Origin of the sequence: Microbacterium sp. ZW T5_45, assembly GCF_044987415.1 — a bacterium.
Classification (GTDB): Bacteria; Actinomycetota; Actinomycetes; order Actinomycetales; family Microbacteriaceae; genus Microbacterium.
In genome coordinates, this window is the sequence record NZ_JBJDRJ010000004.1 from 56741 (window position 1) to 112547 (window position 55807).

Consider the following 55807-nt stretch of genomic DNA (forward strand, 5'->3'; position numbering starts at 1 on the left):
GAGCTGTCTGGCGACATCGTCTGGGCGGACTACGGCGGCCCCACGAACGAATCGCGACAGATCGCCTACTTCGACGGGTTCCTCGACGACACCGGGGTCGAGGTCGTCTCCACGAGCATCGAGGACGCGGTCTACATGTCGATGCTCACCGGGGATCCCGGCGACTACGACGTGTTCCAGGCCTCGGCCTCCGAGGTCCTCGAGAACGCTGAGAACATCTACGAGCTCCCCGAGGGCGTCCGCGGCGATCTGCTCCCCGAGAACGTCCAGCCGTACTACCTCGGCGGCTTCGTCTTCGGCGAGACGCAGGGGTGGCTGACCGAGACCTTCCCCGACGGCGGCCCGCAGGACTGGGTCGACTTCTTCGACGTTGACGCGTTCCCCGGCAAGCGCGCCTGGCCCGGCACTCCCGGATCGTTCGACGCGTCGTATGAGATCGCGCTCCTCGCCGACGGTGTGGCCCCCGAAGACCTCTATCCGCTCGACCTCGAGCGTGCCGAGGCGAAGCTCGACAGCATCCGTGGTGACCTGCTGTTCTACCAGTCCTATCCCGAGGTGCAGCAGCTGCTCACCAGCGGAAGCGTCTCCATCGCGGTCACCGTCACCGGCCAGTTCACGGCGCTGAGGAACGCGGGGGAGGACGTCACTGTTCAGTGGAACCAGGCCTTCGCCGTGCCGTCCGGCTTCGTCGCCCCGGCGGACGTCCGCAATCCCGATGAGATCGAGGCGCTCGCCACCTGGATGGACGACCCCGACAACCAGGCGGTCTTCACGGAGCGCACGGGCTACGGTCCCGTGAACCCCGAAGTCTTCGACCTGCTGGACGACGATGTGGCAGCCGACCTCGTGAACTCGCCGGAGCATGCGGACGATGTCCTGTACTGGGACACCGAGTGGCGCGCCGAGAACTACGAGCTGCTGCTCAACTCCTACACGGCCTGGCTCGCAGGCTGACGCCGCGTCCCCACCCACCCCCACTGCACCACCCGAAATACCCGATATCGAGAGGAACGTCCTTCCATGTCAGTAGACATCCGCTTCCGCCGCCGCGCAGGCATCGCGGTCGCCGTCGGCGCCGTCGCAGTGCTCGTCACCGGCTGTGCCGGTACGGCATCCGGCGGCACGTCGGACGGCTCCGCCTCCGGCGACGAATCCATCAGCGGTCAGATCGTCTGGGCCGACTTCGGCGGCCCGACCAACGAGAGCCGCCAGGTCGCCTACTTCGACGGCTTCTACGACGAGACCGGCGTCGACGTCGTGTCGTCGTCGATCGAGGATGCCGTGTACTATCCGATGCTCGAGGGGGAGGACGGCGACTACGACGTCTTCCAGGTGAGCACGGCCGACATCCTCGCCTACCCCGACCACATCCAGGAGATCCCCGAGGCCGCCCAGGGCGACCTGATCGACGAGTCGCTCCGCCCCTATGTCGTCGGCGGCTTCTACATCGGCGTCGCGCAGGGATGGCTGACCGATACGTTCGCCGATGGCGGCCCGCAGGACTGGGTCGACTTCTTCGACACCGACAAGTACCCGGGCAAGCGCGCCTGGCCGGGGTCGCCCGGCTTCTTCGACGCCTCCTACGAGATCGCCCTGCTCGCAGACGGCGTCGCTCCGGAGGATCTCTATCCGCTCGACCTCGAGCGCGCGACCGCGAAGCTCGACACCATCCGCGACGACCTCGTGTTCTACCAGTCCTACCCCGAGGTGCAGCAGCTGCTCTCGAGCGGCAGCGCGTCGATCGCCGTCAGCGTCACGGGTCAGTTCAAGGCGCTGCAGAACGCCGGTCAGGACGTGACGGTGCAGTGGAATCAGGCGTTCCAGGCGCTGAACGGCTTCGTCGTGCCCGAGGCGTCGAACAACCCCGACGCCGTCATGGCGCTCGCCGAATGGATCAACACCCCCGAGAATCAGGCCGTCTTCACCGAACGCACGGGTTACGGTCCGGTGAACTCCGAGGTGTTCGACCTGATCTCGGAGGACATCGCGGCGAACGTCGTGAACTCCCCTGATCACGCCGACGGCCTGCTCCAGTGGGATGAGCAGTGGCGAGCGGACAACAAGGATCTGCTCCTCGACTCGTACACGGCCTGGCTGGCCGGCTGATCCGATCCCCACCCCGAAAGGCCCCCGACGTTCTCGTCGGGGGCCTTTCTCGTCGTGCGCGAGGGCACGATCCGATGCGGCTTAACGAGATGGAAACGAGAAAGCATTGTTTCAGGATCCATTACGGCTTAGATTGGATCCAGAACTTCTCGCGAAGCTCGAAACACCTCTGCAATCTCTATCCGGGAGCATGACGACGTGAGTACTTCGACCGCAGCGATCGGCGCCAGGCCAGCGGCCCCGATAAGGCGCAGGACGCTGGGCGTCTCCCGCGCGGAGTTCCGCTGGCTCATGTGGCCGCCGCTGCTCTTCTTCGTCGTCGCCCTGGGGCTGCCCATGCTGGCCCTGGTCGCCCAGTCCTTCGAGGGCGGGGGCAGCGCATACGCCGGCATGTTCGAGGTGCCGGCCTTCATCGGCTCGCTGTGGCGAACCGTCATCATGGCCGTGGTGACAATGGTCCTCACGATGATCCTGGGAGCGGCGTACGGTCTCGCGATCGTGGCGGCTCCGGCCTGGCTGCGCCTCACGCTCCTCGCCGCGCTCATGCTGTCGCTGTGGACCTCGGTGATGGTCCGCTCCTTCGGATGGATGCTCCTCGAACTGCCGAAGGGCGCGCTCTACTGGTTCCTCGGGCTGTTCGGCCTCGCCGACGAACCGCTCGAGCTGTACCAGACCATGCTCGGGATGTACCCCGCCATGATCGCCGTGATGCTGCCGTTCGCGGTGCTCCCCGTGATGAGCGCGCTGCAGTCGATCGATCGTGAGCAGCTCAATGCCGCGACCGTGTTCGGAGCGGGGCCCCTCCTGACCTTCCGCACGGTCACGTGGCCGCAGATGCTGCCCTCGGTGATCAGCGGGGGTGTGCTGGTCTTCGTGATGTCGCTCGGCTTCTACGTGACCCCGCTGCTTCTGGGCGGACCCTCGAACATGACGGTGTCGGGCGTCATCAACGCGCAGCTCAACACCGCGAACCGCCCCGATCTGGGTGCGGCGATGAGCATCCTGCTGGTCGGGGGGACGATGCTCATCTACCTCGTCGCCGACCGGCTCTTCAAAGTCAGTGAGAAGTGGGGCTGAACCGATGACCTCGACACCGATCTCCCGGAGCCTGGGGCTCTACCGAGTGCCCATCGTTCTCGTCGCGGTGCTCGCGAGCCTGCTGCTCATCGTGCCGTTCCTCATCCTCGTGGCCACGTCGTGGACCGCAGGCAGCTTCATCATGTTCCCGCCGGAGGGCTTCTCGCTGCAGTGGTACCAGGAGGTGCTCGCCGATCGCCGCTGGATGAGCGCGTTCTGGCTCTCGGTCTGGGAGAGCGCGGTGGCCACGACCATCGCGACCATCCTCGGCGTCGCCGGGGCCATCGGACTCACCCGGGTCCGGTCGCTCTCCGCGCAGCGGTGGATACGCACGCTGTTCATCGTGCCGATCGCCCTCCCGCCGATCGCCTACGCCGTCGGTCTCTACGGCGTGAACATGGACTTCGGCTTCCTGCGGGGGACGTTGTTCACGCTGGTCCTCGGGCACGCCCTCATCGCGATGCCCTACGTGTTCGTCCTCGTCTCCGGGGGACTCGCCAGGATCGACCCCGCTCTGCGGCCGGCCGCATGGACGCTGGGCGCGAAATGGCCGCTCATCCTCTGGAAGGTCGAGCTCCCCGCGCTCCTGCCCTACATCCTCTCCGGTGCCCTGTTCGCCTTCATCATCGTGTTCGACGAGGTCGTGCTCGCCGTCTTCCTGCTGCCTCCCGGTGTGCAGACGCTCCCGCTGAAGATGCTGAGCGCGGCATCCGAAGCCTTCTCGCCCGAACTCACCGCGGCATCCACCATGGTCTCCCTGCTCGCGATCGTCCTGCTCGCCGCCGTCCCCCTCCTCGCCTCGCGTCGCACCCGGCGCACCACCCGAACCGTCCGGCGACCCGTGCCCTCCGCGGCCCTCGCCCCGGAAGGAGCATCCGAATGACCACCGCACTCTCCATCTCCGACGTCCACGTCACGCTGGGCGCCAACCATGTGCTCAAGGGCGTCTCGCTCGACGTGCGCTCGGGCGAGTTCGTCACCCTGCTCGGAGCGAGCGGTAGCGGCAAGTCCACGCTGCTCAACGTCATCGCGGGCCTTCAGGCCGTCGACGCCGGACACGTCGCGTTCGACGGCGTGAATGTCGAGAAGCGTCCGCCGCAGAAGCGCAACGTCGGCGTGGTGTTCCAGTCGTACGCGCTCTTCCCGCACCTCACGATCGGCGAGAACGTGGCCTTCCCGCTGCTCGCCGCCCGGCGACCGGCCAAGGAGCGCAAGGTCGTCGCCGAGGAGATGCTCTCGCTCGTGCAGCTGCCGGGCATGGCCGATCGCGAGCCCTCGTCGCTGTCGGGAGGCCAGCGCCAGCGCGTCGCCCTGGCGCGGGCGCTCGCCGCGAACCCGGGTATCCTGCTGCTCGATGAGCCGATGGCCGCGCTCGACAAGCAGCTGCGCGAGCACATGCAGGTCGAGATCACGCGGATCCAGCGCAAGGTCGGGATCACCACGGTGTCCGTGACGCACGACCAGACCGAGGCGCTCACCATGTCCGACCGCGTCGCGATCATGCACGAGGGGCAGCTGGTGCAGGTGTCCAGCCCGGAGGAGCTGTACCGGCGCCCGGTGAACGCGTACGTGGCGAGCTTCCTCGGCGAGGCGAACCTGTTGCCGACGGCCGACGAGAGCCTGCTCGACGACGCGACGGGAGTCCTCGTCGACGGCACCGCGGTGCTCCGCCCAGAGGACATGAGCATCGTCGCGCCGCACGAGGCCGCGCCCGCATGGTCGATCGAGGGCACGATCCGGCTCGTCAGCTTCCAGGGGTCGCGCTACCGGCTCGAAGCCGTCACCGACTACGGACGCAAGGTCGTGGCCTCGCTCGCGCCGTCGACCGACATCTCGACGCTAGGGGTGGGGGAGCGCGTGCGCCTGGCGTGCCGCAACTCCGACCGCGTGCACGTGATCGAGCAGGTGGCCACGGCGGCGATCCCCGTCCCGGCCTGAGTCCGGTGGGGGATCACCGCTCGCCGTCAGTCGCGGTCGAGCAGTCGCGCCGGGGTGCCGACGAGGATCTCCTCGAGGCGCTCCGGCGCGACTCCCGCGCGTCGGAGCGCGGGGACTATGCGGCGCACGACGTGGCCGTAGCCCATTCCTCCGTGCCGGGTGAGCTGCCCCTTGGTCCACACCGAACACGAGAGCGTGACCGCGGCATCCGGGTGCTCGTCGAGGAACTCCGTCACGAACGAGAGTCGCTCGGCATCCGTCGCATCGCGGGCGCCGTCGGCGAAGTTGTGCTCGCTGCCGAAGGCGAACTCCACGACCGCTCCGGTCGCGGCGACCTCGGCGACATAGGCGGCGTCGAGCACCTTGTCCATGTTGCAGAACAGGATCTTCGCGGCGGGGAGCCCTTCGGCGACGAGCAGCCCCGCGATCTCCGGGCCCCGGCGCGCGGCGCCGTCGAGGCGGATGCTCACCGCCGCGCCCACCGCGGACGCCGCTCTCGCAGCGGCGCGCAGCGCGCGGTGCTCCGACTCGATCTCGACACCGCTCGTGCCCAGGAGTCCGAGGAGTCCCGCGCGATAGGACGTGCCAGGCACGGCCTCGGTGAGGGCGCGGGTGAACGCGGCCTCCATCTGGGCTTCGGTCTGCACGCGCCAGGCCTCGGGGAGCGTCTTGTCGATGTAGCTGCCGTACGCCGACACGATCTGCACACCGGAGCGGCGTGCGATGTCGGGCAGAGCGGCGTGGTGGGGTCCCATTCCGAAGGACGTCGCCTCGACGACCGAGCGGATGCCGTCGGCCGCGGCGGCCGCGAGCTCCGCCGCGGCACCCTCTGCGTCATCGAGGGCGAGGTTGTCGGCGAGCGACATCCAGCTCCAGCGCAGATCGCCCAGGATCTCGGGCCGGATGGGTCCCTCGAGCGTGCCGCCCTCCCGCGTCGGGCGCAGCAGTCCCCGAGAGTCGGTCAGCACATGCTCATTGGTGGAGGTCGCGCCCAGCGCGGACGCGGGGATCGGGCCGAGGACCGTCTCGATCATGGGGTTCCTTTCCTCTCCATGATTGTATCCGAAATAGTCTAAACTGGATCCGAAACGATCTTCTCGAGGAGCTCACATGATCATCGACGCGTACAACACGACCCAGGACGTCCGCGGGCGGTCGGACTATCTGACAGGAGCGCGCCCCGGTGAGGAGCCACCCGCGTACACGCCGTTCGACCCCGATCGCATCCTCACGAGGATGGATGCCGCAGGCGTCGACATGGCGATGATCTGCTCGCTCGCGCAGCGCATCGAGAACGACTTCATCATCGGGCTCCAGGACGCCTTTCCTGACCGCTTCATCGGCTTCGGCCAGGTGATGCCTCAGGCCGACGATGCCCTCGCCGAGATCGATCGCCTGGCGGCGGCCGGCATCCGCGGACTCAAGCTGCACCCGAGCATGCACGGGTACCACGTCGCCGATCACGGTCTTCTCGATCCTGTCTTCCGTCGCTGCGCCGATCACGGCATGGCCGTCATCATCAACGCCCTCGACGACGCCTTCTGCGCCCCGTTCGCGATCGAGGAGATCGTGAAGGACCACCCCGACGTCCCCACGATCATCGCGCACATGGGTGCCGTGTGGAACGTACCCGAGGCGATCATCGTCGCCGAGAGGCGGGAGAACGTCTATCTCGAGACGTCTGCGACGCTCATGTCCGATGTCAAGCGCGCCTACGCCCGTGTCGGCGCGGAGAAGATCCTCATGGGATCGGAATGGCCGGGTTCGGACTTTGACCTCGAGCGGATGAAGATCGCCAAGGCGATCCCGGACGACGCCGACCGTGCACTGGTGGAGGGTACGAATTTCGCCCGCATCCTGAGGCTGCCGGCCGCATGAGCGCGCGACCGCCGCTCGCGCGACCGCGGGAGATGTCGGATGAGGATGCCGAGCTGCTGGGTCGTGCGCAGGACCTGCTCCGTGAGCGGTACCTCGAGGGCCGGCACGAAGTGGCCGCCGCGTTCCGGCTGTCGGACGGCCGCATCGTGACCGGCATCCATGTCGACGGCTCGGCGAGGCGCAGCGCCGTCTGCGCCGAGGGCGTCGCCGCCGGCAATGCGATCGCCGCAGCCGCCGGCGCGCAGGTCGTGGCCGCCGTGAGCGTGCTGCGCCGGGCCACCGGCGAGGAGCACCTCATCGAACCGTGCGGCGTGTGCGCCGAGATGCTCTCGGACTACTGGCCGGACGCGCGCGTGTGGGTCACGGTCGGCGACGACTCCGTCGCGTCGACGTTCGCCGGGCTGCTGCCCGTGAAGCGTCGTCGCGCATGGTGACGAGCCTTCACGGCATGTGCTGGGTCAGGCGGCAGGGTCGCGGGGCTCGTCCGCGGTCCCGCGCTCGCGCGGCGACTCGTCGCGGGTGAACACGGTGACCACGATCAGGGCGATGACCTGGAGGCCGGCGACGATGAGGAACGCGGCGGTCGACGATGCGTAGGCGATCACGAACCCGCCGAGCAGCGCACCGCCGCCGTAGCCGATGCTCGTGAAGCTCGAGAACAGTCCGAGCCCGAGGGCCCGGTTACGGGTGCGCAGTCCCCGTGTCGCGAGCATCGTCAGCGAGGGATAGAGCGGGGAGAACCCGATGCCGATCAGCGCGGCTCCCAGGCTCGCCATCCAGAAATCGCGGGCGATCGCGAGCGTCGCGAGACCTGCGGCGAGGGCGGTGAGCGAGATCGCGGTGGCGCGCAGCGGGCCGATCCGGTCGGGGAGCGAGGCGAGCGCCAGGCGGGCGACGATCACGCTGACGGCGAAGACCGCATAGACCGAGGCAGCGCTTCCCGTGGATACACCGGCCGACACCAGGTGCAGCATGAGGAAGGCGATCATGATGCCCTCGCCGCACCAGGCCGCGGCGGCCACGACGCCCGGGGTCCATACCGCGCGGAAGGCGCGCCACAGGTTTCTCGCCGCGCCGACGGGCAGCGTGACGGTTCCGGTCGCCGTCGACACGGACGGCGTCGATCGAGGGCGGGGGAGCGCGGCGATCGTCAGCGCGGTCGTCAGTTCGAGCGCGGCGCAGGCGAGGAACACGGCGGCGGGCCCGCCGACGAACTCGACGGCGGTACCGAGCTGCGGCCCCAGGGCGAGCCCGATCCACACGCTCAGCCCGAAGTAGCTGAGGGCGCGCCCGCGCTGCTCCGGCGGGGTGATCGCGATGAGCCACGCCATGATCACCGCCATCGCCGCGGCGTTGCCGAGACCGAACAGCACACGGCTGAGGCTCGCGCCCCAGAGCGTCGGAAGCAAGGCCATGAGGAGCATCCCGGCGACGGCGACTGCGCCGCCGGTCACGGCGACGACCCGGTAGCCGTGGCGATCGGCGAGGGCACCAGCGACCGGCATCGCCATCATCGACGCCCCGGCGGCGATCGCGACGATGATGCCCGCGAGCGAGGTGTCGCCTCCGAGCACGTCCTCGACGTACCCGGGGATGATCGGGGTGCTTGCCGAGTTGGTGATGCCACCCAGGGTCGAGGCGGTGAAGATGAGCCAGAACGGCAGGGTGCGGAGGATATCGCGGGGTGGACTCTGCTCGGATGAGCTCACGCCCGTGGCTCCGGCTCGCACTCGAGGCTCAGCCAGAGCTCGAAGGAGTTGTTGCGCGACAGGGTGGTCGCGCCGATCGACGCCCTTCCCATGCTCCCCGCCTCGTCCCCGAAGACGTCGAGGAACAGGTCGCTCGCACCGTTCGAGACCTCGTGGAGCAGCTCGAACCCCGGCGGGCAGACCACGAAGCACAGCGCACGCGAGAGCGTCTTGACGTTGTCGAGCGACCCGATCGCGTAGCGGATCATGCCGAGGGTGTGTATCGCGGTCAGACGCGCGGCCTGATAGCCCTCCTCGACCGTGACATCGACGCCCACGATGCCGGGGTGCAGGCGCTCGCCCGCACGGTTCTCTGGGGTGAGTCCGCTGAGTTCGAGCAGATCGCCGATCCGATGGAAGGGCTTCATCGGACCGTAGCGGCGACCGTAGGGAGGGTTCGCGTAGTCCGGGATCTGCAGTCCGAGTTCGCGGACGCGGTCCTCTGCTCCGATCATTGTCCATCCGATCTGTATCCGATATTGACTAGAATGGATCCATTCTAGTCATCGGAAGAAGGAGTCGTCATGGAGTGGAGTGCAGAGGCCAGGGTGAGGGAGATGGGGCTCGTGATCCCCGACTACGCGAATCCGCCCTACGGTGAGCGCTACGCGACCATGAAGGCGTTCCATCATCTGGGGCGGACGCTCACCATCAGCGGTATCACGCCGGAGGATCGTCGGGGGGTCAAAGTGCACCCGGGCCGCGTCGGTGACACGGTCACCCTGGAACAGGGCTACGAGGCGGCGCGTTACGCCGCGATCAACGTGCTCGGGCTGATCCGCTTCGCGGTGGGGTCGCTCGATGAGGTCGCGGCGTTCATCCGCACGCTGACCTTCGTCGTCGTGACACCCGAGTTCACGGATGTCAATCTCGTCACCAACGGCGCGGCCGACCTCTTCGTCGAGGTGTTCGGCGACCGGATCGGACGTTCGACCTCCGCCGGCATCGGGGTCTCGAGCCTCTCGGGCGGCAACGTCTTCGAGATGGTCACCACGGTGCAGACCCGCACCCCGGCGGCGGAGGAGGTCTGGGGATGAGGATCGACACCCACATGCACATCTACGCCGACCCCGCGCGCGGACTGTACGAGATCGAGAACTTCCCGATCGTGGAGTACGGCGAGATGGCCGAGGTCCCGCTCGCCGGCGTCGGCGGATCGCTCGACGACGCGCTCACCGCGCTGGACGATGCCGGATTCGACCACGCCGCCGTGCTCGGCAGCTACGAGGTCCCCGGCTACCCCGACCTGCCGGCCGGGCTCGACCACTGGCCCGCTGAGCCCGTGCACGGCGAGCTCCGAGACGAGCTGATCGCATACAACCGCTGGGTGTGCGACCTCGCGGATGCGAGCCCCAAGCTGCTGCCGTTCATCAGTGCCAACCCCGCGGTGATGACCTCGGACGAGTCGAGGGCGCACCTCGCCGAGGCGTTCGCCGACTGGGGCGCCCGCGGGGTGAAGCTGCATCCGATCGGCATCAGGGCATTTCCGCACGATCCCGGCCTGGACGGCGTCTACGACGCCTGCATCGACGCGGACGTGCCCATCGTGTTCCACAGCGGCCCCGACACCCGCGGACGAGGATTCTCCGAGCCCGGCGTCTTCGCCCCGCTGGCCTCAGCTCGCCCCGACCTGAGACTCGTGCTGGCCCACCTCGGAGGAGGGTCGTGGCGTGACACCCTCGCCGTCGCCGACGCGCACCCGCAGGTGATGTTCGACCTGTCCGAGATCGTCATCTGGACCGGCGCCACCCGGGGGCCGAGCACGCAGGAGGTCGCGGACCTGATCCGTGCGATCGGCGTCGAGCGGGTCGTCACCGGTTCCGACTTCCCCTGGTACTCGCCGGCGGTGACCGCCGAGCGGGTCGAGGCGCTGCCGGGATTCTCGGACGCCGAGCGGGCTCTGCTGCTGGGTGACAACGCCGCGCGCCTGCTGAAGCTGGCCTGACGGCATGATCGAGACCGTCCTGGGCCCGATCCCCGCGGATCTGCTCGGCGCCACGAGCATGCACGACCACGTGCTCGCCGATTCCTCCTCGCTGCAGCATCCGGGGGCGCCGTCCGCGCCCGATCTCGACAGGATCGATGTGAAGTCGCTCGGCTATCTGCGGTGGAACGCCCTCGCCTCGGCCGACAACCTGCGTCTCGACGATGAGGACACCGCCGTCGCCGAGCTCCTCGCCGCGGGGCGCAGCGGACTGCGTGCGATCGTCGATTGCTCGTCGTGGGGGCTCGGGCCACAGCATGCGGCGTATCCGCGGCTCTCCCGCGACTCCGGTGTGACGATCGTCAGTGCCTACGGCGCGTACATCCCGCGCACCGTGCCGGGATGGATCGCGCAGCTGACCGAGGCCGAGCTCGAGGAGCACCTGTTCACCGCCCTCACGGTCGCGATCCCCGGCACGTCGTTCCGTGCGGGGATGCTCGGGATCATGGGCACCACTGGCGACTTCGCGCCGCGCGAGCGCGTTCAGCTCCGCGCGGCGGCTCGTGCGGCGTCGCGGGCGGGCGCGAGCGTCTCGGTGCGGCTGGACCCGGAGTCGAGGAACGGGCTCGAGGTCCTCGACCTCATCGCGCGCGCAGGGCTGGCGCTCGATCGCGTCGTGCTGACCAACGCCGACGAGTATCCGGATGCCGCCTACTGGGCGGACCTCGTCGCCGCGGGCGCGGTGCTCGAGATGTGCTTCGGCACGGAGCAGGTGCACGACGGGCGGATGGACAACCCCTCCGACCGCGAGCGTCTCGCCTTCTTCGCGGGTGCTGCGGAGCGGCATCCGGACGCCCGCCTCGTGCTGGGGGAGTCGGTCTGGACGAAGATGCAGCTGCGCGCGTTCGGGGGATACGGCTTCGGCTACCTGCTCGAGAGGATCGTGCCGGAGCTGTTGCGCCGCAGCCTGGACGCCGCGCGTCTCGAGCGGATGCTCGTGGACGAGCCGCGTCGCCTGCTCGATCGCTGAGGCGGCGCGGCTCGTCGGGGCGGGCGGGGACCCGGGGTCAGCGCCGCGGTGCCGCTTCGAGGCTGAGGAGCAGTTCGAAGCAGTTGTCGCGAGAGAGGCTGGAGACGCCGAACGTCGCTCGTCCCGCGGTCCCGATCTCCTCGCCGAACACGTCCACGAACACCTCGGAGGCGGCCTGTGCCACCTCGTAGATCCACCCCGAGGAGGGCGGACTCAGCACGTAGCAGAGCGCGCGTGAGAGTCCGGCGACCTCATCGAGAGAGCCGAGCGCGAACCGGATCATGCCGAGCGCGTTGATCGCGGTGAAGCGCGCGGCCTCCCTGGCCTGCTCGATCGTGATGTCCACACCGACGACGCCCGGGTGCACCTGATCGCCGCTGCGGGTCTCGGGGGTGATCCCGCTGAACTCCACGAAGTCGCCGATGCGGTGGAAGGCCTTGACCCGGCCGTAACGGCCTCCGTAGGGCGGGTTCGCGTAATCCGGGATCTCGAGGCCGAGCTCGCGTGCGCGTGCGTCGGCGCCCATCAGGCGGCCAGGGGGAGCAGCAGGGCGGGAGCGGGGGCCGCCTCCCTGCCTTCGAACGGCACGGGCTGGCAGACGAGGTAGTAGTCCCCGGCCTCGGCGTGCGCGAGGTTCGCGTTCTCGAGGATCACGACGCCGGCGTTGCAGAGGATCACGTGGGTGGGCCACTCGACGGTGTGGTCGGGCGCCTCCATCGTCATGTAGTCGTTGGCCGCGAAGACGACGCCGTGGTCGACGAGCCACTGCGCACCGCTCGGACCGAGCCCGACCCAGGTGGGGCTCTTCTCGTTGCGGGTGAGGGCGTCTGTCGAGTTGCGTGTCTTGAACAGCACCCTGGTCGCGCCCTCGGCTCCGGCGGCGATCAGATCCTCTGCGGTGATCTCCTTCTCGACATGGCGCAGGTCCAGCACTCTCGCCGGGCCCACGGTGTGCGCGAGCGGGATGAGGTCGACGGTCGTGCCGCCCTTCACGAAGTGGCTGGGGGCGTCGACGTGCGTGCCGGTGTGCGATCCGATCAGCCAGCGGGAGACCTCGCTCGGGTTGGTGTCGGTGATCTCCTCGACCATCTCGTACGTGGGGCGGCGGCCCCAGTGCAGCATCTCGGGGTTGACGGGGATGCTGAGGTCGATGGGTTCGGTCATGGGTGAGGCCCTCTCTTCTCGGGGGAGCAGATCAACGGTAGACGACGTAGAACTTGCGGACGGGCTCGACTACGGTCCAGACACCCGTCCATCCGAGCGGGAAGAACGCCGCGGTTCCCGCGGTGAGCTCGACGGCGTCCTCGCCGTCGCGCTGCACGGTCATGCGGCCCTCGAGGATGTGGACGATCTCGCCACGGGCGAGGAACTCCCAGCGCGAGACGCCGGGGTCGCTCTCCCAGACACCGGAGATGATCGTGCGGTCCTTGTCGGTGAACTCCACCGCCCCGCGCACCAGCACCTCGCCGTCGAGGGGCTCCGCGCTGGGCGGCGCCAGGGGCTTCTCCTCCAGGCGGTCGCGGGAGACATCGGCGGGGCGGATCGTGTGGGTCATGCTCGCCACTGTACTGAATAGGATCCGTTTTCTCTAGAATTGGATCCATAATCGTGTGAACGGAAGTTCACACGAACGTCTCACGACCGAAATCACCCGGAGCGGGTCCGCGAGCACAATCGGTATCTATCAATCGACAGAAACACCTGGCGCACCACCCGTCTCAGGAGAAACCATGATCATCCTCGGAGTAGCGATCACCGTCATCGCCGTTCTCGCCGTCGGCATCTACGTCGCGCGCAAGATCGACGGCGACAGTGCCAATTACCTCGTCGCCGGCCGTCGCCTCGGCGTGCCGCTCGTCGCCGTCTCGTTGACGGCAGCCGCGGTCGACTCGAACGCCACGGTCGGCAACACCGACCTGACCTCGCAGTTCGGATTCTGGTCGGGGGCATCGCTCGCCCTGGGGCTGGCGATCTGCCTGCTGATCGCCGGACTGTTCCTCGCCCGGCCGATGAACCGGATGAAGCTGTTCACCCTCGCCGACTTCTTCCGCGTCCGCTACGGGCGCCCGACCGAGGTCGTCTCGTCCGCCCTCATGATCCTCGCCTTCACCGTGCTGCTCGCGGGCAACCTCGTCGCCTGCGGCTACCTCCTGCAGCGCTTCGCGAACATCCCCTACGCCTGGGGCGTCATCCTCTCGGTCGCACTCGTCCTCGCCTACACGATCGCCGGAGGCCTCTTCTCGGACGCCTACACCGCGGTCATCCAGACCGTGATCACGGTCGTCGCCGCGATCGCGCTTCTGACCTGGGTGGCGATCAGCTACGGCATCGTCATCCCCGAGGGGATGGGCCCGTTCGATCTCGAGCAGCTCACCGACCCCGCCATGGGGGCGCCGATCAACTGGGCGACCCTGGTCGCGCTCGGCATCGGCGATCTCGTCGCGATCGACTTCATGCAGCGCATCTTCGGCGCACGCACTCCCGAGATCGCGCGGCGCGCATGCTTCATCGGAGCCGCGGGGACCGCGGCCATCGGCACGATCTTCGCGCTCATCGCGCTTACCGCCACCGCGGTGCTCGGTATCTCCGCGGAGGACGGGCCGGTGCTGTTCACGCTGCTCGACGACTACGCGCCGCCCCTGATCGCGGTCCTCGTGCTCTCGGGAGTCGTCGCGGCCTCGTTCTCGACGGCATCCGGCGCGATCCTCGCGACCTCGGCCATCGCGGTGCGCAACCTCGTGACCATCCGGCGCTCGCGCTCGGGAGGTGCGGATCCGCTGCTGCGTTGGACCCGCCTGGCGATGCTGCCGATCGTCGCGCTCGGATCTTTCCTCGCGATCCAGGTGAGCCAGACCGGCATCCTCCTCACGCTCGCCTTCGACCTCATGCTCGCCTGCCTCGCCGCGCCCTTCCTCTTCGGCATCTTCTGGAAGCGGCCCGGCGCCGTCGCCGCGCTGATCGCGGTCGCGGTCGGCTTCACGGTGCGCATGACCTACCTCGTGCTCACCCCCACGATCTACGGGGTTCCCAACGACATCCTCTACATCCCGAACACCCTGATCGGCGCCGACTTCGACGGCTGGGCGACCCTGGTCTCCGGCGCCGTCGGCTTCGGGACGTACATCGTGGTCGCGCTCGTCTCCCCGCGCCGTGCGCAGGAGCTGGCCGACACGGAAGCCGTCACGGCCGAGCTCGAGCGCGAGCAGGAGGGGGCCTTCGAGCCCGTGCCCGCCTGATGCCCGTGGATGTGACCCCAGGGAAACACCCCGGAAACCTCCGGCTGGTCAGAAAACTGTCAATCGATAGAAAGGAGTCGGCGATGAGTGGTCGCATCGATGAGCTCGGCAGCGTGGAGCGGGCGCGGGCGGACGCCAGGGGCAGGGCGACGGAGTCGGAATGGATGCCGTACCTGCCGGCGTCGTCGGCGCCCTTCGCCCCCGCGGACGTGGACCCGGCCGATCTGCTGTGGGCCGAGACCGTCGCGCCGGGCGGGTACACCCACCTACGGGTCGCCCGCGGCACGCGCATCCGTCTCGGAGACCCCAGCGGCGACGCGTGCGCCCACGTGCTGCTCTTCCACGCGGATGCGCCGGGGGAGCGGCTCAACGTCGCCGACACCCAGAAGATCCCGTGGCAGGCCTACCTCGGCACCGGGCATCCGCTGCTCTCCGGTGACGGACGGGTCCTCGCCACCATCGTCGACGACACGTCGGGGCACCATGACGCGTTCTGCGGCACGACCAGCGACGCCTGGAACATCGAGAAATACGGTGACGCGCACCCGGAGGGGCCGTCCCCCTCCGGCCACGGTCTGCTGCGTCTCGCGGGGAGCAAGCACGGGCTCACCGCGCGCGATCTGCCCCCGGCGGTGACGTTCTTCCAGGGCGTGCGCATCGACAGCGACGGAACGACGAGGTGGACGGGTTCCGCAGGGCCGGGCACGAGCGTCGACCTCATCGCCGAACTGCCGCTGGTCATCCTCATCGCGGACGTCCCGCACGCCGTCGATCCGCGCGAGGACTACGTCGTCGGCCCGTTGCGCGTGCTCGCGTGGCGGGCCCATCCGACCGGACCCGCGGATGCCGTCTACTCCGCATCGCCCGAGCGCGAACGCGCCTACCTCAACACGATCGCCTACGCAGAGCTCGCCGGGCTCTGAGCCGCAAGGAGACGCACCCATGATCACCACCGTTCCCGATCGTCCTGTCCACGCCCCCGATGCGAGTCTGGACTGGTCCGAGCCGCTCGTCGCCGGACCCGTCGTCCTCGATGAGCGTGTCGAGCCCCGCGCGGCGTGGTCGGCGCACATCGCCGCCGGAGACGTCCTCACAATCGTCGACGTCGGCGGAAACCAGTCGGCGGACTTCCTCGTGTACGCCGCAGACGACACCGATGAGCGCTACAGCGCCGCCGACACCATCGCCTGGCAGCGCAACGCCTACGTCGACACCGGCACGGTGCTGCGCAGCAATCGAGGCGGCGCCCTGATGACGGTCGTCGGCAACGAGATCGATCGTCACGACACCATCGGCGGAGCATGCAGCAAGGAGTCCAACACCCTGCGGTACGGGCACCACACCCTGCACCAGCACGGCTGCCGGGAGAACTTCCTCGCCGAGGCCGCCCGCTACGGTCTGAGTGCCCGCGACCTCGTGTCGAATCTGAACTGGTTCATGAACGTGCCCGTCGAGGCCGACGGTGCGCTGGGCATCGTCGACGGGATGTCCGCCCCCGGCAAGCGTGTGGCGGTGCGCGCGGAGCGCGACGTCCTGGTGATCGTCTCGAACTGCCCCCAGATGAACAACCCGTGCAACGACTTCAGCTGCACGCCCCTGCGCATGATCGTGACGAGCGCATGAGCGCCCTCGACACGCTGCTCGTCGCGAATCGCGGTGAGATCGCGCGCCGCATCCTCCGCTCAGCGCGCGAGCGGGACCTCCGTACGATCGCGGTGTTCTCCGACGCCGATCGCGCCGCTCCGCACGTGCGCGAGGCCGACGTCGCCGTACGGCTGGGACCCGCGCCAGCGGCGGAGTCGTACCTCCGCCTCGATGCGGTGCTGCGGGCGGCGACCGACAACGGCGCGGACGCCGTGCACCCCGGCTACGGCTTCCTTGCCGAGAACTCCGCCGCCGCCCGCGCCTTCCAGGACGCGGGGGTCGCATGGGTGGGGCCAACGCCGGAGCAGCTCGATGCGTTCGGGCTCAAGCACACCGCGAGGTCGCTGGCCGAGGCCGCCGGCGTGCCGCTTCTTCCCGGAACCGGTGTGCTGTCGTCCCGGGACGAGGCCGTCGCGGCCGCCGACCGCATCGGCTACCCGGTGATGCTCAAGGCCACAGGGGGCGGCGGCGGGATCGGCATGAGCGTGTGCATGGACGCCGATGCGGTCGCCGCGGCGTTCGACACGGTGACCAGACAGGCGGCCGTCAGCTTCGGCTCGGCTGGCGTCTTCCTGGAGAAGTTCGTCCGCCCTGCTCGGCACGTCGAGGTCCAGCTCTTCGGCGACGGCGAGGGCCGCGTCGCCGTGCTCGGCGACCGGGACTGCTCGCTGCAGCGGCGCAATCAGAAGGTCGTAGAGGAGGCGCCGGCTCCGCGGCTCCCCGATGCGGTGCGGGAGACCCTGCATTCGACCGCGGCGGCGCTCGCGGCCGGTATCCGCTATCGCTCCGCCGGCACGGCCGAGTTCGTCTACGATCCGGTGGCGGAGCGGGCGTACTTCCTCGAGGTCAATGCGCGTCTGCAGGTCGAGCACCCCGTCACCGAGGCCGTGTTCGGCATCGATCTCGTCGGGCTCATGCTCGACCTCGCCGCCGGCGGGCCGTCCGCCCTCCCGTCGTCGCTGTTCGATGCGCATCCCGCGCCATCGGGTCATGCGATCGAGGCGCGCGTGTACGCCGAGGACCCTGATCGCGGCAACGCCCCGTCGACGGGACTCGTCACGGGTGTCCGCCTGCCCGAGGGCGAGGGCATCCGCGTCGACGGCTGGATCGAGCCGGGGGCGGAGATCACGTCCTATTACGACCCGCTGCTCGCCAAGGTCATCGTCCACGCGCCCACGCGTGACGATGCTCTCGACGGCCTGCGTTCCGCGCTCGCGGACACCCGTATCGACGGCATCGTCACCGGCGCCGGGATGATCCGGGAGGTCCTCGACACCGAGCCGGTCCGTTCCGCGACGCACCACACCGGCACCCTCGACGGCGTGGGCGACCCGGACCCGCGCGTGGAGATCGTGGAGCCGGGAATGCTCACCACCGTTCAGGACCTCCCCGGCCGGCTCGGGTACTGGCAGGTCGGCGTTCCGCCGTCCGGCCCGATGGACGCGGTGTCGTTCCGTGAGTCGAACCTCGCCATCGGCAACCCCGATGGGGCTCCCGCGCTGGAGATCACGCTCACCGGGCCGACCCTGCGCTTCACCGTCGACACGGTGGTGTGCCTCACCGGTGCCCCGATCGACGCGGATCTCGACGGGGTCAGGGTGGAACCGTGGATGCCCGTGCCGGTCGCCGCCGGGTCGACTCTGCGTCTCGGCGCGACCGCAGGACCCGGCATCCGCTCCTACCTTGCCGTCCGTGGCGGGATCGACGTGCCCGAGTACCTCGGCAGTGCGTCGACGTTCACCCTCGGCGGGTTCGGCGGACACGGAGGGCGGGCACTGGTCGCCGGCGACGTGCTCCGCGTGGGGACCACCGCGACCGGGCCCCTCGGAGGGCCGACCCCCGTCGATCGGCGTCCGGCGATCGTCTCCTCCTGGAGCATCGGGGTCACGGAGGGGCCGCATGCGGCCCCGGAGTTCTTCACCCGCGCCGACATCGACGAGCTCTATGCGGCGGAGTACACCGTCCAGGTGAACTCCGCGCGCACCGGTGTGCGCCTGAGCGGCCCGCAGCCCGCCTGGGCGCGCACGGACGGCGGCGAGGCGGGGCTGCACCCCTCGAACATCCACGACACCCCGTACGCCGTCGGTGCTCTCGACTTCACCGGAGACACCCCGATCATCCTCGGCCCCGACGGACCGAGCCTTGGCGGCTTCGTCTGCCCCGCGGTCGTCGCGAGCGGGGAGCTGTGGAAGATCGGCCAGCTGCGTCCGGGAGACACCCTCCGGTTCGTGCCGGTGCGCGAGGCCGATGCCGCAGCCCTCGACGAGTCCCGATCGCTCTCGGCGATCCCGCTCATCGGAGGTGACGGCGACGACGGCATCCTCGCCCGGCGCGAGGCCGAGGGCGACGTACGACCCAGCGTCACCTATCGTCGCGACGGCGACGACAATCTGCTCGTGGAGTTCGGCGAACAGCAGCTGGATCTCGGACTCCGCATGCGGGTGCATGCGCTGCAGGCGGCCCTCGCCGAGCAGCAGCCCCGCGCGGTGCTCGACGTCACCCCCGGCATCCGCTCGCTGCAGATCCACACCGACGCGGGGGCGCTGCGCGCCTCGCAGCTCGTCGGTCTGATCCAGGAGCTCGATGACGCACTGCCGCCGACCCGTGAGCTCGTCGTGCCCTCGCGCGAGGTGCATCTGCCGCTGTCGTGGGACGATCCCGCCACGCGGCTCGCGATCGAGCGGTACATGGCCGGTGTCCGCGACGACGCGCCATGGACGCCGTGGAACATCGAGTTCATCCGCCGGATCAATGGGCTGGACTCCGTCGACGACGTGCTGCGGACCGTGTTCGACGCGCAGTACCTCGTGCTCGGACTGGGCGACGTGTACCTCGGGGCGCCGGTGGCGACACCGCTGGATCCGCGGCACCGCCTGGTGACGACCAAGTACAACCCGGCGCGCACCTGGACGGCCGAGAACTCCGTCGGCATCGGCGGCGCCTACCTGTGCATCTACGGGATGGAAGGTCCCGGCGGCTACCAGTTCGTGGGGCGCACGGTGCAGATCTGGAACAGGTTCCGCCGCGGCGGACTCTTCCGTGAGCAGCCGTGGGCCCTGCGGTTCTTCGACCGGATCCGCTGGTATCCGGTCTCGGCCGAGGAACTGCTCGAGCTCCGTGCCGAGACCGACGCCGGACGGGGCGATTTCCGCACAGTCGACGGAACGTTCGCGCTCGCCGAGCATGAACGGTTCCTCACCGAGAACGCGGCCTCGATCGACGCGTTCCGTGTGACGCAGCAGCGCGCCTTCGCCGAGGAGCGCGAGCGCTGGCGGCTCTCGGGTGAGTTCGACCGGCCGAACGAATCGGATGCCGTCTCGCCACCCGCCGGTGCCGAGACGGCGGTGCCCGAGGGGTGCGTGGCCGTGCGTGCGCCGTTCGCGGCTGCGGTGTGGCAGGTCGCGCTCTCCCCGGGAGAGAAGGTCGCGAAGGGGGAACGGATGATCGTGTTGGAGGCGATGAAGATGGAGACGGCAGTGGGAGCGACGACGGACGGGGTGACGAGGGAGATCCTCGTGCGGCCGGGTGAGCGGGTCGAGGCCGGGCAGCTGCTCGCGATCGTGGAGACGCACCGATGAGCGCGGTCGAGCGGTTGGCGGCCGCCTACGCGCGGAATGCGACGGTCGATCGGCCGGAGGCGTGGATCTCGTTGCGGTCCGAGTCGGATGCTCTCGCGGAGGCTGCCGAGATCGATCGTCGGGTCGCAGCGGGGGAGCGCCTCCCGCTCGCCGGCCGGGTGGTCGCGGTCAAGGACAACATCGACGTCGCGGGCTTCGAGACGACAGCGGGCAGCCGGGCCTTCGCGTACGTCCCGGCGGAGGATGCTCCGTCGGTGGCGCGGCTCCGCGCGGCCGGGGCGATCGTCCTCGGCAAGACCAACCTCGACCAGTTCGCCACGGGGCTGGTGGGCACGCGCAGTCCGTTCGGCGCGGTGCGCGGCGCATGGGATCCCTCGCGGATCTCGGGAGGATCGAGCTCGGGGTCCGCCGTGCTCACGGCGCTCGGTGTCGTCGATCTCGCGCTCGGCACCGATACCGCGGGATCGGGGCGGGTCCCCGCCGCGTTGAACGGAATCGTCGGGGTGAAGCCGACGGTGGGACTCATCCCCACCACCGGAGTGGTGCCGGCGTGCCGCACGATCGACTGCGTGACGGTGTTCGCGCGAGACCTGCGGCTCGCCCGAGAAGCCGCCGAGCTGATGGCGGGGCCCGACGGCGTCGACCCGATCGCCCGGGAGGACGTCCCGCTCGCCCCGCTTCCGGCGCGCCCGGTGGTGGCCGTGCCGACGGCCGAGCACCTCGAGGGGCTCGCCGAGGGGTGGGCTGAGGCGTTCGCCGGCGTCGTCGAGGGTCTGCGCGCCTCCGGGGTCGAGACCGTCGAGGTCGACATCGCGCCGTTGCTCGAGGCCGCATCGCTGCTCTACGGCGGGGCGTTCGTCGCCGAACGGACCGCCGCGGTCGGGGATTTCATCGACCAGCATCGGGAGCTCATCGGCTCGGATCTGGACCCGACCGTCGCCGGGATCGTGCTCTCGGGCGCCGAGGCGAAGGCCTCCGACTACTTCCGCGACCGCGAGAGGCTGGAACGGCTGGGACTCGAGGGGATCGGGCGCCTCGCCGGCACGGCGGCCCTGCTGACGCCGACCACGACGTGGCACCCGACCCTCGACGAGGTCGCCGCCGACCCGCTCGGGGCGAACTCGCGGATGGGCCGGTACACGAACTTCGCCAATCTGCTCGACCGGAGTGCGATCGCCGTGCCCGCCGGTGTCGTGAACGGTCGCCCGTTCGGCGTCATGTTCACGGGACCCGCGTTCGCCGACCGGACGCTCGCGCAGCTCGCCGAGCTCGTGATGGCCCCGCCCGTCGATGTCCTCGTGGTGGGTGCGCACCTTCGCGGCCAGCCGCTGAACCACCAGCTGGTCGCTGCGGGCGGCAGCTTCCTCGCCGAGGTGGAGACGTCCGAGGACTACTGCCTGTATGCGCTGGCGACGACCCCGCCGAAGCCGGGCCTCGTCCGAACGGCCGGGGGCGGTGCCGCGATCGCCGGCGAGGTGTGGCGGCTTCCCGCGGCCGGGTTCGGGCGATTCGTCGATGCGCTCCCCGAGCCGATGGGCATCGGCACCGCACGGTTGAGCGACGGCACCAGCGTGGCTGGTTTCCTGTGCGAGGCGGTCGCCCTCGACGGGGCGGAGGACATCACGGAGTTCGGCGGATGGCGCGCGTACCTCTCGTCGCGGAGCTGACTCGTGGCAGGATCGCTGGCATGAGCAGAGCGGTCGTCGGGCGCCCCAGGGCGCGGGAGCGTGTGGATGACGGTCGAAGCCCGAGGGAGCAGATCCTCGATGCCGCCGCGGAGCTGTTCGCGAGCCGCGGCTTCGCGGCGACCTCGACGCGCGACATCGCCGAGCGCGCCGGTATCCGTCAGGCGAGCCTGTACTACCACGTCGCGGGCAAGCCCCAGCTGCTGCTCGAGCTGCTCGACGCCTCGGTGCGGCCGACGCTCGACGGGCTCGACGAGCTGCTCGCGGGGGAGGACCCGGTGATCGCGCTGCACGCCCTTGCCGTCCGTGACGTGCGGACGCTGCTCGAGGCGCCGCACAACCTCGCCGTGCTCTACCTGACGCCGGAGCTCGACGGCCCGGAGTTCGCCGGGATCCGCGAGGCAAGAGAGCGGCTGAGGGCGGCCTACGTGCAGCTCGCGGCACGGATCGGGGGAGTGGAGGATGCCGAGTTCCGCGGCTCCGCGTGCCTGCAGCTCGTGGAGATGGCGATCGAGCTCCGCCAACGCGACGCCGTTCCCGACGGTGCGGGGTGCCGGATCGCCGAGGCCTGCCTGCGGGTCGCCGGCGCGTCGGCATCCGATATCGACCGGGTCGCCGGGTGAGCATCCGCACCGTCGTCCGGGATCGAGCGGTGCTCGCACCGCTCGATGTGGCTGGTCGTCCGCGCCGCGTCGTGCCCTTCGTCGTCGGCTACGAGCCGATCCCCGAGGGGGTGTCGGTCGATGGCGGCAGCAGGTTCCGATTCCTGCTGGAACCCGTCACGGCCGCCGCCATCGTCTTCGACGAGGGATGGATGCTGGTCGACGGTGGGTTCGATCCGCGGCGGATCCGTGACCGCGACCTGCGCCTCGCCACCTTCGACTACGAGAACTACCTTCCGATCGTGCCCCCGGGGGATCCGCTCGTCGACCAGATCGACGAGGCGGGGCTGGCGATGCACGACCTCGCCGCCGCCGTCCTCACCCACGCGCACTTCGACCACACGGGGGCCGCGCGTCTGCTCGCGCCCGATCAGCCGCTCATCATGCAGCGCACGGAGTGGGAGCACGTCACGACGCTCGCCGACCCGCGCGCGGCATTCCTCCTGTTCGACGATCTGAATCGTGCGGGGCTGACGATCGCTCTCGTCGACGGCGATGCCGAGCTCGCACCGGGGGTGCGCGTGATCGACACCTCTGGGCACACTCCCGGACACCAGTCCGTCGTCGTCGAGGTGCCCGACCGGACGATCGTGTTCGCAGGCGATGCCGCCGACCTGCGCCACAACATCGAACACGGCGTCCGATGCGGCTCGACCGTCGGGCCCCACGGCACCGAGGCTGCGGACGCGGCCATCGACCGGCTGCACGCTCTCGACGCCGACCCTCTGGTCGAGGTGTGGCCCGCGCACGATCCCGAGTGGGGTCCGTGGCGTGCGGTGATCGACGCCCGCTGACCCTGAGGTACCGTCCGAGATCCCTTGCACGGCATAGCGATCCGCAGCGGTCACGGTCAACCACCTGGTCCATCGGTTGCTCCGGCGACATGATGTCCACGTCGGAGAGATTCCAGGGAAGGACGTGGCCATGAAGGCAACGGTGGAGGGCGACGGCGTCCGCCTGTCGCGGATCTCCCCGGACGACGCGGGCGAGGTGCTCACCGTGCAGCGCGCCGCGTTCGTCTCGGAGGCGCTGATCTACGGGTCGCCGGACATGGCGCCGCTCACCCAGACCCTCGACGAGCTGCGTGCCGAGCTGGTGACGGCCGACGGCTGGGTCGCACGTGTCGACGGTCGGCTCGTCGGAGCGATCCGCGCCAGGGAGAGCGAGGGGCTGCTGCTCATCGGCCGCATCGCGATCGCGCCGGACATGCAGGGCGAGGGCATCGGCCGGATGCTGCTCGAGGCGACGGAGCAGTCGTCGTCGGCGACGGAGGCCGAGCTGTTCACCGGCAGCCTCAGCGAGGCGAACGTGCGCCTCTACGAGTCGTGCGGCTATCGCCTCACCGAGCGGGTCGATCAGGGCGACGGCACCGAGCAGCTCTTCCTGCGCAAGCGGCTGCGGGAGACCGGGTGACGACCTGCAACACGGCGTCACAGGGAAATACCTCGCCATCCTCCCGGGTTGACCCCACCATGACTCGCATCGGAACAAGTGACCTCGACATCTTCCCGCTCTCGCTCGGCGGGAACGTCTTCGGATGGACGGCCGACCGGGATGCCTCCTTCGCCGTTCTCGACGCTTTCGCCGAGGGCGGCGGCGACTTCATCGACACCGCCGACGCCTACAGCGCCTGGGTCCCCGGCAACTCCGGCGGCGAGAGCGAGACGATCATCGGCGAGTGGCTCGCCGCGCGTAAGCCCGAGGGTGTGGTCGTCGCCACCAAGGTGAGCCAGCACCCCGACTTCGCGGGCCTCGCCGCGGCGAACGTCCGTCGCGCCGCCGAGGCCTCGCTCGGACGCCTCGGCGTCGACGCCATCGATCTCTACTACGCGCACTTCGACGACGAGTCCGTGCCGCTGGAGGAGACCGTCGGCGCGTTCGGCGAGCTCGTCGCTGATGGCCTCGTCCGTCACGTCGCGGTGTCGAACTACACCGCCGAGCGCATCCGCGGATGGATCGGGATCGCCGACCGCCTCGGTGTCGCCCGCCCCGTCGCGGTGCAGCCGCACTACAACCTCGTTCACCGCAACACGGTCGAGGAGACGATCATCCCTGTGGCCCAGGAGTTCGACCTCGGCCTCGTGCCGTACTACTCGCTCGCGAGTGGCTTCCTCACCGGCAAGTACCGCACGACGGATGCCTCGGGTCAGAGCTCGCCGCGTGCCCAGGGCGCCGCGAAGTACGCCACCGAGCAGGGCCTGCGCGTGATCGACGCCCTCCAGGAGATCGGCGACGCGCACGGCGCATCGATCGCCGCGACCTCGCTGGCCTGGCTGCGGGCGCAGCCGACCGTGGTCGCCCCGATCGCGAGCGCACGCACCGTCGAGCAGGTGCCCGACCTTCTCGCCGGCGCCCGTCTCGAGCTCACCGCCGACGAAGTCGCACACCTCAGCAGCATCTCGGAGTGGACCCCGGCGAACGCCTGACGATCTCTCCGGACGATCACCGACGCCGGCCCCACAGCCCCGGTCGCTTCGGCGGCTGGGCGTGGGGCCGGGCCTCGTTCACGAGCCGGGCGAGCTCCGGGTCGGGGTGACCGTCGAAGCGGGTGATGATCTCGGTCCACGCGCCCACGGCCTCGTGCGGTCGCCCGACCTCTTCGCCCAGGATCACGGCGCTGTTCTTGAGCGATTTGGCGACTCGGCGCTGATCCGTCAACACCGGAGACGTCGACAGCCGGGCGATCACCCCGCCGTACGCGCGGAGCGCGTCCTCCGGAGCTGTCCCGTCGTCGAGGAGGACCGCCAGGTTCCATGCCGCCTGGGAGTCGAGCTCCCGCATCGCGGCATCCGTCCGTCCGACGGCGATCGTCGAGACCTGCGCGAACGCATGCAAGGCGGATGCGCGGTCGGCCAGACGGTTCGTCGCGATGCCGAAGTGCAGCCAGGCCTGTGCGAGCAGTTCGGAGCCCACCTCGCCGTCGTGGATGCCGGCCTCGATGCTGCGCCGGGCGACGTCCGCGGCCTGTGCGTACGCACCGTCCGCGACGAGGTCGAAGGTCCGCCCGCGGAGTGCCGCGAGACCCACCAACCGGGTCTTCGGGTCCTCCGACGGGTGGGTCAGATCGAACACCCGCTCGTACAGGCGAGCGCTCTGCTCGCGCTCCCCGCGAGCGGATGCGGCGTCGGCGTCGTCGGCCATCCGTCGCGCGACGCTGTAGATCTCGTCGCGCTCGGTGTAGTCGCCGCGGCGCAGACACAGTGCGTCCCGGTTGTGCGCGGCGGTGTCGCGGACGAAATCGGGGACGCCCTGGTCTGCGAGCTGCACGGCTCGATCGGCGTCCGCCGCCGCACGCGCCTCATCCCCGCTCTCGGCGAGAGCGCGCGTGCGCGAATTGAGCGCCATGACCACGAGCGTGCGCACATCGGGATCGTCCGTCGACGGGAAACGTTGCAGGATGCTGCTCGCCCGCTCGATCGTCGTGGGCTCATCGGCCTCGGCCCAGGACCTCGCAAGAGCGAGCCCTGCCATCCGGGCGACCTCGTCGGAGTCGACACCGCCGAGCTCGTCCCACATCACGAGAGCCGCGAGCTCCCCCTCCTGCGGACGGTGGACGAGGAGCATTTCGATCAGCGACAGCCGCGCGAGCGCGACGCCCTCGCGTTCACGCTCCGTCTCGGGCATGGCACCGGCGACGACGATCCTCAGCTCATCGATCGCAGGCTCGACAGCGCCGATCTCCACGCCGAGGCGGGCGGCCTGCACGCGAGCCGAGATCTCGAGCTCGGGGGAGGCCGGATCCATGGCGGCCGTCTCCGCCAGCTCGAGGAATGCGCTGCGTGCGGCCGCGGCCTGTCCATGGTCGCGGAGCATCGACGCGAGTTGTCCTGTGAGGTGGCGCTGCGCGCTGACCGAGAGTCCCGGCCACTCCCGTGTCGCCTGCAGCACGGCGATGCCGACGCCCGGCTCGGTCATGGCGAACGTGCCGTTGTGGATGCGGTGGACCATTGTCGCCCGATCATCGGCGGCAGCCGTCGCGAAGCGCATCTGCGCCCAGGACTGATAGGCGGGAACCGCCTGCGTGGCGTCGTCGACCTCGAGCACCCGACGCCAGAGGCGGTTGCCGAGGGTCGTCGCGGCAGGGGAACGATCGTCCGACACCTCCGACAGCAACGCACGGTGGATCGGCAGCGGGTCTGTTCCCGCGAGGTGCGTATCCGCCTCCGCCGCCCAGTACCGGCCCCACAGCCGATCCAGCTCTCGCGCGTGCGGAGAGGACGTGATCTGTGCCGCGACCCCTGCGAGATCGTCGTAGCGATCCAGCGTGTGCGCCCACCGGCCCAGCGCGAGGAGGACCCTGACGGCATCCGCCGGGTCGGCCCCAGGAAGCAGCGCCTTCAGATCGTCGATGCCGTGCACGATGCTGACGATGTCGTCCGGGTCGACCGACCCCTCGATCTCGGCCATGCGCTCGTCGATGTTCATCGTGACCCCCGTCCAGAGCGTCGGCTCCCGACATGTCAGCGTACTGGCAGGATCGAGATCGACCACAGACAGGAGGCGGCCGATGACGTCGGAGCAGGATGCGGTGGCCGCGCGCAGGATCGTGGACGTGCGTTTCGAGGAGACGCGCGTCGTGCTCGAGCTTCAGGACGGTCGCCGTCTCGCCGCGCCGCTGAGCTGGGCGAGTCGTGCGGCCGCTCTGCCGAAGGCCGAGAGAGAGGCCTGGGTCCTCGTCGCGGACGGCCTCGGGGTGAACTGGCCCGCGGCCGGACAGACCTCGGCGGCCGGTGCGCTCGAGGTATGGGTCCTCGAGCAGGACGCCCTGTACGAACGAGCGCTCGCCGCGGCGAAGGACGCCGAGTGGCACGCGGATGCGCTGACTTCCGCTGATCGCGAGCTCCTCGCCCTCTGGCGCCTGGACGCTGACGTGAACAACGGGGGGTTCCTGCAGTTCCTCGGCAATTGGGGCGTGGCCGAGGTGGGTCATGCCCTCCGCGCGTTGGAGGCGATCGGCGCACTCCGCTCCCACGCCCTGGTGACCGACGCCTGGAACCTCGTGCGCCCCCTCGCCGAGAGCGATGACGTGAACAGCATCGACGATCTGATCCGCGCGCTCGGAGATGACGGCCGATCGCGCCTCGACGAGATCGACGAGGCGTACTGGGACGACCCCGACGGGATGCCGCGACTAGTGACGCTGCACTACGGCCCGGCCCCGTCGGCACCGGTGTGAGCGCCGCGCTGCTCGGAGAACCGCGCCTCTCGGAGAACCGCGCCTTTCGGAGAGCCGCTCAGGCCGCCGGAGGCTGGTCCTCGACGAGGCCGAGCCGGAACGCGAGGATCACCGCGTGCACGCGGTCCCTCGCACCGAGCTTGGCCAGCACCCGGCCGACGTGCGTCTTGACCGTGGACTCGCTCACGTAGAGCTCCTCCGCGATCTCGGCGTTGCTGAGTCCTCGGGCGATCGCGAGGAAGACGCCCCGCTCGCGCTCGGTGAGGGACTCGACCGCCGCGGATGCCGCAGGGGTGCGCTCCTGCCCGCCGACACCGACCCGATCGAGGAGCACCCGGGTGATCCGCGGAGACAGCACGGCATCACCACGATGCACCGCGCGCACTGCGGACAGCAGCTCGTGGCGGTGAGCGTCCTTCAGCAGGAAGCCGCTGGCGCCGGCTCCGATCGCGCCGAACGCGTACTCGTCGAGATCGAAGGTCGTCCAGACGAGTACGCGGGTCGACGGGTGCTCGTGGACGATGGCCTCGGTCGCGGCGATGCCGTCGAGGCCCGGCATCCGCACGTCCATCAGGACGACGTCCGGATGCAGCACCGCGGTCTGCGCGATCGCCGATCGGCCATCGGAGGCTTCTCCGACGACCACCAGGTCGTCCTCCGCCTCGATCACCATGCGGAAGCCCAAGCGGATGAGCTCCTGGTCGTCGACGAGCAGCACACGGATCGGGATGGTCATGACTCGTGGTCCTTCGTCTGGGGAGGGAGTTCGGCGCGCAGCAGCCACCGGCCTGAGGGGTCGACGCCGTGCGTGAGGGATCCTCCGGCGTGCGCGACCCGCTCTCGCAGCCCCTGCAGGCCGTAGCCCGGCACATGCCCGGCCTCGGCGGCGACGACGCCGTCGTTGGCGATCTCGACGGTCGTCGCGCGGAGAGAGCGGTCGATGCGCACTGCGACGGCGCTCGCTCGTGGAGCGTGACGCATGGCGTTGGTGACCCCCTCCTGCACCAGACGCGAGATCGCATGCTCGATCGCAGGCTCGGATCCGGACGGCCCGGTGGACACCAGGGTCACGGGGAAGCCCGCCTGCTGCGCATGGCGCACGGTCTCCTCCGGCGCGGGAGCGGTCAGTGGACCGAGGGGTGCGGGGGCATCGTCGTCGCGCAGCACGCCCAGCATCGCGCGCATCTCTCCCAGCGCCGAGCGGGCGGTGTCCGCGGCAGCCGTGGACGCGGCCCTGGCGCGAACGGCATCCGTCGTCGCCGCCGCGCCTTCCGACAGCGCCACGATCACCGTCAGGGAGTGCGAGACGATGTCATGCATCTCTCGCGCGATGCGTGCCCGCTCGGCGGCGGCGGCGAGCCGAGCCTGCTGATCGCGTTCGACGAGCAGCTGCCGCGAGCGGTCGATGATCGCCGCCAGGTAGCGTTTGCGGCCGCCGACGTTGATGCCGATCAGCGTGCCGATCAGGCCGACCACGAGGTTGCCGAGCACACCGTTCGCGGCGGCTTGCAGGTCGATGGGACCTGCTGCCATCAACATCGCGGAGACGGCCGAGACCCCGGCCAACCCGGCACCGAGACCGGCCCAGGCCAGGCGGGTCGAGCCGTACACGGCGAGGGAGTACGCGGCGACCGTCACCATCGGCGTTCCGCCGGGAGTGCCGAGGAAGAGGAAGAGGACTTCGGTCGCGAATGCTGCGGTGAAGGGGATGAGAGGATGCCGTCGGCGCAGCGGGATCGCCGCGCACGAGAGAAGCACCGAAAGCCCGATCAGCACGGCGAGGACGGTGCGGAGGGGCTCGGGCAGCTCGGGCCCACCGAGCCGAGCGGGGGCGGAGGACAGCACCAGGCAGACGAGCGCGATGAGAATGTCGGTGAACAGCGGATGCCGGGCCCAGTAGCGCCGAAGGGCGCCGGGGGGACGCGGAAGCCGCAGCCCGTCGTCCTCGGGGACGACGACGCTGCGGCCACCGGACTTCGTCACGGAGCGACTCTACGCGTCGCGCGTGCGCAGCACGGTCCAGGCGCCGAGGAGTCCCGCGGCGACCCACCCGGCGAGCGTGAGGTACGCCACGGGCTCGTCGAGCCCGCTGCCAGGGAGGATCGCGCTCTGCGCGGCGACCATGGGCAGGTACTGCGCGGCATCCGACACCCACTGCCACGACTCGCCGGCGATGCCGAACATGCTCGACACGACAGGGAGTACGAAGAGCAGCCCGACGGTCGCGGCGATGGCGCCGGCGCCGGAGCGGATGATGAACCCGAACCCGACGCCGATCAGGGCGAACACCGCCATCGCGACGGAGGCGGCCAGGATCGGCTGGAACGAGGCAGCGGGGTCCGACCAATCGATGCTCTGATCACGCGAGGCGACGATGCCCGAGACGGCGAGGGCCGCGGCGAGGAAGATGATCACCGACGACACGAACAGGAACACCGCGAGCACGATCGCCTTCGCGGCCAGCACCGTGCCGCGCACCGGCGTCGCGGCGAACGTCGAGCGCACCATGCCCGTCGAGTACTCGCCGGTGACCGAGATCGCCCCGAGGACGCCGGCGAGCAGCATCGTGAATTGGATGGGGGAGACGACGGCCTGGATCGGCGCGAAACCCGGGATGTCGACGGCCTGCGCGATGAGCACGGCGATGCCGACGGTGAGTACGGTGACGATCGCGATCGACCACCAGGTCGAGCGGAGCGTCGCCAGCTTGATCCACTCGCTGCGCACGGTGCGCAGGAGAGAGGAGCGGTAGGGGTTCGTGGTGCGCACGCGCACGGCCGGCGCGGGTGCGGTCTGGACGGCGGTCATGAGATCTCCTTCGTGCGGTACTCGACGGCGTCGCCGGTGAGCGCGAGGTACGCGTCCTCGAGAGAACCGGTGGTCGGGGTGAGCTCGTGCAGCGGGATGCCGCGGTCGGCGGCGAGATCCCCGATGCGCGAGGCGGCGAGACCCGTGATATCGAGCAGATCGGGCTCGGCGCTGACGATCTCGATGTCGGGTCCGGCGAGCAGGGCGGCGAGGTCGGCGGCGCGCGGGGTGCGCACGCGCACTCTCGTCGTCGTCCACGCGCGCACCAGATCGGGCAGCGCCGCGTCCGCGAGCACGCGCCCGCGGCCCATGACGATCACGTGATCTGCGGTCTGCGCCATCTCGCTCATCAGGTGGCTCGACAGCAGCACGGTCCGGCCCTCCGAGGCGGCGTGACGAACGAACTGCCGTACCCAGCGGACACCCTCAGGGTCGAGTCCGTTGACGGGCTCGTCGAGGATGAGTGTGTGCGGGTCGCCGAGCAGAGCGGCCGCGATGCCGAGGCGCTGTCCCATACCGAGCGAGAACTTGCCCGCGCGCTTGCGCGCCACCGCCCCGATCCCCGCGAGATCGATCACTTCGTCCACGCGCGAGGAGGGGATGCCGTGCGTCGCCGCCATGGCCCGCAGGTGGTCGCGGGCCGTGCGGCCGGTGTGCACGGCCTTCGCATCGAGCAGCACGCCGACCTCGGTGAGCGGCGCTCGCAGCTTCCGGTACTCCTGGCCGGCGACCGTGGCGCGCCCCGCCGTCGGGCGGTCGAGGCCGACGATCATGCGCATGGTCGTGGACTTGCCGGCGCCGTTCGGCCCGAGGAAGCCTGTGACGCTTCCGGGCCGGACGGTGAACGACACGTCCTGGACGGCTGTCTTGTCTCCGAACCTCTTGGTGAGGCCTTCCGCTGTGATCATGCCTTCGACGCTACGAGCGCGGAGGGCGGCGGCGCGTCCTCCTCAGGTACCGTCTCCGGCGCCGGGCATCCTCCGTGAGAACGATCTACTCGTCGACGAACTCGAAGGTCATGTCCTCCGGGGCCGGTCCCCACGGAGACCAGATCACGTCCGGATCGTAGACGTCGACGCCGCGCTCAGTGATAGCTCCTGAGGCGTATCCGTCGGCGTCCATTGCACGGAAGGTCATCCAGTACCAGCCCCACGAGTCCATCCGAAGGCGCTTACGCACGATGCCGTCATCATCGAGCACGATCAGGGCTGACGGGCCTGCCATCGATCCGACATGGACTGTGCCGTTCGGCGGGCCGGCGATCTCGACCACGAGCCCTGTCGTGCTGGCCTCGGACACCAGCATGTCTTCGAAACCGGTCAAGCCTTCGAAGCCCGTGACGTCCACCGGCATCACGGTGAAGGATCCTGACGTCGCGGACGACTGCTCGACCTCGTCGTAGGCCCAGGCGCGATAAGCGTAGGTGCCCGCCGGCAGCTGCAGTCCCCGGGGATCGAAGGTCCACGTGCCGTCTTCCGCTACGGCGGGCGCGTATCGCTCCTCCTCCATCTCGACGACGACGGCAGATCCGGGCGAGGCGGTGCCGCCGATCACAGGAGCGAAGTAGCCGGAGACCTCGGTCGGTGTCGAGACGCCCGGCGTCAACGGCGTCTCGGGGTTCGGTTCCTCGGTCGGGTCGGGAGCATCGTCGGGGGCCGTCGTCGGGCGGTCAGGATAGGTGGGGTACGCGGCATCCGGATCCTCGACGAGGTCGACGGAGTCGACCGTCGGATCGTCGACGAAACGCCCGGTGCGCGGCGGCGCCGGGTCCGGGTCGGTGTCGACGACGGGATCGGGGGACGGCTGAACGCCGCCGGCGTCCAGCTGGGGGGTGGCAGGCCCCACGGGCTGGGCAGTGGAGGCCGCCGGCTTCACGGTCTCGGAGAGTGCCGCCGTGGGGTCCGAGCTCGCAGGACTGGTCAGTGTCAGCAACGAGGCGAAGAGGATGCCGCCGATCGTGAGCGCGCTGGCGCCGCCGAGGAGCCAGCTGCCGATTCCGATCCCGCTTCCCGTGAGCAGGAGAGCCGCGGCCGCCGTACCAGGGGCCAGTGCCGTGCCGGAGGGGATCGCGACGCCGAGGGCGCCGAATCCGACCGCCGAGAGCGTGACGCTCTGCAGGCGACGCGCGTCACTGCGGAGCGTGATCAACAGGTCGCTGCACGTGGTGCAGGTCGTGAGGTGCGTCGAGACCTCGGCCTGGAGCGCGGCGTCGTCCGGCTCGGTCAGGTGTCGCGGGAGCAATCGGGCGACGTGGGTCTCGTCGAGCCTCAGCGCGACGGGCACCTGGCGGGTGAGCCACTGCAGTTTCAACCCGGAACGGGCGCGTCTGTGCAGTGCAGAGACGGCGTTCGGCTTGATGCCGAGCTCTTCGGCGATCACGGGGCGGGCTACCTCGGCGACCTCGGACAACCACAGCACCCGCTGCCAGCGCTCAGGGAGCTCCTGGAAGGCACCCAGCAGGTCGTTCGCGCTCGCCTCGCGTTCGACGAGGCTCAGCGCATCACGGAAGTCGACATCGTCCGCCTCGACGGTGTCATCGACGCGCTGCTCCTCCTTGCGCCACCGGATGGCGGTGTTGCGCATCACGGCCTTCAGGTACGCGAAGAACGCGAAATCCGGGCCCTTGCCCGACGTCGTCACCTGCTGGTAGACGGCGAGGAACGCTTCGGAGACGAGGTCCTCGGCGCGGGAGCGGTAGGTGCGGTTGGCGTAGCGGAGCGCAGCACCGACGTGTCGCTCCCACAGCACGACGTAGCTCGCCTGATCGCCGTCTCGCAGCTGACTCAGCAGCTCGGCGTCCGTACGCGAATCCTCCACGATCTCCCTCTCCGAAGACGCACGCTCCTCCCCAGGAGCAGCCGAGCGGAGAACGTGTGAACACCGATCGGTTGAACGACTATTCACATGATAGGAGCAAGGGTCGCTCGAATGGCCACGAACTCGTCATCCGTCGCCGCTGAAGCAGGGCGCAGCCCCCTCGGACACCCCCAAGCATCCATCAGGGTCCAACCCGATCGAGGAGGGGGCTGCGCGGGGCAGTCACGGAGGGAGAGCTCCGGAAGACGTACCCACCTGGAAGGAGTCGGACACGGCGCGGAAGTGACGCGGTTCGGAGCAGAAAACGCAGAAATCTCGTTCGTCGTGCGTACAGGACCTTCGAATCCCGTCTTCATCACGCCGATCGGTGTGCTTAGCCCCCGACGGGGGTCAGAACCGGCCGGTCTCCGCGGGGCTCCGGGCCGTGGGCCATACTCTGATCCCGTCGCAGCGACGCGAGCACCCCACGGATCGCCCCCAGCGATTCGCTCCATCGCTGCGTCTTCATACAGCGTCATCGCTGGGCACGGCCTCCCGACCATTCCCCTTCCCACGGTCATCGGAGGCCGTGTCTGCGAGAGGCTGGAGGAAGTCGTGTCTACGAGCGGCTAGAGGAGCTCGTCGATCGCGGCAGGGTCGACCGGAAGCGCGTCCTTCGTATCGGACTCGGCGACGAGATATCCCTCCGCCCATGCGATCCGCGCGAGCTCGAGCTTGGTCCGCGCGGGGCGCCCGGCGATCGTGAACTTGTCACGGACGCGCTTGAGGTACTTGCGCGCGGTGTCGTGCTTCACACCGATGCGGTCGGCGACTTCGGCGATGGTGAGGCCCGTCGCGTACAGGGCGAGTGCTCGCTCCTCTTGCCGGCTCAGCCGCAGAGCCTCCCCGCTGCCGTGGATCGCGGTCTGCGCGCGTGCAGTGATCAGGGGGCTTCCGCTCAGCGCGGCATCCGCTGTGAGGAGGAAGTCCTCCTCGGTGTCGCTGGTCGAGGCGACGGCGTCGATGCCGAGCTCGATCATGCGACGGGCGGTGTTGCGGTTGCGCAGAGACGAGAGCACGGCGATCCGCATCCCCGCGTCGCGCAGCGCGACGATCACGTCGAGATCCCGAGCGGTATCGTTCTCGGCCGGCACGTCCAGCACCAGCAAGTGGGGCCAGCGGGTGCGATCCGCGCGCTGAAGCCATGCTATGAACTGGCGGAGGGAGCCGCCGGTGTGAACGATCTCGAGCCCGAGTTCATCTGTGAGCAATTGCGAGGCCCGCATCCGTTGCAGAACGACTTCTTCCACGACTGCCGCTCGCCGAACCCGACGCCCATCGACACGGTTGCTCCGCATCGGTACCTCCCACGACTCTCGGAGGCACCGTCCGGCAAATGAGTTGACCCCAGCGGGCGTCGGATATCAGTGCTCCGTCACATTGGTAGTGCGCCTGAGCCGTGAGAAGTGACGCGGGGGTCAATTCTGACCCCTAAAAGGGGTCACATTGGCGGGATATTGCCCCGCGGTGATACCTGATGTTGCCCCCTAAAGGGGCGCTTGTATATCGATTCCATTGAATCGGCTGAAAGCGCGCCTAGGCTCCCAACCACGCGCCGGCGAGAGCGTCCGCGCTCCATGACGTAGGGGAGACACCATGGGGAAGACTTCACGACGATCAGCACGAAGGATCGTGAGCGGCGGTGCGGCCCTCACCGCCGCCGTTCTCGCTGCCGCCGGACTGGTGGTGCCGGCCGCCGTTGCGGCGCCGGGCGACGGTGTACTGACTGTAGAGATCAACCGCGACTTCTCCGGTGACGGCGTGTACGACGCGGCATATGACCCCGGTCAGGCGGGCGTCGGCGTCACCCTGACGGACGGCACGACGTCGGTCGGCCCCGTGGTCACAGACGGCGATGGCCGAGCCACGTTCGACCTCGGCACGCTCGCCGGTGACAGCTTCCGGATCGATGTCGCCATCACCGATCCCGATCTCGACTACCTCCAGCCCGCGCCTGCGGCACCCGCAACGACGCCCAACGCGTTCCGCAGCACCACCACATTCGTCGACGGCAGCACGCAGACGGTGCACATCGGCGTCTGGAACCCGAACACCTACGCCCCGAAGAATCCCAAGGTCGCCGTCGCCCAGCAGGTCGACCAGGCGGCAGCGGACGCCGTGCGCTCGCTGATGATCACGGACTGGGACAACCGGGGGCCGTCGACGATGTCCGACGCATCGAACACCGCGGGCATCACGACGATCGCGAACCAGGGCGAGACCGGCACGGTGTTCGGCATCGCGTGGGACTACCGGAACGACGCGCTCTTCACCGCCGCCTATGCGAAGGCGTCCACCGCGTACGGTCCCGGAGGACCTGGCGCGATCTACCGCACCGACAGTGCGGCCCTGGGGGTCGGCAACACCTCGCTCTGGGCCACTGTGCCGAACGCCGGCACCTCGGTGCACCAGACAACCACCGGATATGACGACGCGTTCTACTACGCCGCAAGTCGCGAGGGCCTCGGCGGCCTCGCGCTCTCCGACGACGGCAGCACGCTCTACACAGTGAACCTCAACGATCGCCAGCTCTACAGCTTCGACACCGCGACTGCCGCGCCGGGGCCGGTCGTACCGATCGCAGACCCCGGTTGCGTGAACGGCGAGTGGCGTCCCTTCGCTGTGGCTGTGCGTGACGGCAAGACATACGTCGGCGGCGTCTGCGACGCCTCTGACAGCCTGTCGCGCGCGGACCTCGACGCGTATGTCCTTCAGTTGGACGGCACGTCGTTCACGACCGTGTTCACGCATGGACTCGACGCCGCCCGCGGCGGACAGAACTACACCGACCCCACCGGCAACCTCTCGGGGCCTGGCGTCGCGACGCACTGGAACGCCTGGCGGAACACCTGGGACCCGGACGTCGCCGACTACAACGTGGTCCGTAGGTCCCCGCTGTACCCGACTCCCGTGCTGACATCGCTCGCGTTCGAGAACGACGGCTCGCTCATCCTCGGATTCCGCGACCGGAACACCGACACCCTCGTCTCCAATGGTTTCGAACCCACCGGACAACCCGATGCGCGAAAGGTCGGCGGCCAGATCACCGGCGGAGATATCAACAAGGTCTGCCTGACGAACGGCGTCTACGAGTGGGAGGGCACCGGATCCTGTGCGAACAACTCCCTCACGACGTTCAACGGTGGCGAGCCGGCCGGGCGCGTGGAGTACTTCCCCGGTGAGTTCGTGCTCGGATCCACACGCTACGGCGCAGGGGTGACTGTCCGTCACTTCGAGAACTCCATGGGCGGGGTGCTGCTGAACCCGCGCGAGGAGGACGTCCTCAACACCACGATGGACCCGACCGGCATCTACAACACCGGCGGCCTCGGTTTCTACGACCGGGCGACGGGAGCGGGTCCCGGTAACGATCCGCTCGCTCGAGGCCTGATCATCGCGGGAAACGAGACGATCAATTTCGGCAAGGGCAGCGGCCTCAGCGCCGTGAGCATGCTCGCGGAGCAGGCCCCGATCCAGATCGGCAACCGCGTCTGGTACGACGCGAACCATGACGGGGAGCAGGATGCGGCCTCCGATGAACCCGGCATCCCCGGTGTCGTCGTGCGGCTCTACGCGGCCGATGGAGTGACCGTTCTCGCGACCACCACGACGGACGAGAACGGCGAGTACTACTTCGGCGGCGAGGGCGGTTATCCGCTCGAACTCGGAGTCGACTACGTTGTCGAGTTCGACGTCACGGGTGTCGACCCGTCAGGTCTTCCTGGATCCCCGACGATCGATCAGCTCGCCTTCACTCTCGTCCGGGACGACGACGCGGGGCCGGTCCACGACTCCGACGCGACGCCCACCGTCGGCAACCCGCTGATCGGACGCACGACCGTCACGGCGCCCGACCAGCCTGGTGAGGTCGATCACACCATCGACGCCGGAATCTGGCCGCAGATCGGTGCGATCGATATCGTCAAGTACGACGGACGGCAGGACGCCTCGGCGAACCCGGTGGACGGTCCGGATGCTGTGGACGGCGAGTACGGCGGTCCGACTCCGGGCGACTGGGCGGCCGGCGTGGACGCGGACACCCAGGACGACGCGGTCGAGTACCCGGTCACGGGCGGCACCACGGGCTCCCAGCCCGTGAGTATGATCGTGACCAACACGGGCTCGACGCCGCTCACCGACATCACGGTCTCCGACCTCACCCTGCAGGGACCCGCGCTGACCGGCCTCACCTGCGACTTCTCCGCGGTGGGCGGCGCCGAGACGGGGACGACCTGGGCCGGTCCTTTGGCTCCCGGGGAGCAGTTCTCCTGCGTCGGCCAGGTCGAGATGGGCTGGGATGAGGTGCACAATGACATCGCCTCGGTGTCGGCTCAGCCGGTCGATGAGAACGGCGAGGACATCGACGGCACCGTCGGCGACGAGGACGGCTACTGGGCCGTGACGCCGGAGCAACCGGTGCTCGTGCCCGGTATCGACATCGTCAAGTACGACGGTCGTGCCGAGGCGCCGGAGAACCCGGTCGATGGTCCGGATGCGGTGGACGGCGAGTACGGCGGTCCGACTCCGGGCGACTGGGCGGCCGGCGTGGACGCGGACACCCAGGACGACGCGGTCGAGTACCCGGTCACGGATGGGACGACGGGCCCGCAGCCAGTGCGCATGATCGTGACGAACACGGGAGAGGCCGTGCTGACGGATGTCAGTGTCGCGGATCTCACTCTGTCGGAGCCGGCGTTGACGGATCTGACGTGTGACTTCTCGCCGCTCGGTGGCCCGGCGACGGGTACGAGCTGGGAGGGGCCGTTCGCTCCGGGTGCGCAGTTCTCCTGTGTCGGTCAGGTCGAGCTGGTCTGGGGTGAGGTGCACAACGACATCGCCTCGGTCACCGCGCAGCCCTTGAACGTCGATGGCGAGCCCTTCGGCGAGCAGATCGGTGATGAGGACGGCTACTGGGCGATCACCCCGGGTGAGCCCGGCATCGACATCGTGAAGTACGACGGTCGTGCCGAGGCACCGGAGAACCCGGTCGACGGTCCGGATGCCGTGGACGGCGAGTACAGCGGCGAGACACCCGGTGACTGGGTCGCCATCGTCGATGCCGACACAGAGCAGGACGCCGCGCAGTACGGCGTGACGGATGGCACGACGGGCCCGCAGCCGGTGCGCATGATCATCACGAACACCGGCGGCGCCGTGCTGACCGATGTCAGCGTCGCGGACCTGACTCTGTCGGAGCCGGCGTTGACGGATCTGACGTGTGACTTCTCGCCGCTCGGTGGCCCGGCGACGGGTACGAGCTGGGACGGCCCGTTCGCTCCGGGTGCGCAGTTCTCCTGCGTGGGTCAGCTCGAGATGGGCTGGGGCGAGGTGCACAACGACATCGCCTCGGTCACCGCGCAGCCCGTGAACGGGGATGGCGAGCCCTTCGGCGAGCCGATCGGCGATGAGGACGGCTACTGGGCGATCACGCCCGAGGAGCCGGTCACGCCCGGCGTTCCGGCCGTCGACATCACCAAGCGCCAGGCGTACACCGGTCTCGAAGCCGACACTGCCGAGACCGCGATCGTGGCGAAGGCCGGCGAGAAGGTCGCCGTGCAGATTCCGGTGACCAACACGGGAGCGGTCGATCTGTTCGCGGTGGTCGTGTCCGACAAGACGGACTCGGGACCTGCGATGACCGACTTCACCTGCGTGTTCCCCGACGGATCGATCGGCCGTGCGGTCGACGGCGCCGTGCGCTGGGAGGCCACCTTCGCGGATCCGGGCATGGCGTGGCAGCCGGGGATCAGCTTCACCTGCACCGGGGTCGTCACGCTGAGCGCCGGTCAGACCCACGCCGACACGGCATCGGTGTCGGCCGTGGCGGCCGACGGCACGGTCCTGACGGACTCCAACGCGTTCCACGTGCGGGTTCCGGCTCCGGGCCTCGCCGTCACCGGCGGCACCGTCGCGATCGGCACGATCGTCCTCGCGATGCTCATGCTCGGTGGCGGGCTGGTGCTGATGCGGATCCGTCGACGCTCCGCGCGGAGCTGATCAGTGCAGAGCTGAGCCGAATCGGTGAAAAGGGTGATGCCCCGGTCGATCCTCGACCGGGGCATCACCCTTCGTGTGTCAGTTCGGGGAGCGCCCGAAGGTCGTCGGGTCGACCGGGCGTCGCGCCCGCGGGAGCTTCTCGACCACGAGGAGGTACGACTCGGTGACCAGCTCGGCGACGAGGTCGCGATCGAGTGACGGTCCGGGAGTGAGTGTGATCCAATGCTTCTTGTTCATGTGGTAGCCCGGGATGATGTCGGCGAAGGCTTCTCGCAGCGCCACGGCGTCATCGGGATCCGACTTGAGGGTCACGCGTCCGGAGCCGTCGAGCGGGATCAGCAGGAAGACCAGCCCCCGCACCTTGTAGACGTCCCACTCGGGCCCGAAGGGGTTCTCGCGGGCCGCCCCTGGGAGTTCCTCGGTGCGTGCGGCGGCGGTCGATATCAATTCAGCGGCGTCCATGTCGTCTGTCCGCACACTCAGAAGAGCCGCTCGGCGCCCTTGTCGTCCGCGCGCGGCACGGCCGTGACGTGGTCGTCGAGGGATGCCGCAGCCAGCAGCGCCTCGTCGATGAGCTCACGGTCGCCCTGCGCGGTCAACCACTCCCGTGCGAAGTCGGTCGGGATCAGCACCGGCATCCGATCGTGCACCTCGGCGAGGTGCGCGGGCGCCGGTCGCATGACGATCGAATAGCAGGTGAACCATTCGCCGTCGGCGGTGCGACCACGCTGCGTGACGGCGGCCATGCCGAAGAGCGCACCGCCGTTCACGCCGAACTCGTGCCAGGTGCGAGAGGGCTTCTGCATCTCGTACCAGCCGGTCGCCGGGACGAGGGCACGTGAGCGGAGGCTGCCCGGTCGATCCTGCAGGCGCTCCGACCGCGTGTTGATCGACGGGAAGCGGGCGGGCGCACCGTCGACCAGGAAACCCCACCATGCGGGTTCGACGATGCTCTCGCCCTCGCGGTCGAGCACGAGCGGGTTGAGGTTGCGCAAGTTCTTGCCCGTAGGCCGCAGCGTCTCTCCGGCGTTCCGCTCACCCCACGATCTCAGGGCCTCGAGCACTGCCTCCTCGGAGGGCGAGAGCAGCTGATCGTCGGTGAAGCTGCCGGTGGAGCGCATTATTGAGGTGAGCATTATGCGTTCTGGCGATGGGGCTGTGTGTGGGTCTTGCAGAGGGTGCGGATCCAGCCGTGGGATGTGATCTGTTGGCCGGGCTGTCCGCATTCTTCGCAGATGCTGGTGCTCTGGTCTTCGGCGTCGCGGATGATTTCGTTGAACGTCATCTGGAGGTCGACCTCCTCGCTGTCTTCGGGGCGGGCGTAGTAGCGCAGGCTGCCGTACTTGGTCTTGCATTGCTCGACGACATAGCCCGGTGAGAGTCGCGCGAGTTGCATGTCGAGGCGAGTGATGAGGTCGAACCAACCGGGGCCGACGTCGATGGTCTCTGCCCAGGCTTCTCCGATGCGGTCGGCGATAGCTTGGACCTCGGGTGGCAGGTTGCTCATGGTCAGATCTCGGTGGGGGCGTCGGCGGCGATCGAGTCGGTTTCGTTGATGAACGCGAGGAACCGCCGCCCCTTGTCCGACGTGCGTGCGGCGAAGATGCCTTGCGCAGTCATCATCGTTGTCAGTGGGATGGAGGCCAGCCCATTGCGGTCGAGATCGGCAGCGGCCTGCTTGACCGGACCGTCCCAAACATTCGGGTGGACATTAAGTGCGGACCCGAGGGGCCCGTCGATACCGCCCATCATGATGTTCGCGTGCTGCTGGTAGAGATCTCGTGCTTGGAGCCAGCCTGTCGGGTCGGTGAAGTAGTGCAGCAGCCAGATGTGGAGAGCGTCGAAATCGTCGACGAGGCGGGTGAACTGCTCGCGCTCGGTCGCGGCGAAGGGAGCCCAGCTGCCGCCGTTCGCGACAGCAGCAGCGAGACGTTGACGCTTCTGCTGGCTCGCGGTCTCGGCCGCGGCGCGTTGCGCGCGGGTGACCGCGGCGATGAACTCGTCCGAGCCGATGACGTCCTCGATCGTGGTGGACTCGTCGAGCTGCTCGAGCGCGGTCGTGAGTGCGCGGGCGATCGCGACGTTGAACTCATGCTGGCGTTGCGCCTGCCGGCTCTCGAGAGCGTGCGCAAGCGTCTCGGCTGCGAGCGGGCCGAGGACGGGGATAACCGACAGGGCCGCCTTCCCCGCGAACGCGAGAGTGTCCTCGGCAGGTTCGTGGGGAGGGATGAGGTCATCGAGATCTGTCATGTTCCCATGATGGATCATGGTGCAGACACCGCGGCCAGAGTGTTGTGACCGCGGGGTTGACGTCGGAGTGCTGTCACCCCCTATGTTCAGAATGAGAGCGAGTCTCCCGGGCTGGGGTGTCGTCGAGCGACCAGTCTTGACTCGCGACCGTTGAACCCCCTTAATGTGAAACTGAGCGCGTGTCGCGCACTCGCAGCGACCGGATCGTCGTATGGTGTCACTGCGCGATATTCGTGTGCCTAGCCCGGTCCTGGACCGGGCTTTGTTGTTCCCGGGCGGCATGTCGCTCTCGTCGTGAGTGTTTGCCGCCCCTAGCGTCAGAGTGTCCGGAACTCGTCGCTCCTGACATCCGTGCCCGGCCAGGCCCGTTCCTCGAGCGGGCCTTTCTTGTGCCTGCTGGCCTCTTAGCTCCGCAGCGGATCCCTGCTGCGGTCCCGCTCGCCCATTGGCGAGCACCACCCCTGAGGGGAGGTCGCTTGATGACGTTGCTGAACGACATCACGACGTTCCTCGCTTCGCTGACAGGTCTGGTTCTTGCCGTGAACCAGACCATCTCCTTGCTCCGTAAGCCGACTGGCAAGCGGAAGCGCAAGGGCAACCGTCGGCGTCGCTAGGAGCCTCGAAAAAGCGTCAAATCGCCAATGGTTAAGGAGAACTCTGCCCAAAATCAGGCCCCAGAATGGCGCTTACCCGCGCGGTGCCCTTGTTGATGGGGTCAGGCAGCAAGGATCTCGTCACGGAGGCGGGCGGTGACCGCGTCGCGGAGCGGGCGGACGTTCTCCGGGGTCCAGTCCGTCGGGTCTGGGAACGACCATTCGAGGTAACGACCCGCGGGTGCTGCAGGCAGGGAGAGCCCGGGCTTCATCGCGACGACGATGTCCGCCGTGGCGAGATCCTCGGGAGTGACAGCTCGGGGGATGCGGCTCGTGATGTCGAGGCCGAGCTCGGCGATCGTCGCCGCGATCGCGGGGTTCACCGTTTCCGCGGGTGAGGTTCCGGCGGAGGTGACGGTGTAGTCGCCGGGCGCGAGGATCTCGAGCAGGGCTGCGCCGAGTTGGGAGCGGCCGGCGTTGTGCTGGCAGAGGAACAGGACGGTGGGGGTGCTCATGCGGGTGCTCCAAGCAGTGCGGGAAGGGAACGGGTCCAGGCCTGGGTCGCGACTTGGACGGCGTCCCAGGGTGATCCGAGCGGGGGCGTGTAGGAGAGATCGAGGTCGGAGACCTCCGCAACCGTGAGGCCCGCGTGCAGGGCGGTGGCGAACGTGTCGACGCGTTTCGCGGTCTCGGTGCCGAGCCTGCCGACCAGCTGCGCGCCGAGGAGACGCCCGGTGCTGGTGTCGCCGGTGATCCGGAAGGTGATGGGCTGCGCGCCCGGGTAGTAGCGCTTGTGGTCATCCGCGGCCGACTGGACCGTCGCCGGGGAGTAGCCGGCCACCGCGGCGTCCTGATCGCGCAAGCCGGTGCGGGCCGCGACCAGGTCGAAGACCTTCACGACCTGGGTGCCGACAGACCCGGTGAACCGGGCGCGCCCGCCGATCGCGTTCTCTCCGGCGACCCGCCCCTGCTTGTGCGAGGTCGTGCCCAGCGGCAGGTAGGTGGTGCCGAGAAGTCGGTGGTGGGTGATGATCCCGTCGCCGGCGGCGAACACGTGCGGGAGACCGGTGCGCATCTGCTCGTCGACGACGACCGCCCTGCCCGCGCCGAGGGTCGCGCCGGCGGCTTCGAGGAGGGCGGTGTTGGGGCGGACGCCGACGACGGCGAGGACCAGGTCCGCGGTGTGCGTGACGGGCTGCCCGTTCCGGGTGCCGGTGACGACGAGCCCTGCGGAGGTCTTCTCGACTCCGGCGACGAGGGTGCCGGTGTGGACGTCGACGCCGTGCTCCTCGAGTTCGGTGCGGACGAGACCGGCAAGTTCAGGGTCGAGGGTGGAGAGAACCTCGGGTCCGCGCTGCAGCTGCGTGACCTGCATGCCGCGTGCCGCGAACGCCTCCGCCATCTCCAGGCCGACGTAGCCTGCGCCGATGATGATCGCCGACGCCGGGTTCCGTTCGGTGAGGTGCCGGTCCAGGGCGAACGTGTCGCCCATCGAGTGGATGACGTGGACCCCGTCTTCGGGGCCAAGCCGGTCGAGCCCGGCGATGCCCGCGTGGGAGGGGAGCGCCCCGGTGCCGACGACGAGCTCGTCGTAGGCGATCGTCGACTCGACGCCCGCCTGGTCGCGGACGGTGAGGCGGCGGCCGGGGACGTCGATGCTCGTGGCGAGCGTGTTCAGCCGCAGCTGCATGCCGGTCGCTTCCAGGTCCGCGTGGGTGCGGTGTGCGAGGGACTGCCAGGGTGCGACCTCGCCGGTGAAGTAGTAGGGGATCCCGCAGATCGAGTAGTTCGGGTAGGCGTCCGCGACGATCACCGTCACCTCAACCTCTGGGTCGAGTTCCCGGGCGCGGAGGGCGGCGGAGATGCCGGCATCGCTGCCGCCGATCACGGCGATATGGGTCATGCGAGAGACTCCTTCGAAACGGCGGCCGCGGGATGCGAGCCGACCGGGGCGGGCGGCGGGGTGAACAGGACGACGGCCGCGGCGACGCCAATCGCTGCGCCGAGGATCTGGGCGGCGAAGAACGGCGGGACCGAGGTGGGGGCGATGCCGGCGAACGTGTCGGTGAAGACCCGCCCGATCGTGACTGCCGGGTTCGCGAACGACGTCGACGACGTGAACCAGTAGGCCGCACCGATGTAAGCCCCGACCGCGGCCGCGATCACCGGCAGGGTCTGCCCGGCGCGGGTGAGGCCGGTGATCAGCAGCACCAGGCCCGCGGTGGCGACGGCCTCGCCCAGCAGCGTTCCCGCGCTGACCCGTTCGGTGGTCGCGATCGCGGTGGGGACCTGGAACATCAGGTTCGCGAGCACCGCCCCGCCGATCCCGCCGACCACCTGCGCGACGATGTAAACGATGAGCTCTCGGCCGCGCAGCCCGGTGCGGGTGCGGCGTCCGAGGATCGTGTCGGCGGCGGAGACGACGGGGTTGAAGTGCGCGCCGGAGACCGGGCCGAGCAACAGGATCAGCACCGCGAGACCGAACACCGTCGCCGTCGAATTCTCCAACAGCTGCAGCCCGACATCGGCCGACAATTCCTGCGCGGCGATCCCGGACCCGACGACGACCGTCACCAGCAGCCCGGTGCCCAGGAACTCCGCCAGGGCCCGACGCGCGAGTGCAGGGCGGGCGGTCACGAGGTGGCCTGCGTCGACGGCAGGAGCTCGGCGAGCAGCTGCTCGACGTGGCCCTGGATCTCGTCACGGACCGCGCGGACGCCATCCAGGTCGAGACCTGCGAGGTCGGTGAGCTGCCAGTCCAGGTAGCGTTTGCCCGGATAGAGCGGGCAGGCATCCCCGCAGCCCATCGTGACCACGGCATCCGCGGCCCGCACCACGTCATCGGTGAGAGGCTTCGGGAACTCGCCACTGAGATCGATCCCGGCCTCTTCGAGCACCGTCACGACCCCGGGGAGAAGTTCCGCCGCGGGCTGGGAGCCGGCGGAGCGGACGTGGACGCGGTCGCCGGCGAGCTGCCGGGTGATCGCCGCGGCCATCTGCGACCGGCCGGAGTTCTGGACGCAGACATAGAGGATCTCCGGAACCGTCTTCACGACCAGCCCGCGGGACTGCGCGAGCGCAGTGAGCCGGTCGTGAGAGAACTTCTCCGCCAGCGGTGGCAACAGCGACGTCACCGTCGCCGTGCGGGCCAGGGCCGCATACGACTCGAACACGACCCGCTCGACGGTCTCCTCGCCGACCAGCCCGGTGAACTGGTGCGCGAGCCGCTCCGCGGCCCGGTGCAGCACCGCATCCGCCGAGAGCAGCCCCTCCTGCCCGCGCGGTGCGCTCATGCCGCACTCCCGGTCGGGAGCAGCTCGCTGATGAGGGTCTCGACGCGGCCGCGGATCTCGTCCCGGATGCGGCGGACCGTGGCCTCGTCCTGACCTGCCGGATCATCCAGCACCCAGTCCTCGTAACGCTTGCCGGGGAAGATCGGGCAGGCGTCGCCGCAACCCATAGTGATCACCGCATCCGACTCCCGGACCGCTTCGACCGTGAGGAGCTTCGGGGTGTTCGAGGCGATGTCGATGCCCTCCTCGGCCATCGCGGCGACCGCGACCGGGTTGATCTGATCCTTCGGCGCGGACCCGGCCGAGAGCACCTCGATCCGATCCCCGGCCAGGGCCTGCAGGTAGCCGGCGGCCATCTGCGACCGGCCCGCGTTGTGCACGCAGACGAACAACACGGTGGGCTTGTCGGTCATGGTCGGATCCTCTCGATACGCGATTCGCGTGTTCATCTTGACGAACCGACTATAGCTCAGTCAAGATTGAGGCAATGAACAGTGAGCGAATTTTCTCGGTGGAGGAGCGGGCCCGCAAGCATGCCGCTCTCGCAGACCCCGCCCGGTTGCGGATGCTGGACCTGCTGACCTTCGGCGACCTCTCACCGACCGAGCTCCGCGAAGAGCTCGAGGTGCCCTCCAACCTGCTCGCCCATCACCTAAACGTGCTCGAGCGGGAAGGGATCATCACCCGCGGCCGCTCGGAAGGCGACGGGCGGCGGACTTATGTGCGCCTCGTCCCCGGCGCGCTGGCCGGTCTCGGCTCCTTCGCCGCGGCCGGTGCGGACCGGGTTGTGTTCGTCTGCTCGGCGAACTCCGCCCGCTCCCAGCTCGCCGAGGCCATGTGGAACACCGTCAGTGCCGTCCCGGCGCAGTCAGCCGGCACTCACCCCGCCGACCGCGTCGCCCCCAGTGCGATCGCGACCGCCGCTAGGCACGGGCTCGACCTCACCGGGGCGGTGCCGCGCCTCGTCGACGAGGTGGACATGGAGGGCGCGTTCATCATCACCGTCTGCGATCGGGCGCATGAGGAGTATCCGGCAGGGACCGTGCATTGGTCGGTCCCGGACCCGGTCCGCGTCGGGACGGATGCCGCGTTCGAGACCGCGTTCGACGACATCCGCCGCCGCGTCGACCAGCTCGCCCCTCGGATCCTCGCTCTCGCCTGACCCGGCGGGGGTGTGGTCAGTCGGTGCCGTTGCGGGCGGAGCGCCGTTCGATGAGCACCGTGTCCCGCCAGGTTCCCGCGTGCGGGCCGAGCAGCGACCGGGAGATGCGTTCCCGGGTGCCGACGACCCGGAACCCGGCCCGCGCGTGCAGGCGCAGGCTGGCGGTGTTCTCCGGGAAGATGCTCGACTGGATCATCCAGACCCCGGAGTCCTCTGCTGCCTCGACGAACGCGGCCAGCAGCATCCGGCCGATCCCTTCACCCTGACGGGCGGGGTTGACGTAGACCGAGTGCTCGATGACGCCGCGGTAGGCCGCCCGTGTCGAGACCGGGGAGGCGGCCGCCCACCCGATCACCCGGCCATCCTGGCCGGTGGCGACCAGGCGCGGGTCGGGGACCTTGCCCGTGTCGAACTGCTCCCAGGTGGGGGCGGTGGTCTCGAACGTGGCCTCCCCGCCGGCGATCCCGGCGGCGAAGATCTCCTCGACCCACGGCCAATCGGCCGGGGTCATCACGCGGACGTGGATCGTCATGAGCAGCAGGACGATCCGGTCGCATCCCCGGTGGAGCAGACCCCGGTCGCCGGCAGCGTGAGTGCGGCCTGCGAGGCCGACGGCAGGTCTCCGTCCAGCCAGGCGGTGATGGAGCGGACCTGCTCGTAGCCGGTGGCGAGGAGGAATGTCGGTGCGCGGCCGTAGGACTTCATCCCGACGACGAAGAACCCGGGCTCGGGGTGGGTGAGCTCGCGGAACCCGTGCGGTTCGACCGTCCCGCAGGAATGGACGTTCGGGTCGATCAGCGGCGCGAGCCGCTTCGGGGCCTCGACGATGTCATCCAGCTCGAGGCGGATTTCGCGGAGCATGTCGAGGTCGGGGCGGAACCCGGTCGCGTTCACGACCAGATCGGCGTCCAGCATCGCCGGCTCCCCGCGCCGTGTGCCGATCAGTCGGACGCCTTCACCAGTTGCGTCGAGGCGGGAGATCTCGAACGAGTCGACCACGGACACGACCCCGGATGCGACGAGCCGGTCGGTGCGGGTGCCGAGCATCGCCCGGTCCGGCAGCTCATCATCCGGGGAGGACGACACGCGGATCGCGGACGGGTTCCTGATCACCCAGGTCACCTGCGTGCCCGGCTCGTCCCGGACGAGCTTCCCGAGCGCGATGAGCGTGTTCGCCGCCGAGTGTCCCGCCCCGACCACCACCGTGTGCCGGCCCGCGAACCGCTCCCGATCCCTTCCGAGGACATCGGGCAGGGCGTGCAGGACCCGGTCCGCGACCAGGTCGAACCCGAGCGGGGTGAGCCCGGACGAGGCGAGCGGGTTCGGGGTCGTATAGGTGCCGGACGCGTCGATCACCGCGCGCGCCGTCCGCTCCTCAACGTCGCCGTCGGCCTGCTCGATGCGCAGCAGGAACGGGGCCTGCGCGCGCCCGGCTGTCCGGGTGCGATCCATGCCCTCCCGCGACACCGCGACCACCCGGGTCCCGAACCGGATCCGCGACCCGATCTCGGGGAGCTCCGCGAGCGGGACCAGATAGTCATCGACGAGCTCCTGCCCGGTCGGCGCGCGCCCCTCCGCGGGCATCACCCACCCGGCGGCCTCCAGCAGCCGCCGAGAGGCAGGATCGACCAGGTGCCGCCAGGGCGAGAACAGGCGGGTGTGCCCCCAGAGCTGCACCGACGCCGCAACCCGGTCCCCGGCCTCCAGCACTGTGAAGTCGATGCCCCGCTCGGCGAGGTTCGCCGCGGCCGCGAGACCGATCGGACCCGCGCCGATGATCACCACCGGCAGCGTCGCCAACCTATCCGACACGACCGTCCGGGGAGTGAGATCCAGCATCGTCACCATCAGAATCCTCCATGCATCGATGAACGTCGATGCAAGTATGAACACATCTATCGATGACTGTCAATATCGATTAGTATCGATGCATGGTCCAGTTGCTCGAGGTCACCGATGTCTCTGCCGGCGCGTCCTGCTGCGCGCCTCTCGTGAAGGAGCCGCTCGGGCAGCAGGACGCGGAGCAGCTCGCCGTTCGGCTTAAGGCCCTCGCGGATCCGGCTCGGTTGCGGCTGCTGTCCATCGTCGCCTCCAGCGAGGACCAGGAGGCGTGCGTATGCGACCTCATCGACCCGGTAGGGCTGTCGCAGCCGACGGTCTCCCACCACCTCAAAGTGCTCACCACGGCGGGCTTCCTGACCCGCTCCCAGCGGGGGACATGGGCGTATTACCGGCTCGTGCCGGAGGCGTTGGAGAGCGTGTCTGAGGTGCTCGTCAGCGCTTGAACTCGGGTTCCGGGCTGTGGAACTTCCGGAGTGAGCGCTGGCCCTCCCCGATGTCTCGGAGCGGCGGGTAGTCGCTCCATGCCCCGCCGGCGTCGATGCTGCGGCGGTAGGCCGTGTCGGCTGTGACGCCGACGATATCCGCGAGCACCGAGGCGGGAACGGTCTGCGCGAAGTGCTGCAGACGGGATGAGCGGAAGTGACGCAGGGTCAGTCCGTGTCGGGAGGCGACGAGCTCGATCGACGCGGCGGTGACATGCTGGTTTGGCATCGTCCCGGGGAACAGCCATCCGTGCGTGTCCGGATGCCGGCTCGGGCGCGCCTCGAGCTCGCGCAGTTGTGCGCGGACGAGAGCGGCGAGCCGGTCAGGGACAGGGATCGGCGTCCGGGCGAACGTCATCGTCATCGGGCCGGGCCCGTCGACGATCTCCTCGCGCGTGAGCGCGATGCTCGCTTCGACGGGTTGGGCGAAGACCACCGCGAACAGTGTGATCAGTCGTGTCGGCAGCGGGATCGACTCGTCGGTGAAGACCTGCGTGGCGATCGCGGCCAAATCAGGATCAGACAGATGAGATCCCGTTCCTCGAGAGCGGATCGTCGTCACCGTGACGTTGGGGGCGATCCGCTCTTGGACTGCCCAGGTCACGAACGGGCCGACCTGCTGGCGCACTCGATCCGCGGACACGAATCGGTCGATCGCCGGTTGATCGACCGTCTCGATCGTCATCCCGTGCGTGTCGAGCCATTGGAGCAGCTCGGCGATGTAGCGCAGCTGGGCGCGTCGAGCGCCGAAGGTCCCGCGGGTCATCGGACGGTCCTGGAGAGTGCGGCGGATCAGCGGCAGCATCCGCCAGCGGAAGAATCTCCCCAGTAGCGCCGAATGAGCGGCCGGGAGAGTCGCAAGCAACCGCGTCCCGTAAGTCTCCAGGTCGTGCAGGAGCACGTCGATCTCTGGGAGCACGCCGGCGCTCATCAGCGTGCGGCGGAAGTAACGCAGCTTCGTCGACGGAGGGAGAGCATCGAGCGTCTGGTGAGATAGTGCGACTGTCCCGGCGGCCATCGCGCGCAATGTCGAGGGGACCGGCTCACGACGAATCCATTTCAGGACGAGGTCACTGCTGCCGACGGAGAGAAGGTAGGTGTGAAGCGGGCGGAGGGGCTCTGCGACGTCCCCGGTGCCGTCATCGAGCAGAACCCGCAACCGCGAATCAAGCCGACAGGGAGCGCAGTGCGTTCCCTGCAGGTTCTCCTCGCGGCCGCAGGTGCGGCAACCGAATCGTCCAGGTTGGCCCGCGCAAGGTGAACAGACGGCGGTGCCGTGAGTATCGAGGTGAGCGAGAACCCGCGTGTGCGCGCAGCGCGGGCAAGGCGCAGGGTGCCGACGCAGCCAGGAATAGCAGGGGTTGCAGATCCGACCGCCGAGCAGCCGGTAGCGTGCGATCACCTCTCGGCGGCAACGATCGCAACGCGACGCCGAGCCTGTCACCCGTTCGGTTCAGCAGGCCGGTGCAGCCGTGCGGGAATGGGCCGCAGCTCACCAATGCTCGCTTTGGTCGGACCTATGGCGTTCGCGCGACGCTTCGCGGATGTAGCGACAGCGCGGATCTCGATGAGGTCATTCGGAGTGCAGGAGAAAATCCGGCAGAGCGCCGCGAGAACGGTCATATTCAGCCTGTCCGGAGTCTTCGTGACAAGACGGAACACCTGTTCCCTTGACAGCACCACACCCTGCTTCTGCAAAGGCCCCCGCAGATCCGTGGTCTGGAACATCCCGGCAGCAGACATCATCGCCCGCAGATTCCACTGGACCTGGTCATCGGAGTTCGTGGTCATCGGTGCTCCCGTAGATACTGGCCAAGGATTGAGCGACGATTCGGGTCTTGAAGTCGTCGCCGACCGAGGTGTAGATGGCGGTGGTCGACGCGTAAGCGTGCCCGACCTGATCCTGGACGAACCGCTCCGCGTACCCCCATTCGATCAGATTCGTCACGTAGGTGTGGCGCAGCGCATGCAGGCTCAGCTCCGGCGGAAGACCGACTTCGTCACGGATCTCCGCGAACCTCTGATCCAGATACCGCAACGACACCCGGGTGTTGCGCTCGGTCGGCCAGAGCGGACCAGACTCCGCGGCCCCGTAGTGTTCTCGATCCGACTTCACCCATTGCAGCAGCCCCTCGACCGCCCACGAGTACTCCGCCAACGCCAGCACCGTCCTCCGCTTCGGGCCGGACCCCCGTGACCCCTTGCCCCAGCGGACGTAAACAGCTCCGCAGGTGCCGAAGGCCGGAGCTGAAGGGTTCGATCTCAGATCCGGGACATCGAGCCCCGCGACCTCTGCGCGACGGAGTCCGAACGCATACGTGGTCTTGAAGATCAGCGAGTCTCGCAGCGCTGCCAATGCGCCCTTCTTTCCTGCCCGCTGGATCCGCAGGACCCGCTCATCCGCTGCTTCGAAGAAGCGCTCGAGCTCGTCATAGCTCAACGCCCGTCTTTGCGGTCGGCCCTCGTACTCCACGAGATGGACCACGGTGTTCCAGTCGTGGCAGATCTGCCGCGGCGAGGTCCCGAAACGATCGCTGCAGGCCCGCCGCCACCCATACCGGTCATCCACGAGGTAGTCGCAGAACATCCGGATCATGGTCTGATACGCCCGCAACGTGGACTTCGCCAACGGCCTACGGCCCGACAGCAGGTGAACACTGAACGCCTCCAGGTCAGACGATGTCCACTCCCAGGGGTAGGTTTCAGCGAACTCTTGGAACCGTCGGATCAGCTTCGCCCGCGTCGCAGCTGTCTTGCGCTCAAGCCCGCGGCTCGACTGCTGCTCCGCCCACCCGTCCAGCATGGAGTCGAGCATGAACTTCTCTTCGTGCAACGGCACGACGTTCTGACGCAACTGGAATGGAATGGGCGCGGACGCGGAATCAGACACGTCGAGAGTGTTGCATTAAACGCAACATTGATGCAAACTCCCCAACCTCAGAAGAGCTGTTCGGGTCCCGCTGTCGGCTTCTCATCGCGCATCGCGGTCACCTGGATCAACTCGTTGACGGGTGCAGCGGCGGCGATCGCCGCGTCGATCAGCGCGCCGCCAGGACTCGACGTCGTCAGCCACTCCTCGGTAAATCCCGGGCTGATCAGCAGCGGCATCCGATCATGCACATGCTCCAGATGTCGAGCTGCCGGCTGCATCACGATGCTGTAGCACGTGTACTCCGTCCCGTCCGCAGCCCGGCCGGGACGCGTCACTGCCGCCAAGCCGAGAAGACCGTCCTCAGGGGCGGTGAAGTGATGCCAGACGCGCGACGGCTTCTGCATCTCACGCCAGAACGACACCGGCACGATCGCCCGATCCGGGAGTTCGCCCTTGCTGCTCGCGAGGCGCTCTGATCGAGTGTTGATCGATGCGAAGCTCGCCGGCGCACCATTGACCAGATAGCCCCACCAAGCCAACTCCCAATCCGAGACCCCCGTGACGATAGGGTTCAGATTGCGCAGGTTCTTCCCGGTAGGGCGGAGAATCTCGCCGTCATTGCCCACCGCCCACGAGCGAAGCCCCTCGAGCACGGCGGCATCAACGGCGTCCCGATACTCGTCATCGGTAAACCGCGGGTCTAGCCCGTAACTAGCGCAAATCAGAGGCTCCTCTCGTTGACCTGGAATAGTTCATCCCGATTAATGCCCGGTTGGGGGTCGAGCCCGTAACTCGCGCACATGCCGCCAGGGTAGTCGCGACCTCGGACATCCGTATGACAGGCTGAGTGCGATCAAGTTAGAAACCGCTTTCAAAGGAGACTTGTCGTGAGTGCTGCAGTCCTCGTGCTCCCTGGGGGCGGCTACCGCTCGCATGCCCCTCATGAAGCTGAACCGATCGTCGAGTGGTTCCGAGGTCTCGGCCTGTCAGCGTCGGTGCTGCGCTACCCGTTGGGCAGGCATCCCGCGCCCACGCTCGCGGTGCACGAGCGGATCGCGGAGCTGCGATCTTCCGGCATCCGTCGTGTGCTCCTCGCGGGGTTCTCGGCGGGTGGACACGTGGCGGCGCTCGCGGCGCTCACCGCCACGAGGCCGGAGCGGAGCGTCGACGGGGTGATGCTGGGATATCCGGTCGTCTCTTTCGAGAACCGCCCGCACGAAGGCTCCGTGGCTGTTCTGCTCGGTTCTGCTCCGGACAAGGCTCAGCGCCGAGAAGTGTCGGCGGAGCGGCGTGTGCACGCCGGTGCGCCGCCGTTCTTCGCGTTCCATGCGCGCGACGATGAGACAGTGCCGCCGTCGCACTCGTTGGCGCTCGGGGATGCGCTCGCACGGGTAGGCGTCGATCACGAACTCCACATCTACGCCAGGGGCGGTCACGGCGGAGGCGTCGCGCACAACGGGGGAGCGTGGCTCCCTGCTGCCGCATCATGGCTCGGGCGACAGGGGTGGCTCGCCTGAGCCGATCTGGCTCTTGACAGGGCCATTCGAATGCGGGAGAGTTTAGAAACCGCTTTCAAGAAATCGTTTCCTGAGCGACGCTCTCGCCGCTCGAACCGCGCCGGTTCGACCTGCGCGACTCTACGAAGGAGTAGACACATGGCACAGCAGACCCGCCTCCGCATGGCAGGCCTCATCTCCGGGATGGTGATCGTCGGTGCAGGCCTGGCGGCATGCTCCGGCTCGCCAGCCCCCGATGCGGCATCCTCGGCCACCGGTGCGACCTGCGACGCAGAAGCCGAGGTGACGATCACCCTCGGCGAACGACCGACCTCCGACCAGGCGGCGACGCTCGAAGCGTGGCAGAACGCCATCGCCGACTTCGAGTCCCAGCATCCGAACATCACGATCGAGGACGAGGAGACCAAGTACGACGTCTCCACGTTCTCCGCGCTGCTCGTCGGCGGGACTCTGCCCACGACCCTGCAGGTGCCCTTCACGGACATCCAGTCCCTCATCTCCCGCGGTCAGGCGGCGGACATCACCTCCTACATCGAGGGCGACGACGTCTTCGGGGAGCTGAATCCCCAGGTCACCTCGGTCACTCAGGACGCGGACGGCCGCACATACGGGATCGTGCGGGCCGCCTACACGATGGGCCTCGTGTACAACAGGGCGCTCTTCGAAGCCGCCGGGCTCGATCCGGACGCGCCGCCGACCACCTGGGACGACACGCTCGAAGCTGCCGCGACGATCTCTGAAGAGACGGGGGAGACCGGCTTCATCATCCCGACCACCGGCAACGTCGGCGGGTGGCTGCTCACCTCGATGGCCTACTCGAACGGGGATCTGGTCGAGCAGACCGACGGCGACACCACGACTGTCACGCTCGACACCGAGGGGATGGCGGCCAGCCTCGAGTTCCTGCATGACGTGCGATGGGAAGCGGATGCCGCGGGCGCGAACTTCCTGCTCGACAACAACGGCTCCCGCGACGACATCGCGGCGGGCTACATCGGTCAGACCCTCAACGGAGCGAACCTCTACAACAGCCTGGTGATCGGCCGTGGCATGGACAAGGACGACTTCGGTCTCGCGCCGTTCCCCGTCGGCGCCGATCCGGTGGGCGTGCTCGGTGGCGGCAACATCCAGTGGTTCAACCCCTCAGCGTCCCCGGAGCAGGTCTGCGCGGCGCTGGAGTGGACGAAGTTCTACTTCCTCGATCGTTACGTCGATGAGGATGCCGCCGTCGCGTGGGCCGAGTCCCAGGTCGCCGATGACCTGCCGGTCGGCCTTCCGGAGGTCCCTGTGGTTTCCGCCGAACAGTACGACGACTATCTCGGGTGGATCGAGCCGTACATCAACGTCCCGCGGGAGAACTACACGGCCTACCTGGACAGCCTGGAGGACGCGGTGATCGTGCCCGAGCCCGCTCAGAAGGCGCAGGAGCTCTACGCCGCTCTGGACCCGGTCGTGCAGGCGGTGCTCACCCGGGAGGACGCCGACATCGACGAGCTGCTCGCCGCCGCCGAGGCGCAGGTCCAGGACCTCGTCGACGCGGAGTGAGCCGCGTGACGCAGAGAAGAGGAATCCCGACATGTCGACCACACTGACGACCGCGGAGCCGGAGACGCAGGAAGGTCCCGATGTGGATGCGCGGCCGATGCGGCGCCCACGGCGCTCGCCCTGGGCTGCTCTCGCGCTCTGGGCTCGACGGGGCGGGGCAGCGACGCTCGTGGTGTTCCTGCCGCTGCTGCTGACGTTCGGGTACTTCGCCTGGTGGCCGATCCTGAAGAGTCTCGTGCTCGCGTTCCAGCGCACCGACCTGTTCACTGAGCCGACCTGGGTCGGGCTGCGGAACTTCGAACGGGTCCTCGCAGATCCGTTGCTGTGGACGGCGGCCGGCAATACGGTGTGGTTCGCGGTGCTCGCCCTCGTCGTCGGCTTTCCGCTACCGATCCTCGGTGCGATGGCGATGGCCGAGCTGCGCCGGAGCCGGCAGATCGCCAGCGTGCTCGTGTACCTGCCTGTGATCATCCCGCCCGTCGTCAGCGTGCTGCTGTGGAAGCAGTTCTACGACCCATCGGGATCGGGTCTCTTCAACACCGTCCTCGGGTGGTTCGGTGCGGAGCCGGTCGGCTGGCTGCAGGATCCGGGCTTCGCGATGCCGGGGATCGTCATCCAGGCGACGTGGGCCACTGCCGGCACCGCGACGATCATCTACCTCGCGGCCATCATGTCGGTGCAGACCGAGCTGTACGACGCGGCCGAGGTCGACGGCGCATCGGTGCTGCGCCGTACCTGGCACGTCACGCTGCCGCAGCTGCGCGGGGTGATCCTGCTGATGCTGCTCCTGCAGATCATCGGCACGATGCAGGTCTTCACCGATCCGTTCGTGATGACGGGGGGCGGCCCCGAGAACCGCACTGTGACGCTGCTGATGCTCATCTACAACTACGCGTTCCTGTCGGGGG

Annotated in this window: 55 protein-coding genes (2 of these 55 cut by a window edge); 27 read left to right on the plus strand and 28 right to left on the minus strand. The window is 68.9% G+C overall.

Annotated features, from left to right (window positions below; translation table 11 throughout):
- The 5 genes from ACI3KS_RS02880 to ACI3KS_RS02900 form a co-directional block, all read left to right on the plus strand.
- Positions 1–954 carry the 3' portion of an extracellular solute-binding protein gene (locus tag ACI3KS_RS02880; RefSeq protein ID WP_404915012.1) on the plus strand. The gene continues 123 nt to the left of window position 1, outside the view, so only the last 954 of its 1077 coding nucleotides appear in the window; its start codon lies beyond the left edge, outside the window; the stop codon is at positions 952–954.
- Between the two features lie 66 nt (positions 955–1020).
- Positions 1021–2106: an extracellular solute-binding protein gene (locus ACI3KS_RS02885; RefSeq protein WP_404915014.1), complete on the plus strand. Its 1086-nt coding sequence runs from the start codon at positions 1021–1023 to the stop codon at positions 2104–2106.
- Between the two features lie 198 nt (positions 2107–2304).
- The gene (locus tag ACI3KS_RS02890; protein ID WP_404915016.1) at positions 2305–3183 is read left to right on the plus strand and encodes an ABC transporter permease; all 879 of its coding nucleotides are present in this window, start codon (positions 2305–2307) and stop codon (positions 3181–3183) included.
- A gap of 4 nt (positions 3184–3187) precedes the next feature.
- Entirely contained in the window at positions 3188–4066 is an 879-nt protein-coding gene (locus tag ACI3KS_RS02895) for an ABC transporter permease (RefSeq protein ID WP_404915018.1), read from the plus strand.
- On the plus strand, positions 4063–5121 hold the full coding sequence (locus tag ACI3KS_RS02900) for an ABC transporter ATP-binding protein (protein ID WP_404915020.1): 1059 nt from the start codon (positions 4063–4065) through the stop codon (positions 5119–5121). The genes ACI3KS_RS02895 and ACI3KS_RS02900 overlap by 4 nt, the downstream gene beginning before the upstream one ends.
- A gap of 26 nt (positions 5122–5147) precedes the next feature.
- On the opposite strand, the gene ACI3KS_RS02905 is transcribed toward ACI3KS_RS02900, so the two are convergent.
- A complete protein-coding gene (locus tag ACI3KS_RS02905; protein WP_404915022.1) occupies positions 5148–6155 on the minus strand; it encodes a hypothetical protein in 1008 nt (335 codons plus the stop codon).
- A gap of 76 nt (positions 6156–6231) precedes the next feature.
- Here ACI3KS_RS02905 and ACI3KS_RS02910 point away from each other — a divergent pair, with 76 nt between their 5' ends.
- Both ACI3KS_RS02910 and ACI3KS_RS02915 read left to right on the plus strand, forming a co-directional pair.
- Entirely contained in the window at positions 6232–6999 is a 768-nt protein-coding gene (locus tag ACI3KS_RS02910) for an amidohydrolase family protein (RefSeq protein WP_404915024.1), read from the plus strand.
- Entirely contained in the window at positions 6996–7433 is a 438-nt protein-coding gene (locus ACI3KS_RS02915; protein WP_404915026.1) for a hypothetical protein, read from the plus strand. The genes ACI3KS_RS02910 and ACI3KS_RS02915 overlap by 4 nt, the downstream gene beginning before the upstream one ends.
- A gap of 24 nt (positions 7434–7457) precedes the next feature.
- On the opposite strand, the gene ACI3KS_RS02920 is transcribed toward ACI3KS_RS02915, so the two are convergent.
- Together ACI3KS_RS02920 and ACI3KS_RS02925 are read right to left on the minus strand one after the other, a co-directional pair.
- Positions 7458–8708, minus strand: coding sequence for an MFS transporter (locus tag ACI3KS_RS02920; RefSeq protein ID WP_404915028.1), 1251 nt, complete (start codon positions 8706–8708; stop codon positions 7458–7460).
- Positions 8705–9202, minus strand: coding sequence for a RidA family protein (locus ACI3KS_RS02925; RefSeq protein WP_404915030.1), 498 nt, complete (start codon positions 9200–9202; stop codon positions 8705–8707). Before ACI3KS_RS02925 ends, ACI3KS_RS02920 begins: the two co-directional genes overlap by 4 nt.
- A gap of 69 nt (positions 9203–9271) precedes the next feature.
- On the opposite strand from ACI3KS_RS02925, the gene ACI3KS_RS02930 reads away from it, so the two are divergent.
- The 3 genes from ACI3KS_RS02930 to ACI3KS_RS02940 are packed head-to-tail and all read left to right on the plus strand — an operon-like array spanning position 9272 to position 11701.
- Positions 9272–9784 (plus strand): RidA family protein, encoded by a 513-nt coding sequence (locus ACI3KS_RS02930; RefSeq protein ID WP_404915032.1) that lies wholly within the window; start codon positions 9272–9274, stop codon positions 9782–9784.
- Positions 9781–10692 carry an amidohydrolase family protein gene (locus tag ACI3KS_RS02935; RefSeq protein ID WP_404915034.1) on the plus strand — a complete coding sequence of 304 codons (912 nt, stop codon included), beginning with the start codon at positions 9781–9783 and terminating at the stop codon, positions 10690–10692. Before ACI3KS_RS02930 ends, ACI3KS_RS02935 begins: the two co-directional genes overlap by 4 nt.
- 4 nt (positions 10693–10696) lie before the next feature.
- The gene (locus ACI3KS_RS02940) at positions 10697–11701 is read left to right on the plus strand and encodes a hypothetical protein (protein WP_404915036.1); all 1005 of its coding nucleotides are present in this window, start codon (positions 10697–10699) and stop codon (positions 11699–11701) included.
- Between the two features lie 37 nt (positions 11702–11738).
- On the opposite strand, the gene ACI3KS_RS02945 is transcribed toward ACI3KS_RS02940, so the two are convergent.
- Genes ACI3KS_RS02945 through ACI3KS_RS02955 form a run of 3 tightly spaced genes read right to left on the minus strand, consistent with a single transcriptional unit; the run spans position 11739 to position 13256 of the window.
- Positions 11739–12227 carry a RidA family protein gene (locus ACI3KS_RS02945; protein WP_404915038.1) on the minus strand — a complete coding sequence of 163 codons (489 nt, stop codon included), beginning with the start codon at positions 12225–12227 and terminating at the stop codon, positions 11739–11741.
- Positions 12227–12865 carry a cyclase family protein gene (locus tag ACI3KS_RS02950; RefSeq protein ID WP_404915040.1) on the minus strand — a complete coding sequence of 213 codons (639 nt, stop codon included), beginning with the start codon at positions 12863–12865 and terminating at the stop codon, positions 12227–12229. The genes ACI3KS_RS02945 and ACI3KS_RS02950 overlap by 1 nt, the downstream gene beginning before the upstream one ends.
- A 31-nt stretch (positions 12866–12896) precedes the next feature.
- The gene (locus ACI3KS_RS02955; protein WP_404915042.1) at positions 12897–13256 is read right to left on the minus strand and encodes a cupin domain-containing protein; all 360 of its coding nucleotides are present in this window, start codon (positions 13254–13256) and stop codon (positions 12897–12899) included.
- A 175-nt stretch (positions 13257–13431) separates the two neighbouring features.
- On the opposite strand from ACI3KS_RS02955, the gene ACI3KS_RS02960 reads away from it, so the two are divergent.
- The 9 genes from ACI3KS_RS02960 to ACI3KS_RS03000 all read left to right on the plus strand — a co-directional run bounded on the left by ACI3KS_RS02960 (position 13432) and on the right by ACI3KS_RS03000 (position 24932).
- Positions 13432–14937, plus strand: a complete 1506-nt coding sequence (locus tag ACI3KS_RS02960; protein ID WP_404915044.1) for a sodium:solute symporter family protein — start codon at positions 13432–13434, stop codon at positions 14935–14937.
- An 83-nt stretch (positions 14938–15020) separates the two neighbouring features.
- Complete coding sequence (locus ACI3KS_RS02965) at positions 15021–15860, plus strand: urea amidolyase associated protein UAAP1 (protein WP_404915046.1); 840 nt, start codon at positions 15021–15023, stop codon at positions 15858–15860.
- Between the two features lie 19 nt (positions 15861–15879).
- A complete protein-coding gene (locus ACI3KS_RS02970; protein WP_404915048.1) occupies positions 15880–16560 on the plus strand; it encodes an urea amidolyase associated protein UAAP2 in 681 nt (226 codons plus the stop codon).
- Positions 16557–20159, plus strand: a complete 3603-nt coding sequence (gene uca / locus ACI3KS_RS02975; RefSeq protein WP_404915050.1) for an urea carboxylase — start codon at positions 16557–16559, stop codon at positions 20157–20159. Before ACI3KS_RS02970 ends, uca begins: the two co-directional genes overlap by 4 nt.
- Positions 20156–21826, plus strand: coding sequence for an allophanate hydrolase (locus tag ACI3KS_RS02980; protein WP_404915052.1), 1671 nt, complete (start codon positions 20156–20158; stop codon positions 21824–21826). Before uca ends, ACI3KS_RS02980 begins: the two co-directional genes overlap by 4 nt.
- Positions 21827–21846: 20 nt before the next feature.
- The gene (locus tag ACI3KS_RS02985; protein ID WP_404915054.1) at positions 21847–22467 is read left to right on the plus strand and encodes a TetR/AcrR family transcriptional regulator; all 621 of its coding nucleotides are present in this window, start codon (positions 21847–21849) and stop codon (positions 22465–22467) included.
- Positions 22464–23300, plus strand: coding sequence for an N-acyl homoserine lactonase family protein (locus ACI3KS_RS02990; protein ID WP_404915056.1), 837 nt, complete (start codon positions 22464–22466; stop codon positions 23298–23300). The genes ACI3KS_RS02985 and ACI3KS_RS02990 overlap by 4 nt, the downstream gene beginning before the upstream one ends.
- Before the next feature lie 130 nt (positions 23301–23430).
- The gene (locus tag ACI3KS_RS02995; RefSeq protein WP_404915058.1) at positions 23431–23919 is read left to right on the plus strand and encodes a GNAT family N-acetyltransferase; all 489 of its coding nucleotides are present in this window, start codon (positions 23431–23433) and stop codon (positions 23917–23919) included.
- Between the two features lie 59 nt (positions 23920–23978).
- The gene (locus tag ACI3KS_RS03000) at positions 23979–24932 is read left to right on the plus strand and encodes an aldo/keto reductase (protein WP_404915060.1); all 954 of its coding nucleotides are present in this window, start codon (positions 23979–23981) and stop codon (positions 24930–24932) included.
- 16 nt (positions 24933–24948) lie between these two features.
- Here ACI3KS_RS03000 and ACI3KS_RS03005 read toward each other — a convergent pair whose 3' ends face one another.
- Complete coding sequence (locus tag ACI3KS_RS03005) at positions 24949–26931, minus strand: hypothetical protein (protein WP_404915062.1); 1983 nt, start codon at positions 26929–26931, stop codon at positions 24949–24951.
- 82 nt (positions 26932–27013) lie between these two features.
- Between ACI3KS_RS03005 and ACI3KS_RS03010 the strand changes: the two genes are divergently transcribed.
- Entirely contained in the window at positions 27014–27682 is a 669-nt protein-coding gene (locus ACI3KS_RS03010; RefSeq protein WP_404915064.1) for a DUF4375 domain-containing protein, read from the plus strand.
- 58 nt (positions 27683–27740) lie between these two features.
- Here the strand turns inward: ACI3KS_RS03010 and ACI3KS_RS03015 are convergent, their stop codons facing one another.
- The 6 genes from ACI3KS_RS03015 to ACI3KS_RS03040 all read right to left on the minus strand — a co-directional run bounded on the left by ACI3KS_RS03015 (position 27741) and on the right by ACI3KS_RS03040 (position 34596).
- Positions 27741–28418, minus strand: coding sequence for a response regulator (locus ACI3KS_RS03015; protein ID WP_404915066.1), 678 nt, complete (start codon positions 28416–28418; stop codon positions 27741–27743).
- A complete protein-coding gene (locus ACI3KS_RS03020) occupies positions 28415–29665 on the minus strand; it encodes a sensor histidine kinase (protein WP_404915068.1) in 1251 nt (416 codons plus the stop codon). Before ACI3KS_RS03020 ends, ACI3KS_RS03015 begins: the two co-directional genes overlap by 4 nt.
- A gap of 9 nt (positions 29666–29674) precedes the next feature.
- The gene (locus ACI3KS_RS03025; RefSeq protein WP_404915070.1) at positions 29675–30490 is read right to left on the minus strand and encodes an ABC transporter permease subunit; all 816 of its coding nucleotides are present in this window, start codon (positions 30488–30490) and stop codon (positions 29675–29677) included.
- Positions 30487–31398 carry an ABC transporter ATP-binding protein gene (locus ACI3KS_RS03030; protein WP_404915072.1) on the minus strand — a complete coding sequence of 304 codons (912 nt, stop codon included), beginning with the start codon at positions 31396–31398 and terminating at the stop codon, positions 30487–30489. Before ACI3KS_RS03030 ends, ACI3KS_RS03025 begins: the two co-directional genes overlap by 4 nt.
- Positions 31399–31483: 85 nt before the next feature.
- The gene (locus ACI3KS_RS03035) at positions 31484–33307 is read right to left on the minus strand and encodes a sigma-70 family RNA polymerase sigma factor (RefSeq protein WP_404915074.1); all 1824 of its coding nucleotides are present in this window, start codon (positions 33305–33307) and stop codon (positions 31484–31486) included.
- A gap of 608 nt (positions 33308–33915) precedes the next feature.
- The gene (locus tag ACI3KS_RS03040; RefSeq protein WP_404915076.1) at positions 33916–34596 is read right to left on the minus strand and encodes a helix-turn-helix transcriptional regulator; all 681 of its coding nucleotides are present in this window, start codon (positions 34594–34596) and stop codon (positions 33916–33918) included.
- Between the two features lie 382 nt (positions 34597–34978).
- Between ACI3KS_RS03040 and ACI3KS_RS03045 the strand changes: the two genes are divergently transcribed.
- Complete coding sequence (locus ACI3KS_RS03045) at positions 34979–39343, plus strand: SdrD B-like domain-containing protein (RefSeq protein WP_404915078.1); 4365 nt, start codon at positions 34979–34981, stop codon at positions 39341–39343.
- 78 nt (positions 39344–39421) lie between these two features.
- Here the strand turns inward: ACI3KS_RS03045 and ACI3KS_RS03050 are convergent, their stop codons facing one another.
- The 4 genes from ACI3KS_RS03050 to ACI3KS_RS03065 are packed head-to-tail and all read right to left on the minus strand — an operon-like array spanning position 39422 to position 41593.
- A complete protein-coding gene (locus ACI3KS_RS03050; RefSeq protein ID WP_404915080.1) occupies positions 39422–39805 on the minus strand; it encodes an MmcQ/YjbR family DNA-binding protein in 384 nt (127 codons plus the stop codon).
- A 17-nt stretch (positions 39806–39822) separates the two neighbouring features.
- On the minus strand, positions 39823–40479 hold the full coding sequence (locus ACI3KS_RS03055; RefSeq protein ID WP_404915082.1) for an SOS response-associated peptidase family protein: 657 nt from the start codon (positions 40477–40479) through the stop codon (positions 39823–39825).
- The gene (locus ACI3KS_RS03060; protein ID WP_404915084.1) at positions 40479–40850 is read right to left on the minus strand and encodes a hypothetical protein; all 372 of its coding nucleotides are present in this window, start codon (positions 40848–40850) and stop codon (positions 40479–40481) included. Before ACI3KS_RS03060 ends, ACI3KS_RS03055 begins: the two co-directional genes overlap by 1 nt.
- A 2-nt stretch (positions 40851–40852) precedes the next feature.
- Positions 40853–41593, minus strand: a complete 741-nt coding sequence (locus ACI3KS_RS03065; protein WP_404915086.1) for a hypothetical protein — start codon at positions 41591–41593, stop codon at positions 40853–40855.
- 479 nt (positions 41594–42072) lie between these two features.
- Between ACI3KS_RS03065 and ACI3KS_RS03070 the strand changes: the two genes are divergently transcribed.
- Positions 42073–42207, plus strand: coding sequence for a hypothetical protein (locus tag ACI3KS_RS03070; protein WP_404915088.1), 135 nt, complete (start codon positions 42073–42075; stop codon positions 42205–42207).
- Between the two features lie 101 nt (positions 42208–42308).
- Here the strand turns inward: ACI3KS_RS03070 and ACI3KS_RS03075 are convergent, their stop codons facing one another.
- Genes ACI3KS_RS03075 through ACI3KS_RS03095 form a run of 5 tightly spaced genes read right to left on the minus strand, consistent with a single transcriptional unit; the run spans position 42309 to position 45892 of the window.
- On the minus strand, positions 42309–42701 hold the full coding sequence (locus tag ACI3KS_RS03075; RefSeq protein WP_404915090.1) for a low molecular weight phosphatase family protein: 393 nt from the start codon (positions 42699–42701) through the stop codon (positions 42309–42311).
- The gene (locus tag ACI3KS_RS03080; protein ID WP_404915092.1) at positions 42698–44089 is read right to left on the minus strand and encodes an FAD-dependent oxidoreductase; all 1392 of its coding nucleotides are present in this window, start codon (positions 44087–44089) and stop codon (positions 42698–42700) included. Before ACI3KS_RS03080 ends, ACI3KS_RS03075 begins: the two co-directional genes overlap by 4 nt.
- A complete protein-coding gene (locus ACI3KS_RS03085) occupies positions 44086–44823 on the minus strand; it encodes an aquaporin (RefSeq protein WP_404915094.1) in 738 nt (245 codons plus the stop codon). The genes ACI3KS_RS03080 and ACI3KS_RS03085 overlap by 4 nt, the downstream gene beginning before the upstream one ends.
- Entirely contained in the window at positions 44820–45479 is a 660-nt protein-coding gene (locus ACI3KS_RS03090) for an arsenate reductase ArsC (RefSeq protein ID WP_404915096.1), read from the minus strand. Before ACI3KS_RS03090 ends, ACI3KS_RS03085 begins: the two co-directional genes overlap by 4 nt.
- On the minus strand, positions 45476–45892 hold the full coding sequence (locus ACI3KS_RS03095) for an arsenate reductase ArsC (RefSeq protein WP_404915098.1): 417 nt from the start codon (positions 45890–45892) through the stop codon (positions 45476–45478). The genes ACI3KS_RS03090 and ACI3KS_RS03095 overlap by 4 nt, the downstream gene beginning before the upstream one ends.
- 74 nt (positions 45893–45966) lie before the next feature.
- Here ACI3KS_RS03095 and ACI3KS_RS03100 point away from each other — a divergent pair, with 74 nt between their 5' ends.
- Positions 45967–46641 carry a helix-turn-helix domain-containing protein gene (locus ACI3KS_RS03100; protein WP_404915100.1) on the plus strand — a complete coding sequence of 225 codons (675 nt, stop codon included), beginning with the start codon at positions 45967–45969 and terminating at the stop codon, positions 46639–46641.
- Between the two features lie 16 nt (positions 46642–46657).
- Here the strand turns inward: ACI3KS_RS03100 and ACI3KS_RS03105 are convergent, their stop codons facing one another.
- Together ACI3KS_RS03105 and ACI3KS_RS03110 are read right to left on the minus strand one after the other, a co-directional pair.
- A complete protein-coding gene (locus ACI3KS_RS03105) occupies positions 46658–47173 on the minus strand; it encodes a GNAT family N-acetyltransferase (protein ID WP_404915102.1) in 516 nt (171 codons plus the stop codon).
- A complete protein-coding gene (locus ACI3KS_RS03110; RefSeq protein ID WP_404915104.1) occupies positions 47170–48489 on the minus strand; it encodes an FAD-dependent oxidoreductase in 1320 nt (439 codons plus the stop codon). The genes ACI3KS_RS03105 and ACI3KS_RS03110 overlap by 4 nt, the downstream gene beginning before the upstream one ends.
- A gap of 83 nt (positions 48490–48572) precedes the next feature.
- On the opposite strand from ACI3KS_RS03110, the gene ACI3KS_RS03115 reads away from it, so the two are divergent.
- Positions 48573–48926, plus strand: a complete 354-nt coding sequence (locus ACI3KS_RS03115; RefSeq protein ID WP_404915106.1) for a metalloregulator ArsR/SmtB family transcription factor — start codon at positions 48573–48575, stop codon at positions 48924–48926.
- Here the strand turns inward: ACI3KS_RS03115 and ACI3KS_RS03120 are convergent.
- The 4 genes from ACI3KS_RS03120 to ACI3KS_RS03135 all read right to left on the minus strand — a co-directional run bounded on the left by ACI3KS_RS03120 (position 48916) and on the right by ACI3KS_RS03135 (position 52490).
- Positions 48916–49983: a hypothetical protein gene (locus ACI3KS_RS03120; protein WP_404915108.1), complete on the minus strand. Its 1068-nt coding sequence runs from the start codon at positions 49981–49983 to the stop codon at positions 48916–48918. The two genes, ACI3KS_RS03115 and ACI3KS_RS03120, sit on opposite strands and share 11 nt — an antisense overlap.
- Positions 49984–50405: 422 nt before the next feature.
- Positions 50406–50756 carry a helix-turn-helix domain-containing protein gene (locus ACI3KS_RS03125; protein WP_404915110.1) on the minus strand — a complete coding sequence of 117 codons (351 nt, stop codon included), beginning with the start codon at positions 50754–50756 and terminating at the stop codon, positions 50406–50408.
- Positions 50737–51855, minus strand: a complete 1119-nt coding sequence (locus ACI3KS_RS03130) for a tyrosine-type recombinase/integrase (protein WP_404915112.1) — start codon at positions 51853–51855, stop codon at positions 50737–50739. Before ACI3KS_RS03130 ends, ACI3KS_RS03125 begins: the two co-directional genes overlap by 20 nt.
- A gap of 47 nt (positions 51856–51902) precedes the next feature.
- Positions 51903–52490: an SOS response-associated peptidase family protein gene (locus tag ACI3KS_RS03135; protein ID WP_404915114.1), complete on the minus strand. Its 588-nt coding sequence runs from the start codon at positions 52488–52490 to the stop codon at positions 51903–51905.
- A 234-nt stretch (positions 52491–52724) separates the two neighbouring features.
- Between ACI3KS_RS03135 and ACI3KS_RS03140 the strand changes: the two genes are divergently transcribed.
- From ACI3KS_RS03140 to ACI3KS_RS03150, 3 genes are all read left to right on the plus strand, one after another.
- Complete coding sequence (locus ACI3KS_RS03140; protein WP_404915116.1) at positions 52725–53354, plus strand: alpha/beta hydrolase; 630 nt, start codon at positions 52725–52727, stop codon at positions 53352–53354.
- Positions 53355–53492: 138 nt separating this feature from the next.
- The gene (locus ACI3KS_RS03145; RefSeq protein ID WP_404915118.1) at positions 53493–54899 is read left to right on the plus strand and encodes an ABC transporter substrate-binding protein; all 1407 of its coding nucleotides are present in this window, start codon (positions 53493–53495) and stop codon (positions 54897–54899) included.
- A gap of 31 nt (positions 54900–54930) precedes the next feature.
- Positions 54931–55807, plus strand: partial view of a carbohydrate ABC transporter permease gene (locus tag ACI3KS_RS03150; RefSeq protein WP_404915120.1) — the 5' portion only. The gene runs 101 nt beyond the window's last position; the window shows 877 of its 978 coding nt (coding positions 1–877); the start codon lies at positions 54931–54933; its stop codon lies beyond the right edge, outside the window.

Excerpts from the sequence above, each read along its gene's own strand:
- ACI3KS_RS03080 (WP_404915092.1), bottom strand. The coding sequence starts at position 44,089 with ATGACCCATATCGCCGTGATCGGCGGCAGCGATGCCGGCATCTCCGCC.
- ACI3KS_RS02980 (WP_404915052.1), top strand. The coding sequence starts at position 20,156 with ATGAGCGCGGTCGAGCGGTTGGCGGCCGCCTACGCGCGGAATGCGACG.
- ACI3KS_RS03105 (WP_404915102.1), bottom strand. The coding sequence starts at position 47,173 with ATGACGATCCACGTCCGCGTGATGACCCCGGCCGATTGGCCGTGGGTC.
- ACI3KS_RS02985 (WP_404915054.1), top strand. The coding sequence starts at position 21,847 with ATGAGCAGAGCGGTCGTCGGGCGCCCCAGGGCGCGGGAGCGTGTGGAT.
- ACI3KS_RS02960 (WP_404915044.1), top strand. The coding sequence starts at position 13,432 with ATGATCATCCTCGGAGTAGCGATCACCGTCATCGCCGTTCTCGCCGTC.
- ACI3KS_RS02915 (WP_404915026.1), top strand. The coding sequence starts at position 6,996 with ATGAGCGCGCGACCGCCGCTCGCGCGACCGCGGGAGATGTCGGATGAG.
- ACI3KS_RS02900 (WP_404915020.1), top strand. The coding sequence starts at position 4,063 with ATGACCACCGCACTCTCCATCTCCGACGTCCACGTCACGCTGGGCGCC.
- ACI3KS_RS02935 (WP_404915034.1), top strand. The coding sequence starts at position 9,781 with ATGAGGATCGACACCCACATGCACATCTACGCCGACCCCGCGCGCGGA.
- ACI3KS_RS02940 (WP_404915036.1), top strand. The coding sequence starts at position 10,697 with ATGATCGAGACCGTCCTGGGCCCGATCCCCGCGGATCTGCTCGGCGCC.
- ACI3KS_RS02930 (WP_404915032.1), top strand. The coding sequence starts at position 9,272 with ATGGAGTGGAGTGCAGAGGCCAGGGTGAGGGAGATGGGGCTCGTGATC.
- ACI3KS_RS03010 (WP_404915064.1), top strand. The coding sequence starts at position 27,014 with ATGACGTCGGAGCAGGATGCGGTGGCCGCGCGCAGGATCGTGGACGTG.
- ACI3KS_RS02995 (WP_404915058.1), top strand. The coding sequence starts at position 23,431 with ATGAAGGCAACGGTGGAGGGCGACGGCGTCCGCCTGTCGCGGATCTCC.
- ACI3KS_RS02955 (WP_404915042.1), bottom strand. The coding sequence starts at position 13,256 with ATGACCCACACGATCCGCCCCGCCGATGTCTCCCGCGACCGCCTGGAG.
- ACI3KS_RS02905 (WP_404915022.1), bottom strand. The coding sequence starts at position 6,155 with ATGATCGAGACGGTCCTCGGCCCGATCCCCGCGTCCGCGCTGGGCGCG.
- ACI3KS_RS03125 (WP_404915110.1), bottom strand. The coding sequence starts at position 50,756 with ATGACCACGAACTCCGATGACCAGGTCCAGTGGAATCTGCGGGCGATG.
- ACI3KS_RS02945 (WP_404915038.1), bottom strand. The coding sequence starts at position 12,227 with ATGGGCGCCGACGCACGCGCACGCGAGCTCGGCCTCGAGATCCCGGAT.
- ACI3KS_RS02925 (WP_404915030.1), bottom strand. The coding sequence starts at position 9,202 with ATGATCGGAGCAGAGGACCGCGTCCGCGAACTCGGACTGCAGATCCCG.
- ACI3KS_RS03075 (WP_404915090.1), bottom strand. The coding sequence starts at position 42,701 with ATGAGCACCCCCACCGTCCTGTTCCTCTGCCAGCACAACGCCGGCCGC.
- ACI3KS_RS03060 (WP_404915084.1), bottom strand. The coding sequence starts at position 40,850 with ATGAGCAACCTGCCACCCGAGGTCCAAGCTATCGCCGACCGCATCGGA.
- ACI3KS_RS03145 (WP_404915118.1), top strand. The coding sequence starts at position 53,493 with ATGGCACAGCAGACCCGCCTCCGCATGGCAGGCCTCATCTCCGGGATG.
- ACI3KS_RS03050 (WP_404915080.1), bottom strand. The coding sequence starts at position 39,805 with ATGGACGCCGCTGAATTGATATCGACCGCCGCCGCACGCACCGAGGAA.
- ACI3KS_RS02910 (WP_404915024.1), top strand. The coding sequence starts at position 6,232 with ATGATCATCGACGCGTACAACACGACCCAGGACGTCCGCGGGCGGTCG.
- ACI3KS_RS03030 (WP_404915072.1), bottom strand. The coding sequence starts at position 31,398 with ATGATCACAGCGGAAGGCCTCACCAAGAGGTTCGGAGACAAGACAGCC.
- ACI3KS_RS02970 (WP_404915048.1), top strand. The coding sequence starts at position 15,880 with ATGATCACCACCGTTCCCGATCGTCCTGTCCACGCCCCCGATGCGAGT.
- ACI3KS_RS03100 (WP_404915100.1), top strand. The coding sequence starts at position 45,967 with ATGAACAGTGAGCGAATTTTCTCGGTGGAGGAGCGGGCCCGCAAGCAT.
- ACI3KS_RS03065 (WP_404915086.1), bottom strand. The coding sequence starts at position 41,593 with ATGACAGATCTCGATGACCTCATCCCTCCCCACGAACCTGCCGAGGAC.
- ACI3KS_RS03115 (WP_404915106.1), top strand. The coding sequence starts at position 48,573 with ATGGTCCAGTTGCTCGAGGTCACCGATGTCTCTGCCGGCGCGTCCTGC.
- ACI3KS_RS03120 (WP_404915108.1), bottom strand. The coding sequence starts at position 49,983 with ATGGCCGCCGGGACAGTCGCACTATCTCACCAGACGCTCGATGCTCTC.
- ACI3KS_RS02965 (WP_404915046.1), top strand. The coding sequence starts at position 15,021 with ATGAGTGGTCGCATCGATGAGCTCGGCAGCGTGGAGCGGGCGCGGGCG.
- ACI3KS_RS02950 (WP_404915040.1), bottom strand. The coding sequence starts at position 12,865 with ATGACCGAACCCATCGACCTCAGCATCCCCGTCAACCCCGAGATGCTG.
- ACI3KS_RS02895 (WP_404915018.1), top strand. The coding sequence starts at position 3,188 with ATGACCTCGACACCGATCTCCCGGAGCCTGGGGCTCTACCGAGTGCCC.
- ACI3KS_RS03000 (WP_404915060.1), top strand. The coding sequence starts at position 23,979 with ATGACTCGCATCGGAACAAGTGACCTCGACATCTTCCCGCTCTCGCTC.
- ACI3KS_RS03025 (WP_404915070.1), bottom strand. The coding sequence starts at position 30,490 with ATGACCGCCGTCCAGACCGCACCCGCGCCGGCCGTGCGCGTGCGCACC.
- ACI3KS_RS03055 (WP_404915082.1), bottom strand. The coding sequence starts at position 40,479 with ATGCTCACCTCAATAATGCGCTCCACCGGCAGCTTCACCGACGATCAG.
- ACI3KS_RS03015 (WP_404915066.1), bottom strand. The coding sequence starts at position 28,418 with ATGACCATCCCGATCCGTGTGCTGCTCGTCGACGACCAGGAGCTCATC.
- uca (WP_404915050.1), top strand. The coding sequence starts at position 16,557 with ATGAGCGCCCTCGACACGCTGCTCGTCGCGAATCGCGGTGAGATCGCG.
- ACI3KS_RS03110 (WP_404915104.1), bottom strand. The coding sequence starts at position 48,489 with ATGGTGACGATGCTGGATCTCACTCCCCGGACGGTCGTGTCGGATAGG.
- ACI3KS_RS02885 (WP_404915014.1), top strand. The coding sequence starts at position 1,021 with ATGTCAGTAGACATCCGCTTCCGCCGCCGCGCAGGCATCGCGGTCGCC.
- ACI3KS_RS03005 (WP_404915062.1), bottom strand. The coding sequence starts at position 26,931 with ATGAACATCGACGAGCGCATGGCCGAGATCGAGGGGTCGGTCGACCCG.
- ACI3KS_RS03070 (WP_404915088.1), top strand. The coding sequence starts at position 42,073 with ATGACGTTGCTGAACGACATCACGACGTTCCTCGCTTCGCTGACAGGT.
- ACI3KS_RS03090 (WP_404915096.1), bottom strand. The coding sequence starts at position 45,479 with ATGAGCGCACCGCGCGGGCAGGAGGGGCTGCTCTCGGCGGATGCGGTG.
- ACI3KS_RS03095 (WP_404915098.1), bottom strand. The coding sequence starts at position 45,892 with ATGACCGACAAGCCCACCGTGTTGTTCGTCTGCGTGCACAACGCGGGC.